General features: G+C 64.9%; 52 protein-coding genes (2 of these 52 only partly in view). 24 read left to right on the top strand and 28 right to left on the bottom strand.

The window, feature by feature from the left end; all coding sequences use genetic code 11:
* A protein-coding gene (locus tag ACXJMY_RS06535; RefSeq protein ID WP_456618489.1) for a serine hydrolase domain-containing protein crosses the window boundary here: on the bottom strand, positions 1-967 show its 5' portion. 227 nt of this gene lie to the left of the window's left edge; the window shows 967 of its 1194 coding nt (coding positions 1-967); it begins with the start codon at positions 965-967; its stop codon lies beyond the left edge, outside the window.
* A 349-nt stretch (positions 968-1316) separates the two neighbouring features.
* Here ACXJMY_RS06535 and ACXJMY_RS06530 point away from each other — a divergent pair, with 349 nt between their 5' ends.
* Positions 1317-1637, top strand: coding sequence for a hypothetical protein (locus ACXJMY_RS06530; protein ID WP_148773504.1), 321 nt, complete (start codon positions 1317-1319; stop codon positions 1635-1637).
* 110 nt (positions 1638-1747) lie between these two features.
* Positions 1748-3241 carry an NAD-dependent succinate-semialdehyde dehydrogenase gene (locus ACXJMY_RS06525; protein ID WP_456618488.1) on the top strand — a complete coding sequence of 498 codons (1494 nt, stop codon included), beginning with the start codon at positions 1748-1750 and terminating at the stop codon, positions 3239-3241.
* Positions 3242-3353: 112 nt separating this feature from the next.
* On the opposite strand, the gene ACXJMY_RS06520 is transcribed toward ACXJMY_RS06525, so the two are convergent.
* On the bottom strand, positions 3354-4166 hold the full coding sequence (locus ACXJMY_RS06520) for a helix-turn-helix transcriptional regulator (RefSeq protein ID WP_456618487.1): 813 nt from the start codon (positions 4164-4166) through the stop codon (positions 3354-3356).
* A gap of 116 nt (positions 4167-4282) precedes the next feature.
* On the opposite strand from ACXJMY_RS06520, the gene ACXJMY_RS06515 reads away from it, so the two are divergent.
* Positions 4283-5164 carry an NAD(P)H-binding protein gene (locus ACXJMY_RS06515; protein ID WP_456618486.1) on the top strand — a complete coding sequence of 294 codons (882 nt, stop codon included), beginning with the start codon at positions 4283-4285 and terminating at the stop codon, positions 5162-5164.
* Positions 5165-5198: 34 nt separating this feature from the next.
* Positions 5199-5561 carry a nuclear transport factor 2 family protein gene (locus ACXJMY_RS06510; protein WP_456618485.1) on the top strand — a complete coding sequence of 121 codons (363 nt, stop codon included), beginning with the start codon at positions 5199-5201 and terminating at the stop codon, positions 5559-5561.
* A 100-nt stretch (positions 5562-5661) separates the two neighbouring features.
* Here ACXJMY_RS06510 and ACXJMY_RS06505 read toward each other — a convergent pair whose 3' ends face one another.
* From ACXJMY_RS06505 to ACXJMY_RS06495, 3 genes are all read right to left on the bottom strand, one after another.
* Entirely contained in the window at positions 5662-7878 is a 2217-nt protein-coding gene (locus ACXJMY_RS06505) for an SLC26A/SulP transporter family protein (protein ID WP_456618484.1), read from the bottom strand.
* 715 nt (positions 7879-8593) lie between these two features.
* Complete coding sequence (locus tag ACXJMY_RS06500) at positions 8594-9508, bottom strand: phosphoribosylaminoimidazolesuccinocarboxamide synthase (protein ID WP_456618483.1); 915 nt, start codon at positions 9506-9508, stop codon at positions 8594-8596.
* A 65-nt stretch (positions 9509-9573) separates the two neighbouring features.
* On the bottom strand, positions 9574-10491 hold the full coding sequence (locus ACXJMY_RS06495; RefSeq protein WP_456618482.1) for a pirin family protein: 918 nt from the start codon (positions 10489-10491) through the stop codon (positions 9574-9576).
* Between the two features lie 258 nt (positions 10492-10749).
* Between ACXJMY_RS06495 and ACXJMY_RS06490 the strand changes: the two genes are divergently transcribed.
* Both ACXJMY_RS06490 and ACXJMY_RS06485 read left to right on the top strand, forming a co-directional pair.
* Complete coding sequence (locus ACXJMY_RS06490; protein ID WP_456618481.1) at positions 10750-11811, top strand: helix-turn-helix domain-containing protein; 1062 nt, start codon at positions 10750-10752, stop codon at positions 11809-11811.
* 318 nt (positions 11812-12129) lie between these two features.
* The gene (locus ACXJMY_RS06485) at positions 12130-13563 is read left to right on the top strand and encodes a serine hydrolase domain-containing protein (RefSeq protein WP_456618480.1); all 1434 of its coding nucleotides are present in this window, start codon (positions 12130-12132) and stop codon (positions 13561-13563) included.
* Between the two features lie 188 nt (positions 13564-13751).
* Here ACXJMY_RS06485 and ACXJMY_RS06480 read toward each other — a convergent pair whose 3' ends face one another.
* Entirely contained in the window at positions 13752-15122 is a 1371-nt protein-coding gene (locus tag ACXJMY_RS06480; RefSeq protein ID WP_456618479.1) for an MmgE/PrpD family protein, read from the bottom strand.
* A gap of 119 nt (positions 15123-15241) precedes the next feature.
* On the opposite strand from ACXJMY_RS06480, the gene ACXJMY_RS06475 reads away from it, so the two are divergent.
* Together ACXJMY_RS06475 and ACXJMY_RS06470 are read left to right on the top strand one after the other, a co-directional pair.
* Entirely contained in the window at positions 15242-16357 is a 1116-nt protein-coding gene (locus tag ACXJMY_RS06475; RefSeq protein ID WP_456618478.1) for an FUSC family protein, read from the top strand.
* Between the two features lie 89 nt (positions 16358-16446).
* On the top strand, positions 16447-16851 hold the full coding sequence (locus tag ACXJMY_RS06470; RefSeq protein ID WP_456618477.1) for a VOC family protein: 405 nt from the start codon (positions 16447-16449) through the stop codon (positions 16849-16851).
* Between the two features lie 38 nt (positions 16852-16889).
* Here ACXJMY_RS06470 and ACXJMY_RS06465 read toward each other — a convergent pair whose 3' ends face one another.
* The 13 genes from ACXJMY_RS06465 to rpsT form a co-directional block, all read right to left on the bottom strand.
* Entirely contained in the window at positions 16890-17540 is a 651-nt protein-coding gene (locus ACXJMY_RS06465; protein WP_456618476.1) for a 2-hydroxychromene-2-carboxylate isomerase, read from the bottom strand.
* Positions 17537-18022: a DUF2867 domain-containing protein gene (locus ACXJMY_RS06460; RefSeq protein WP_456618475.1), complete on the bottom strand. Its 486-nt coding sequence runs from the start codon at positions 18020-18022 to the stop codon at positions 17537-17539. Before ACXJMY_RS06460 ends, ACXJMY_RS06465 begins: the two co-directional genes overlap by 4 nt.
* Entirely contained in the window at positions 18019-19413 is a 1395-nt protein-coding gene (locus tag ACXJMY_RS06455) for an MATE family efflux transporter (protein WP_456618474.1), read from the bottom strand. The genes ACXJMY_RS06460 and ACXJMY_RS06455 overlap by 4 nt, the downstream gene beginning before the upstream one ends.
* Positions 19414-19634: 221 nt before the next feature.
* On the bottom strand, positions 19635-20930 hold the full coding sequence (gene murA / locus ACXJMY_RS06450; RefSeq protein WP_456618473.1) for a UDP-N-acetylglucosamine 1-carboxyvinyltransferase: 1296 nt from the start codon (positions 20928-20930) through the stop codon (positions 19635-19637).
* Positions 20931-21050: 120 nt separating this feature from the next.
* Positions 21051-21515 carry a hypothetical protein gene (locus ACXJMY_RS06445; protein WP_456618472.1) on the bottom strand — a complete coding sequence of 155 codons (465 nt, stop codon included), beginning with the start codon at positions 21513-21515 and terminating at the stop codon, positions 21051-21053.
* A 91-nt stretch (positions 21516-21606) separates the two neighbouring features.
* The gene (locus tag ACXJMY_RS06440) at positions 21607-22245 is read right to left on the bottom strand and encodes a phospholipid scramblase-related protein (RefSeq protein WP_456618471.1); all 639 of its coding nucleotides are present in this window, start codon (positions 22243-22245) and stop codon (positions 21607-21609) included.
* A 447-nt stretch (positions 22246-22692) separates the two neighbouring features.
* The gene (gene gyrB, locus ACXJMY_RS06435; RefSeq protein WP_456618470.1) at positions 22693-25128 is read right to left on the bottom strand and encodes a DNA topoisomerase (ATP-hydrolyzing) subunit B; all 2436 of its coding nucleotides are present in this window, start codon (positions 25126-25128) and stop codon (positions 22693-22695) included.
* 498 nt (positions 25129-25626) lie between these two features.
* The gene (locus tag ACXJMY_RS06430; protein WP_456618469.1) at positions 25627-27795 is read right to left on the bottom strand and encodes a hypothetical protein; all 2169 of its coding nucleotides are present in this window, start codon (positions 27793-27795) and stop codon (positions 25627-25629) included.
* A gap of 118 nt (positions 27796-27913) precedes the next feature.
* Positions 27914-28657 carry a hypothetical protein gene (locus ACXJMY_RS06425; protein ID WP_456618468.1) on the bottom strand — a complete coding sequence of 248 codons (744 nt, stop codon included), beginning with the start codon at positions 28655-28657 and terminating at the stop codon, positions 27914-27916.
* Between the two features lie 119 nt (positions 28658-28776).
* Positions 28777-29913, bottom strand: coding sequence for a DNA replication/repair protein RecF (gene recF, locus ACXJMY_RS06420; RefSeq protein ID WP_456618467.1), 1137 nt, complete (start codon positions 29911-29913; stop codon positions 28777-28779).
* A 127-nt stretch (positions 29914-30040) separates the two neighbouring features.
* Positions 30041-31159: a DNA polymerase III subunit beta gene (dnaN, locus tag ACXJMY_RS06415; RefSeq protein WP_456618466.1), complete on the bottom strand. Its 1119-nt coding sequence runs from the start codon at positions 31157-31159 to the stop codon at positions 30041-30043.
* A gap of 425 nt (positions 31160-31584) precedes the next feature.
* Positions 31585-32994: a chromosomal replication initiator protein DnaA gene (gene dnaA / locus ACXJMY_RS06410; RefSeq protein ID WP_456618465.1), complete on the bottom strand. Its 1410-nt coding sequence runs from the start codon at positions 32992-32994 to the stop codon at positions 31585-31587.
* Between the two features lie 1274 nt (positions 32995-34268).
* Entirely contained in the window at positions 34269-34535 is a 267-nt protein-coding gene (gene rpsT / locus ACXJMY_RS06405; RefSeq protein ID WP_354224559.1) for a 30S ribosomal protein S20, read from the bottom strand.
* Positions 34536-34927: 392 nt separating this feature from the next.
* Here rpsT and ACXJMY_RS06400 point away from each other — a divergent pair, with 392 nt between their 5' ends.
* The 3 genes from ACXJMY_RS06400 to ACXJMY_RS06390 all read left to right on the top strand — a co-directional run bounded on the left by ACXJMY_RS06400 (position 34928) and on the right by ACXJMY_RS06390 (position 37075).
* Entirely contained in the window at positions 34928-35245 is a 318-nt protein-coding gene (locus tag ACXJMY_RS06400) for a hypothetical protein (RefSeq protein ID WP_027563964.1), read from the top strand.
* 158 nt (positions 35246-35403) lie between these two features.
* A complete protein-coding gene (gene msrA / locus ACXJMY_RS06395; RefSeq protein WP_456618464.1) occupies positions 35404-36060 on the top strand; it encodes a peptide-methionine (S)-S-oxide reductase MsrA in 657 nt (218 codons plus the stop codon).
* A gap of 268 nt (positions 36061-36328) precedes the next feature.
* A complete protein-coding gene (locus ACXJMY_RS06390; RefSeq protein ID WP_456618463.1) occupies positions 36329-37075 on the top strand; it encodes a polysaccharide biosynthesis/export family protein in 747 nt (248 codons plus the stop codon).
* A 146-nt stretch (positions 37076-37221) separates the two neighbouring features.
* On the opposite strand, the gene ACXJMY_RS06385 is transcribed toward ACXJMY_RS06390, so the two are convergent.
* The 4 genes from ACXJMY_RS06385 to ACXJMY_RS06370 form a co-directional block, all read right to left on the bottom strand.
* Positions 37222-37701 carry a hypothetical protein gene (locus ACXJMY_RS06385; protein ID WP_456618462.1) on the bottom strand — a complete coding sequence of 160 codons (480 nt, stop codon included), beginning with the start codon at positions 37699-37701 and terminating at the stop codon, positions 37222-37224.
* Between the two features lie 220 nt (positions 37702-37921).
* Positions 37922-38593 carry a dienelactone hydrolase family protein gene (locus tag ACXJMY_RS06380; RefSeq protein WP_456618461.1) on the bottom strand — a complete coding sequence of 224 codons (672 nt, stop codon included), beginning with the start codon at positions 38591-38593 and terminating at the stop codon, positions 37922-37924.
* Positions 38594-38776: 183 nt separating this feature from the next.
* Positions 38777-39118: a hypothetical protein gene (locus tag ACXJMY_RS06375; RefSeq protein ID WP_456618460.1), complete on the bottom strand. Its 342-nt coding sequence runs from the start codon at positions 39116-39118 to the stop codon at positions 38777-38779.
* 20 nt (positions 39119-39138) lie between these two features.
* Entirely contained in the window at positions 39139-39903 is a 765-nt protein-coding gene (locus ACXJMY_RS06370; RefSeq protein WP_456618459.1) for an alpha/beta fold hydrolase, read from the bottom strand.
* Between the two features lie 369 nt (positions 39904-40272).
* On the opposite strand from ACXJMY_RS06370, the gene ACXJMY_RS06365 reads away from it, so the two are divergent.
* The 3 genes from ACXJMY_RS06365 (at position 40273) to ACXJMY_RS06355 (ending at position 44578) form a co-directional block, all read left to right on the top strand.
* Entirely contained in the window at positions 40273-40764 is a 492-nt protein-coding gene (locus tag ACXJMY_RS06365; RefSeq protein WP_456618458.1) for a (2Fe-2S)-binding protein, read from the top strand.
* Positions 40761-43043 (top strand): molybdopterin cofactor-binding domain-containing protein, encoded by a 2283-nt coding sequence (locus ACXJMY_RS06360; protein WP_456618457.1) that lies wholly within the window; start codon positions 40761-40763, stop codon positions 43041-43043. Before ACXJMY_RS06365 ends, ACXJMY_RS06360 begins: the two co-directional genes overlap by 4 nt.
* A gap of 440 nt (positions 43044-43483) precedes the next feature.
* Positions 43484-44578, top strand: a complete 1095-nt coding sequence (locus ACXJMY_RS06355) for an HD-GYP domain-containing protein (RefSeq protein ID WP_456618456.1) — start codon at positions 43484-43486, stop codon at positions 44576-44578.
* A gap of 101 nt (positions 44579-44679) precedes the next feature.
* Here the strand turns inward: ACXJMY_RS06355 and ACXJMY_RS06350 are convergent, their stop codons facing one another.
* A complete protein-coding gene (locus ACXJMY_RS06350; RefSeq protein WP_456618455.1) occupies positions 44680-46260 on the bottom strand; it encodes an AMP-binding protein in 1581 nt (526 codons plus the stop codon).
* Between the two features lie 215 nt (positions 46261-46475).
* Positions 46476-46886 carry a VOC family protein gene (locus ACXJMY_RS06345; protein ID WP_456618454.1) on the bottom strand — a complete coding sequence of 137 codons (411 nt, stop codon included), beginning with the start codon at positions 46884-46886 and terminating at the stop codon, positions 46476-46478.
* A gap of 126 nt (positions 46887-47012) precedes the next feature.
* On the opposite strand from ACXJMY_RS06345, the gene ACXJMY_RS06340 reads away from it, so the two are divergent.
* The 6 genes from ACXJMY_RS06340 (at position 47013) to ACXJMY_RS06315 (ending at position 50422) form a co-directional block, all read left to right on the top strand.
* The gene (locus tag ACXJMY_RS06340) at positions 47013-47987 is read left to right on the top strand and encodes a Bug family tripartite tricarboxylate transporter substrate binding protein (protein ID WP_456618453.1); all 975 of its coding nucleotides are present in this window, start codon (positions 47013-47015) and stop codon (positions 47985-47987) included.
* 149 nt (positions 47988-48136) lie between these two features.
* Positions 48137-48412, top strand: coding sequence for a DUF3551 domain-containing protein (locus ACXJMY_RS06335; RefSeq protein WP_456618452.1), 276 nt, complete (start codon positions 48137-48139; stop codon positions 48410-48412).
* Positions 48413-48558: 146 nt separating this feature from the next.
* Positions 48559-48816 (top strand): DUF3551 domain-containing protein, encoded by a 258-nt coding sequence (locus ACXJMY_RS06330; protein ID WP_456618451.1) that lies wholly within the window; start codon positions 48559-48561, stop codon positions 48814-48816.
* Positions 48817-48868: 52 nt separating this feature from the next.
* Positions 48869-49321 (top strand): ArsR/SmtB family transcription factor, encoded by a 453-nt coding sequence (locus tag ACXJMY_RS06325; protein ID WP_456618450.1) that lies wholly within the window; start codon positions 48869-48871, stop codon positions 49319-49321.
* A complete protein-coding gene (locus tag ACXJMY_RS06320; protein ID WP_456618449.1) occupies positions 49321-49665 on the top strand; it encodes an SRPBCC family protein in 345 nt (114 codons plus the stop codon). The genes ACXJMY_RS06325 and ACXJMY_RS06320 overlap by 1 nt, the downstream gene beginning before the upstream one ends.
* Before the next feature lie 22 nt (positions 49666-49687).
* On the top strand, positions 49688-50422 hold the full coding sequence (locus ACXJMY_RS06315; protein WP_456618448.1) for a DUF899 domain-containing protein: 735 nt from the start codon (positions 49688-49690) through the stop codon (positions 50420-50422).
* 213 nt (positions 50423-50635) lie between these two features.
* Here the strand turns inward: ACXJMY_RS06315 and ACXJMY_RS06310 are convergent, their stop codons facing one another.
* A complete protein-coding gene (locus tag ACXJMY_RS06310) occupies positions 50636-51886 on the bottom strand; it encodes a S1C family serine protease (RefSeq protein ID WP_456618447.1) in 1251 nt (416 codons plus the stop codon).
* A 201-nt stretch (positions 51887-52087) separates the two neighbouring features.
* Between ACXJMY_RS06310 and ACXJMY_RS06305 the strand changes: the two genes are divergently transcribed.
* From ACXJMY_RS06305 to ACXJMY_RS06290, 4 genes are all read left to right on the top strand, one after another.
* Positions 52088-52705, top strand: coding sequence for a hypothetical protein (locus tag ACXJMY_RS06305; RefSeq protein WP_456618446.1), 618 nt, complete (start codon positions 52088-52090; stop codon positions 52703-52705).
* A complete protein-coding gene (locus ACXJMY_RS06300; protein WP_456618445.1) occupies positions 52692-53066 on the top strand; it encodes a transcriptional regulator in 375 nt (124 codons plus the stop codon). Before ACXJMY_RS06305 ends, ACXJMY_RS06300 begins: the two co-directional genes overlap by 14 nt.
* Positions 53067-53093: 27 nt before the next feature.
* On the top strand, positions 53094-53834 hold the full coding sequence (locus ACXJMY_RS06295) for a di-trans,poly-cis-decaprenylcistransferase (RefSeq protein WP_456618444.1): 741 nt from the start codon (positions 53094-53096) through the stop codon (positions 53832-53834).
* A gap of 113 nt (positions 53835-53947) precedes the next feature.
* Positions 53948-54433 carry a Crp/Fnr family transcriptional regulator gene (locus tag ACXJMY_RS06290; protein WP_456618443.1) on the top strand — a complete coding sequence of 162 codons (486 nt, stop codon included), beginning with the start codon at positions 53948-53950 and terminating at the stop codon, positions 54431-54433.
* Between the two features lie 61 nt (positions 54434-54494).
* Here the strand turns inward: ACXJMY_RS06290 and ACXJMY_RS06285 are convergent, their stop codons facing one another.
* Positions 54495-55565, bottom strand: a complete 1071-nt coding sequence (locus ACXJMY_RS06285; RefSeq protein ID WP_456618442.1) for a hypothetical protein — start codon at positions 55563-55565, stop codon at positions 54495-54497.
* A 3-nt stretch (positions 55566-55568) separates the two neighbouring features.
* Positions 55569-56409, bottom strand: partial view of an MBOAT family O-acyltransferase gene (locus ACXJMY_RS06280; RefSeq protein WP_456618441.1) — the 3' portion only. 554 nt of this gene lie beyond the right edge of the window; the window shows 841 of its 1395 coding nt (coding positions 555-1395); its start codon lies off the right edge, out of view — the gene reads right to left on this strand; its stop codon occupies positions 55569-55571.

Here is a 56409-nt window from a genome sequence, read left to right as displayed (position 1 = left end):
AGGAGAGCCCCCACTTCTTCACGATGTCGGGAAAGAGATCGACGTCGTTCGTGTACATGGGCGCCACCGTCGTCATCTTGCCAATGGTGAGATCGCCAATGTGGTTCTGGCCCATCAGAGTGACCGTCTCGGGCTTCAGCACCTGGTTGCCGTTGCCGCGGCCCTTGTTCAGGATCATCTGGGTGAACTTGATGTAGTCGCTGGCAGTGCCGTAAAGGCCGCCGCCACCCATGCAAAATTCCGGATTCTGCTCGATCTCGAACGGGATCGGCGCCAGCGATCCATCCTCGCCGCGTGCGTGCGTGGCGACCAGCCGCCGGCGCATGTTGTCGGTGATCTTGAAGCCGGTGTCGCTCATGCCGAGCGGGGTGAAGAGATTGTCGCGCAGATAAGCGTCGAGACGCTTGCCGCTCACGGCTTCCACCGCCTTGCCGACGAAGTCGATGTTGATGCCATACTCCCAGCGGGTGCCGGGATCGGACATGATCGGCGTCTTCAGCGCGACGTTCTGGCAGGAGAAGATGTTCGGGATTCCGGTCTTCTCCAGATAGACCGCGAGATCGCCGTTCCACACATTGTAGGCGAAGCCGGCGGTGTGGGTCATGAGCTGGCGCAGCGTGATCGGTCCCTTCGCCGGCCGCAATTTCGGCTCGCCCTTGGCGTCAAAGCCTTCGAGCACCTGCGGCTTGGCGAGGTCGGGCAACACCTCACCGATCGGCGCGTCCAGCGACAGCTTGCCTTGCTCGACCAGTTGCATCGCGCCCGCCGATGTCACCGCCTTCGTCATCGAGGCGATCCAGAACACGCTGTCGGGCGTCATCGCGTCGGGCTTGGACAGGTCGCGCTTGCCGAACGCGCCCTGATACAGCACGTCGTTGCCGCTGGCGGCAATCGCGACGACGCCGGGAATCTCTTTTGCGTCGCTTGTCTTACGCAGAACCTCGTCGATCTGGGCTTGGCTTTGCATACGCGTTTCCTCCGGTTTGATTATTGTTGGAAGTGATCGATTGTCCTCCCGCGTGCTCCGTGCGGCAAGCGCGTCCGTGGGTCTTGACCGGTCGCGATGTCGTGACTTGACGACCCGCGCCCCGCGCAGGACGACAGGGCGACTGGACTGCAACACTTCCTCACAATCTGCGGTGGATGGCCGCACTTCGCAGTGACCCAGAACGGGCTCAGGCGATATGCTTCGAGGGTTTTCGAGCACTTGAACCATTTTGTGCGTTGCGGCGTTCAGCACCCGCCTCAATGAGGCGGCCGACGTTAAGACTTGATGCAAATTTGGCGGCTGCTGATCGGCCGCGAGGGGGCCTCTGATGATTTCAACCTGGAGCGAATGGAAGCGCTATCCCCGTCCCGGACGGGGCGACAATCTCGAGGCGCCGATTGCGCCGGGCATCTACGAGGTCCGCATCGCCGGCACCGGCGCGCTCTATTCGTTCGGCGCGGTCGACAATCTGGCGCAGGCGCTGGCGCTGCTGCCGGTCGGCTCGAAGTCGTGGTTCGGCCGCCGCGACACCTCCGACGCCCCCGATCTCGAATACCGGACCTGCGCGACGTCCTCGAAGGCCGACGCCAAGGCCGCGGCGGAGCGCATGATCGGCCGGCGCGAAACCTATATGAGCGGCGCGGCGTAACCTCGCGGATCCCACTTTAATTCCCACCAGATGCGCGTTGCGGGACGGTGCATTGCGCGCCGCTTGTCCCTATATTCCGGGCCGATCCGATCGTCCGAAGGAGCAACGCCATGACCCCGACCGCCGCCGCACGCGCCCAACACGCCACATCCACCCTGCGCGACCGGTTGAAGGATCCCTCGCTGCTGAAGGAGGCGTGCTACATCGACGGCGCCTGGGTCGGCACGCCGGTCTTTGCCGTCAACAATCCCGCGACCGGCGTCGAGCTCGCGAAAGTCCCGCAGCTTGGTGCTGACGAGACCACCAAGGCGGTGGAAGCTGCCCAGCGCGCGTTCCCGGCCTGGGCCAAGCACACCGCCAAGCAGCGCTCCAACATCCTGCGCAAATGGTTCGAGCTGATCATCGCCAACCGCGAGGACCTGGCGCTGATCCTCACCTCCGAACAGGGCAAGCCGCTGACGGAAGCGCTCGGCGAGGTCGACATCGGCGGCGCCTATGTCGAGTTTTTCGCGGAAGAGGCCCGTCGGGTTTATGGCGAGACCATTCCGACCCAGCGGCCCGATGCGCGCCTGCTCGCCATCAAGCAGCCGATCGGCGTCTGCGGCGCCATCACGCCGTGGAATTTCCCGAACTCGATGATCACGCGAAAAGTCTCGCCGGCGCTGGCGGCCGGCTGCACCGTGGTGCTGAAGCCCGCCAATGAGACGCCGCTGTCGGCGCTGGCGCTCGCCGTGCTGGCGGAAAAGGCCGGCGTGCCCAAGGGCGTGTTCAACATCATCACCGGTGATGCACCGCCGATCGGCAAGGTGCTGTGCGAGCACCCGGCGGTGCGCTTCGTCGGCTTCACCGGCTCGACCGCTGTCGGCAAGATTCTCTACCAGCAGGCCTCCGTCGGCGTGAAGCGGCTCGGCCTGGAGCTCGGCGGCAACGCGCCGTTCGTGGTGTTCGACGACGCCGATATCGATGCCGCGGTCGAAGGCGCCATCGTCTCGAAATACCGCAACATGGGCCAGACCTGCGTCTGCGCCAACCGTCTCTACGCCCAGGACAAGATCTACGATGAGTTCGTGAAGAAGCTCTCGGCCAAGGTCGCGGTGATGAAGATCGGCGATGGCACCGAGAGCGGCGTCACGCAGGGCCCGCTGATCAACCTGAAAGCGGTCGACAAGGTCGAGCGCCACATCGCGGATGCCGTGAAGCGCGGCGCCAAGGTTGTCACCGGCGGCAAGCGCAGCGAGCTCGGACGTTCCTTCTTCGAGCCGACCGTGCTTGCCGACGTCAAGCCGGATTCGCTGGTGGCGCAGGAAGAGACGTTCGGCCCGCTCGCCCCGGTGATCCGCTTCAAGGACGAAGCCGACGTCATCGCGATGTGCAACGCCTCGCCGTTCGGTCTGGCCTCCTACTTCTACTCCCGCGATCTCGGCCGCGTCTGGCGCGTCGCCGAAGCGCTTGAGTCCGGCATGGTCGGCGTCAACACCGGCCTGATCACCACGGAGGTCGCGCCCTTCGGCGGCGTCAAGGAGAGCGGCCTCGGCCGCGAGGGCTCGCGCCACGGCATGGAAGAATATGTCGAGATCAAATACGTGATGATGGCGGGGGTTTAGGCTCTAGTCTTGTAGCCCGGATGGAGCGAAGCGTAATCCGGGACATCCGTCGCTTGTGGCACGATCCCGGATTGCGCTGCGCTCCATCCGGGCTACGAAACCACGCAAGCAATCAATTCTTGCTTCGGCGCAGTTCGCTGGGACTGTATCCAAGCTCGAGCCGCATCCATTTGGCGAGGTGAGATTGATGGGAAAAGCCCGCTTCAAGGGCAATTTCGCTGAGCTTGCGATTGCCTTGAAGCACCAGCTGCTGCGCGTGCTCCACCCGCCTCCTCAGAACGTAGTGATGGACCGTGACGCCCATCGCCGCCTTGAACCAGGCCCGTAGATGCGAGCTGCTGACACCGGCCTCGCGGCTGAGAATGTCGATGGTGAGCGGCTGGTCGAGATTCGCATCGATATAGGCCAGGACTCTCTGGAGCTGCGCGTTCGACAGGCGGATGGCCTGGGCCGGCGGGTCATTCGCCAGGTTCAGCAATTCGACCGCCAGGGCCATTCCCACGTTCTCAGCAAACAACGGGCCGCTCGGCGAGCCCGCTTTCAGGTCGCTTTCGAGAGCCTGTCCAAGCAGAACGATGCGGTCATTCCGCAGCATATGATGGTGCGTCAGTCGGGCGGATGCCGATTGTCGAGCCCTGGATGCGGCATGGTCCAGCATGCTCGGCGCGAGTCGGATCTGAAGCGACTGGTAGGGCGTCTCCGCGACAAAGCCGCCGACGGCGCCGCACGGAATCACATCGATATCGCCGGCCTGACGCAGAAACTGATCCCCGGTCTCAAGACAGAATGAGCGCGTCGCAGGGCTGAGGTGGATGACGATCCGGTGATCGCGGATCGGCTCGAGCGCGACGGAGTCGGGCTCGGTTCGCATGGCCGCGGCGGCGGTACCGGCCGATGTTGGCGCCGAACGCGGTCTCGCATGCATGGGCCAGGCTCCAGATCTTGGCGGAACGTGCTCGGTATTTGGCGCCTTGTGCGCGATTTTCAACGGCTCCGAGGCCAAGAACTCATCTGTCGTCTCGTGACAAATGAGGATGCCAAGTGAGTCATTACGTGATTGTCGGAGCCGGTCCCGTCGGGCGCGAAACCGCCCGCCTTCTTGCGGAGGACGGACACAGCGTCATCCTGACCAGCAGGAATGCCGGGTCGCTCGATCTCGCAGATGTGCGTACGGTTTCGTCGGATGCCACCGACGCCGCACAGCTGGCGTCACTCAGCAAGGGCGCCGACGCGATCTTCATGTGCGCCATGGCCGCCTATCACAGATGGCCGACCGACTTCTTTCCGATCATGGACGGAACGGTCAAGGCGGCCGAGCAGGTTGGTGCCAGGCTGATCGTGGTCGGGAATGTCTATGGCTATGGCGCGGCGGCCGTGAGCCCTCTCACTGCGGACCTGGAGCCGGACCCGACCACCCGGAAGGGCACGACCCGGCACATCATGTGGCAGCGTGCGCTGCGATCGAACGTTCCCGCGCTCGAGGTCCGTGCAAGCGACTATCTCGGCAAGGGCGCGGTCGCGTATTTCTCGCTGCTGGCACTGCCGTCGCTGCTCAAGAACGAGCCGGTCGCGTTCCTTGGCGATCCCGATGTGGCGCATGCCTGGTCTTTCACCAAGGACACGGCGAGGACGCTGGTCGCTGCGTCGCGCTTTACCGGAAAATGGGGCCGCGCCTTTCACGTGCCGTCGCAGTCCGCGTCCGTGCGCGAACTGGTGCGCAGATTTGCGGTCGCGCTGAGGATTGGCGTTCCGGACCTGCTTCGCCTCACCTCGGCCGATCTGGAAGGCATCGGCTTCAGCGAAGGGATCGAGATGTCTTATCTGTTCGAGAAGCCGCTTCTGCTCGATGCCGGCGATACCGAGAAACTGTTGGGCGTCGCCGCGAGCAGCCTGGACACGATGGTTAGCGATACCCTGTCGTAAACGGCAGGCATGGTCATGTGGAGGAGAAAATCCAATGAGCGAACGCGTGACAAATCTCGTCCGGAACTACATTGCCGTCTGGAACGAGCGAGATGCCGGCAAACGCCGGCGGCTGATCGACGAGGTCTTCAGCGACGCGTGCGTCTATATCGACCCGAATGACTCGGTCGCCGGACGGGATGCAATCGAGCGCCTGGTGGAAGCCTTGCAGGCAAGGCTTCCGGACCTGCGCTTCACGCTTGCAGGGAGCGTGAATGCGCATCACGATCAGGTCCTGTTCGGCTGGACGTTGGCCGCGCCGGGAGCTGCAACCCCGGCTGCAACAGGCATTGACATGGCGGTCCTGGATGGAGACCGCATCCGGCAGCTTCACGGCTTTGTAAATCCGCGGCAGTGATAGCCCCGTAGCCCGGATGGAGCGAAGCGCAATCCGGGGCCTCTGTCGCTTGTGGCACGATCCCGGATTACGCTTTCGCTCCATCCGGGCTACGGGCCAATCATCGCCTCAGCACCGCGATCGTCCGGTTCGCAAACGTCAGCCGCTCGGCCATGATCGACACGAAATAGGTCAGCAGCTTGTGGCTGAGCGCGGGGTCCTCGGCCTTGATCTCGTCGAACTGGTGCGTGTTCAGCACATAGAGGACGCTGTCGACCTCGGCCTGGATCGTCGCGCTGCGCGGCGTCTGCGACACCAGGCCCATCTCGCCGATCGTGGTGTAGCGGCCGAGGCTGCGCACGCGCGTGGTGCGGTCGTCGTCGGCGGGGATCATGATGCCGACGCGGCCGTCGAGGATGAAGTGCATGGAATCGGCGGGATCGCCGGCCTGCACGATGACGTCGCCGGCCTCGACCTCGAGGCGCTGGCAGCGGCGGATCAGCTCGTCGGCATCGTCCTCGCTGTCGAGGATCCCCGTGAACCAGTCGCGCAGGCTCGCCTGCTCCTGTTCCAGCCCCTGATGCTTCGCGATGAGCTCGTTCTCGCACCATTCCAGCGCATGATCGAGCTCGGGAATGATGGTGACGCTTTCGCTGATGAAGTCGCTGGAACGCAGCACCTTCTCGGCCGCGGCCGACAGATGCACCAGGATCAGCTCGACGCCGAGATCGGCGGCGCTGCGCTTGATCTGGGCAAAACTATAGGCGGCCGAGGAGTCGACGCCGGTGACGAGCTTGAAATCGAACAGCAAATAGCGGCACTCGGGGCGTTCCTGGAGCAGTTGCTTGACGTGCTGGTAGAGCCGGTTGGCGGAGCCGAAGAACAGATAGCTCTGGAGGTTGAGGCCCTGGATCTTGCCGCCATGGGCCAGCAGCACCTCCTGGTCGTCGCGCGAGCGGTCGAGCGAAGAGCGATATTCGGCGCCGTCGAAGCTGTATTTGATCGATTCGACCCGCGCCGCGCTGAACGCGAAGGTCGCGCAGCCGATGACGACGCCGATCAGGATGCCGGGCACGAATCCCCAGAGAACGATGATCGCGATGATGGCGACCAGCGAGAGGTATTCAAGCCGCGAGAGCCGCTTGCGCGATTCGATGAGCCATTTGTGCAGCTGGTCGGCGCCGAGATAGAGCAGCAGGCCGCCGAGCACGAATTTCGGCATGAAGCCGAGCAGTTCCGGCGCGATCGCGAGCATCAGCAGCGAGATCGCCGCGACCGTGAACCCGGACAGGCGCCCACGGCCGCCGCTGGAGAAATTGAGGATCGAGCGGCTGACCGAGATGCAGCCGGCATAGCCGCCGAGCACGCCGGTCAGGATGTTGGCCGCGCCGGTGACGTTGAGCTCGCGCTCCAGATTGGCCTCGCGATGCACGGCGACCTCGATGCCGGTGGTGTTGAACAGCGTGCTGGAGGCAGTGACGAAGATCACGGCGACAACGTTGCCGAGCAGGTCCGGCACGGCGGACCAGGGATAATTCGCGAGATCGTCGGTGTGCCAGGGCAGCATGAAGGCCGCCGCCGGCGGCGGCTGGAAGATCCAGCCCAGGGCGCGCGCTTCCTCCGGCGAAATCCCTGCGATCCAGAACGCCAGATGTGCCGTCAGCATGCCGCCGACCAGGATGATCGGCAGGCCGAACGGGCTGCGCGAGCGGTGCCAGGCCAGATACAGCACCATCGCCATGGCGCAGGCGGCGCCGAGCTCCGACAGCGTGATGCCGTCGGTGAAGCGCAGCATCGTTGCGAATTGCACGGGGTGATCGGTGATCACCCGGATCGCGCCCATGACGATCAGGAGCCCGGTGGCGCCGAGGAAGCCGCCGACCACCGGATAGGGCACGTAGCGGATGGCGCGGCCCAGTCGCGTCAGCCCCAGTCCGCACAGCACGATCCCCGTCAGCCCGGTCGACAGGCCGAGCGTGATCAGGACCGGCTGCAGCAGCGGTGCCGACAGATTGGCCGCTTCGACGCGCTCGACCAGCGAAGCGGCCAGAATGCCCGTCACCGCGGCCGTCGAGCTGTCGGGGGCGGCGATCGCGAAGGGCAGGGAGCTTCCCAGCGCGATGACGGCGGCGATCATCGCGGAGCTGATGAAGGTCGCGGCGATGCCGTAGGACAGATAGGGCGACAGCGGGCCTGTGAAGATCAGCAGCGCGTAGGACAGCCCGAATGTGATGGTGAGGACGCTGGCGGCGCTCCCGCCCAATATATCATTCAGCGCACGCTTGATGGACGGATTGACCCCGGTGACCGGACCGAGGTCAATTGCTGGATCTGTCACGCTGTGACACTCGCTCATGAACATTCCCGTCCGAGACGTAGACGACTGCGAGCCTAGCGCAACTGGATTCTTTCAGCTGTGAGGTATCCGACAGTTTTGGAGCGATGCGGCGGGGATGTGGGTCCGCGGCTTGTGAACGGCCGATCATACGCGGGAGGCAAGTCGGGATCAGCCGAAGCACACACCCGGTGTCGTCCTGGCGAAAGCCAGGACCCATTACCCCAGCGAGGAGTCGTGTTGCGAGCTGACGACCACGAGTCTTCGCCAAACAACTCCCCGTGGTAATGGATCCTGGATCGTCGCTCCGCTTCGCTGCGCTTGTCCAGGACGACGAGTGAAGATTGATGCTGTCGCCTCACACCCGGTGTCGTCCCGGCGAAGGCCGGGACCCATAACCCCAGGGAGTAGTTTGGTGCGAGCTGACGACCACGAGTCTTCGCCAAACTCCTCCCTATGGTAATGGGTCCTGGATCGACGCTCCGCTTCGCTGCGCTTGTCCAGGACGACGAGTGAAGATTGATGCTGTCGCCTCACACTCGCCGTCGTCCTGGCGAAAGYCAGGACCCATTACCCCAGGGAGGAGTTTGGCGAGGATTGGTCGTGCGGGATTAGAACCGTCCGCGATCGATAGACCTCGCGGTATGGGTCCTGGCTTTCGCCAGGACGACAGCGGAGAGTTGGGCAGGCAATAACGGACTTGGCTGCAACAGCCGAGCTAGATCTTCAGCTCGCTCCCCGTCACCCGCCGATACGCTTCCAGATATCGCTTGCTGGTTGCGTCCACCACGCTCGCCGGCAGCGGCGGCGGTGGGGCGTCGCCGTTCCAACGGCCGGCGCGGCGTTCGACATCGAGATAGTCGCGCAAGGGCTGCTTGTCGAAGCTCGCCTGCGGCTGGCCGGGCTTGTAGGCATCGACCGCCCAGAAGCGCGACGAATCCGGCGTCATCACCTCGTCGATCAGGATGATGCGGCCGTCCTTGTCGCGGCCGAACTCGAACTTGGTATCCGCGATGATGATGCCCTGCTCGCGCGCCAGCTCCTCGCCGAGCGTGTAGATCGCGCGCGTCATGCTCTCGAGCGTGTAGGCTGTCTCGTCGCCGACCACCTCGCGCATCCGCGCGATCGTGATGTTCTCGTCATGGCCGGTCTCTGCCTTGGTTGCCGGGCTGAAGATCGCAGGCTCCAGCTTCTCGCTCTCGACCAGGCCGGCCTTCAGCTCCTCGCCCGCGAGCGTGCCGCTGGCTGCGTATTCCTTCCAGGCCGATCCCGAGAGGTAGCCGCGGATCACGCATTCGATCGGAAACACGGTGGTGCGGCGCGACAGCATGGCGCGGCCGAGGATCTCGCCGCGGTGCGGCTTCAAGGCGGGCACGGCCGCGATGATCTCGTCGGTGTCGGCGCTGATCATGTGATGCGGCACCACGCCTTCGAGCTCGTTGAACCAGAACGCGCTGATCTGGGTCAGCACCGCGCCCTTCATCGGGATGGTCTCGCCCATCACGACGTCGAAGGCGCTGATGCGGTCGGTGGTGACGAGCAGCAGGCGGTCGTCGTCGACGGCGTAGATGTCGCGCACCTTGCCGCGCCCGATCTTGGGCAGCGGCAGGTCGCTGGAGAGCATGGTGGTCATCGGCAAAGCTTTCGCAGGCAGGAAATCCGGCAGCGCCGGACAGCGCGGCCGGACACCGGATTAGCCTATTCCGGCAGCGGAATGAACTCATGTTCCTGCGGAACCGCGGTGAAGCGGCCGGTTTTCCAGTCCTGCTTGGCCTGCTCGATCCGCTCCTTGCTGGAGGAGACGAAATTCCACCAGATGTGGCGCGGCCCTTCCAATGCATCGCCGCCGAGAAACATCATCCGCGTGGCCTTGAGTGCCTTCACGGTGATGCGGTCGCCGGGCCGGAAGATCAGCAGCCGCGGCCCCTCGTAACGCTCGTTCGCGATCTCAACCTCGCCGTCGACGACATAGATCGCGCGCTCCTCGTGGTCGGGGTCGAGCGGCACGCTCGCGCCCGCAACGGCCGTGACCTCGGTGTAGAACCAGGGCGACACCATCGACACCGGCGAGGTGATGCCGAAGGCGGAGCCCGCGATCACCCGTGCGGTGAAGTCGCGCTCCGAGATCATCGGCAAATCGCCCGCGCCGTAGTGCTGGAACGACGGCGCGATCTCTTCCGATCCGGCCGGCAGTGCGATCCAGCTTTGCAGGCCCAGCATCTTCTGGCCCGAGGCGCGCTGAGCATCCGGCGTGCGCTCGGAATGCGCGATGCCGCGTCCGGCGGTCATCAAATTCATCGCGCCGGGTTGGATCTCCTGGATGTTGCCCTCGCTGTCGCGATGCATGATCGAGCCGTCAAAGAGATAGGTGACGGTGGCAAGCCCGATATGCGGATGCGGCCGCACGTCCATGCCCTTGCCGGAGACGAACTGCACCGGGCCGAAATGGTCGAAGAAGATGAAGGGCCCGACCATCTGCCGTTTGCCATGCGGCAGCGCGCGCCGCACCTCGAATCCGTCGCCGAGGTCGCGCGTGCGCGGCACGATGACGAGGTCGAGCGCATCGCACGACATGGGGTCGCCGAGCACGGGATCGTTGGAGGGTTGCCAGCTCATGATGGACTCCTTTTGACTTTCTTGGGCGAGATCGTAGCAGGATTTCGTATCGTCGTCCCGACAAAGCACCGCTGTCATGCCCCGCGAAAGCGGGGCATCCAGTACGCCGCGGCCTATCGGTTCAATCACGGCCGTCTCGGAATACTGGATCGCCCGGTCAAGCCGGGCGATGACAGTTGGGGTGTGGATGGTCCTTGAAAAAAAGGACGCAACGAACGATGTTCGGCTGATTCCAACCGCGACCGATCGCATCAGCCGATGACACTTGCCGCAACAGAGCTCGCCTTTCGCGCCGCCAGCGTCACGCTGCTGCTGATGCTGGCGGCGTCGCTGTTGCAGGACTTTCGCAAAGTGCTCGCAGCCCGCCTCGGCGCGGCCTTCGCGCTGGGCTCGGCCGCGCATGCGGCGAGCTATTCGGTGGATGTCACGTCGCGGATCCCGCTCTGGCATGCACCACTGATCGCGTTGTCGACCGGCACCATCGTGGTGTTCTGGCTGTTCACACGCTCCCTGTTCGACGACGAGTTTCGCCTGCGCTGGTGGCACGGATGGGTCTGGGCGCTGGTGACGGCCTTCAGCTTCGCAGGCTGCGTCTGGATTGCACCTAGCGGCCATGTGCGGCTCTCGGTGACGGTGGTCAATCTGATCGTGCTCGGTTTCATCGCGCTTGCGGTCGGGCAGATGATCGCCTCCTGGCCGGCCGACCTGGTCGAGCGCCGCCGCCGCGTTCGTGTCTTCATCGTCTGCATAACCGCGCTCTATGGCGGGCTGAACGCGGTGCTCCAGATCGCCGCCGCCGGCCACCACGTCGGCGATGTCGCCGAAACCATCAATGCCGGCGTGCTCGCCTGCACCGTTGCGGCGATCGTCTATGCCATGATGCGCGTTGACGGGGCGGATCTGTTTCCGGCAGCAGTGGAACCCGCACCGCCGATTGTTTTCAGTCAGCCTGCGGCCGATGACGCCGCCGATCAAAAGCTGATCGACGCCCTGATGCGGCTGATGGCGGACGAGCGGATCTATCGCCAGGAGAACATCACCATCGGCGCGCTCGCGGGCCGGCTGAAAATTCCGGAATACCGGCTGCGCCGGCTGATCAACCAGCGGCTCGGCTATCGCAACTTCAATGTGTTCCTGAACAACCACCGGATCGAGGAGGCCAAGGCCGCGCTCGCCGATCCCATGCAGGCCGAGGTCCCCGTCATCACCATCGCGATGGACGCCGGCTTCCAGTCGCTTGGCCCCTTCAACCGGGCCTTCAAGGCCGTCACCGGCGTGACGCCGACCGAGTACCGGCGGCTGAAGGTCAACGCGGCGTGACGGGTTCTTCGCCTCTCCCCGCCTGCGGGGAGAGGCCGGAATTTGCGGAGCAAATTCCGGGTGAGGGGGAGCCTCCGCAAGTCCAACTGTTGCCGTCCCTGAGGAGGCTCCCCCTCACCCCAGCCCTCTCCCAGCAAGCGGGGCGAGGGGGCTGACCGCCATCGCGGCCGCATCTTCGTATTGCTTTGAAATAGCTTGCTTATTCCAGAATCGACCAGCCCCGCGCAGTTTCAACCAGGCCGTTTTCCAAATCCGGCGAGCACACATCGCCCGCATCCTGCTTCGTCTCCGGCACACGCCCCAAGCCGGAGAAAGCCCGTGACCCGCCGCCGCAAGATCATCCTCCTCACCACCACCATCGCCGCTGCCGGCCTCGCGCTCGGCGCGGCGCGGGCCCGCGACGTGCCCAAGGTCGCGACCGGCTTCATCGCCGACATTCTCTGCTCGGAGACCTTCGTCTCGGGCCTCGACCCCGGGCGCAACCTCGTCGAGACCACCGATGCGATGCCGGGCACCGGTCTGCTCACCTGGGCGATGGACTACCAGGTCGACCGCGTCCGCAAGGACGTCACGGTGACGCTGTTCGGAATCGGCCGCAGCCATGCCGTCTATCGCGAGGGGCTCGGCTGCACGCTCGAGCACGACGCGGGGATTGCCGCCGTCGAGCCGCTTGCGGACGACCGGCAGTCCGCGGCTCTCGCCGAGATCGCCGGCCCTGCGATCGTGCCGCCGCAGGGCGAGGGGCTCGCCGCGGCGCTCGACCGCGCCTTCACCGAGCCCGCGCAGCCGCCATACCGGCGCACCCGCGCGGTCGTCGTGATGAAGTCGGGCCGCATCGTCGCCGAGCGCTACGCGGACGGCATTGGACCGGAGACGCCGCTGCTCGGTTTCTCCATGACGAAATCGGTGATCTCGGCGCTGACAGGCGTGCTGGTGCGGCAGGGCAGACTGAAGCTGGACGGGCCCGCGCCGGTCGCCGCCTGGCAAAATCTTGACGATCCGCGCCATGCCATCACCGTCGATCATCTCTTGCGTCACACCGCGGGCCTTGCGCTCGGCAGCTCCTTGGAGGCCTCGCTCGGCTCCGCGTTCGAGCCGGTCAATCGGATGAAATTCGCCGAGTCCAACATGGCCGCGTATGCGGAGAGCATCCCGCTCGAGACTGCGCCAGGCGCGGCGTGGAACTATCACGACGGCAATAGCATCATTCTCTCGCATCTGATCCGCAACGCCGCTGGCGGCAATCCCAGTGAGGCGCTGCGCTTCGCGCGCCGCGAATTGTTCGCTCCGCTCGGCATGCGCCATGTCACGCTCCAGCTTGATGGCTCGGGTACGATCGAAGGCTCGAGCGAGATGCTCGCATCCGCGCGCGATTGGGCGCGCTTCGGCCAGCTCTATCTCAATGACGGCGTCGCCGGCGGCCGGCGCATCCTCCCCGAGGGATGGGTGAACTACTCTGCCAGCCCGACGCCGAACGCCTGGGTCGGCATCGGCGCCGGCTTCTGGACCAACCAGGGCGACAGCTTTGGTGCGAATTTTCGCATCACACACGGCTGGCCGCGCGATGCCTTCTTCGCCAAGGGCACGATCGGGCAGTACACGATCGTGATTCCGTCGGAGCGCCTGGTGATCGTGCGGCTCGGCCGCTCGCCGAACTGGCCGCCGCAAGCGGACGGCGTGTTCGATCTCGTGCGCGACGTGGTGGCGGCGACGCGCGAGAAGGGGAAGCTGGCGGGGGTGGACTTGCCTTAACCTCTCCCCGCTTGCGGGGAGAGGTCGGATTGCCCCCGGCGATGCGAAGCATCGTCCGGCGCGATCCGGGTGAGGGGGTACAGGTCTCACGATCATCTCATCTGGGGAGAGAGGCCCCTCACCCCAACCCTCTCAGCGCGAGCGAAGCTCGTCGCGGCCCCGTAAGAACGGGGAGAGGGAGAAGAAACTCACTGCCGTCCCAGCTCCGTCGCCTTCGCCACGCGATCAAACCGCTCCAGCGTCATGATCGCATCCGCAAACTTCTCCGCGCGCGCGTTCAGCACGGGCCGCGCCAGCGTCAGAAATTTCTGCTGCATCGCCTGCGCATCGGGGAAAGAATTCGGCTCTCCGGAAGGATCGGCGTACAGCCGCTCATGCACGCCATCGTCCGTGGTGATGCTGACGCGGGCGCCGAACGGATGGGTGCGGCCGATCTCGAGCCGGTCGTCCTGCACCACGTCGAACTTGTCGGCGAGCGCGTCGATGGTGGTGTCGCCAAGGCGGCTGTAATCGTCCCAGCCAAACGAGCCCTGGTCGAGCGCGAGCGCGCCGGTGAAGAACATCGAGAACTGGCCGCCGACGATCGAGGTGGGATGCCGCTTGGTCGCGGCATCGCCGGTCAGCGTGATGCCGTTGCGATGCAGGCCGATCTCGACGCGCTTGACCTGGTCGGGCGTCAGATTGTGCTCGCGCCGCATCGCGATCAGCGCGTCGATCGCGGCATGGGTATAGCGGCAGCTCGGATACGGTTTGACGCCGATCTTCATGGTCTCGTAGGTCTTGCCGAGCCCGGCCACCGCCTTGTCCGGATGTGCGTCGTCGGTGTAGCCGGCGAGCAGGCCGTGCTTGCCCTCGACCGATTCCGTCGCGCCGACGAAATCGTTGCGCGCCAGCGTCGCGGCGATCACGCCGTTCATCGCGGCGGCGCCGACCTGGTAGCGCTTGTTCCAGGCGCCGTTGACCAAAAATTGCAGCGAGCCCGCGGCCTGGCTGCCGGAGACGCCGAAGGCGGCGACGATCTGCTGCTCGGAGAGACCGAACAGCTTTGCCGCAGCCGCGGCCGCGCCATAGGTGCCGGCGGTCGCGGTCGGGTGGAAACCGCGGGCATAATGCGAGGTCGGGTCGAGCGCGTTGCCGAGCCGGCAGCAGACCTCATAACCCGCAACGATCGCGGTCAGCACGTCGCGCCCCGACGCGCCGACCATCTCGCCGACGGCGAACGCGGCCGGAACCACCGGCGCGCTCGGATGCAGCGAGGAATCGGCATGGGTATCGTCGAAGTCGAGGGAATGGCCGAGCGCGCCGTTGAGGAGTGCCGCGACCGCCGGGGTCCAGGTCTTGGTGTCGCCGAACACGGTGGATTCGCCCCTGGTGTCGAGCGCGAGCGCTTCCAGCATCTTCAGGATCGAGGGGGTCGATTCCGCCTCGCTGCGGGCCCGGATCGCGCTGCCGAGGAAATCCAGCGTCAGCACTTTTGCGCGATCCAGCACCTCTGCCGGAATATCAGGGTATTTCAGCTTGGCGACATAGGCGGCGAGCGTTGCGGTTTCGTGGGCCATCGTGTTTCCTCGTTTTGGCGCGCAAGTTAGGCGGGCTGATTTGGCCTTTCAAGCGGCCCTGCGGCAGCGGGCATCAGCCATGCTTTTGCCTGGCTTCAAAAGGATCGGGACGTCTGACGATGGCATCTGCAAAACAGCTGTTCGACCGGGTCTGGTCGCGGCGAACGCAACTCGGATTGGCGATCCGGGTCACGGTGGCCGCGGTGGCGGCCTATGCCATCGCAACCGCGCTGCATCTGCTGCTGCCGCTCTGGGCGGTCCTGACCTCGCTGATCGTGACCCAGATGAGCGTCGGCCGCTCCCTGAAGGCGACGCGCGACTACGTGCTCGGCACGATCGGCGGTGCCATTTATGGCGGCGCCATCGCGATCCTGATCCCCTATTCGACCGAAGTCGGGTTGTTGGGGCTGCTGGTGCTGGCGGTCGCGCCGCTCGCCTTCGTTGCCGCGATCAATCCGAGCCTCAACGCCGCCACGGTGACCGCCATCATCGTGCTGCTGGTTCCGACCATGCATCACTCCGATCCCATGACCTCGGCGATCGATCGCGTCAGCGAAGTCGGCGTCGGCGCCATCACGGGCCTGCTGGTCTCCTTCCTGGTGCTGCCGTCGCGCGCGGTGCGGCAGATCCGCGCCAGCGCGGCGAAGCTGCTCGAATTGATCGCCGAGGCCCTCACCGAACTATTGGCGGGCCTCACGCGCGGCCGCGACAACGACGCGCTGCACCGGATCCAGGACGGCATCGGGACCGCGATGGTCGGTCTCAACGCCACCGGCGCCGAGGCCGAACGCGAGCGCGCCGCGCGTCTGTCGAGCGGCCCCGACACCGGCCCGTTGCTGCGCACGATCCTGCGGCTGCGCCATGACGTCGTGATGATCGGCCGCGCCACGGTGGTGCCGCTGCCGGCCGACGTGCAGATCAGGCTCGCCGCGCCGCTCGCCGAGGTCAACGCGGCGATCGCACGCTTTCTGAAGTCCGCAGCCGAAGCGCTGCGGGCCGGCGCCGGCGCGCCGCCGATCCATCCCGTGCACGTCGCGCTCCAGCATTACGCCGAGGCCGTCGCCGCCGTCCGCCAGGACGGCCTGATCCGCGGCCAGCCCGGTGATACCGCCGAGCGTTTTTTCGCGATCGGCTTCTCGCTGGAGCAGATGCACCAGAATCTCTGCGATCTCGATCGCGTCGTCGGCGAATGGTCGGAGGCGGCGAGCGACAAGCCCGCGCGCGTGGCGGAGTGAGCCTGGGTGTATACTCAGCAGCGTTCGGCTGCCGACAGCACAGTGCCGTAGAACCGGTCAACGAGCTCAAGACGAAGAAAGGGGAGAGCATGCTAGGGAACGCGAAGGTGGCAACCCGGCTTCCGGCAAAAGACCTGAACCGTGCGCGGGCATTCTACGCCGAGAAACTCGGGCTCGAGCCGATAGAGGAGCGTGCGGGCGGACTCCGCTATATCTGCGCGGGCGGCGAGTTTGCGATATTCATCTCGGCCGGAATGCAATCCGGCACGCACACACAGATGGGATGGGAAGTCGAGGATATCGCGGCAACCGTACGCGAGCTTCGCGCGCGGGGTGTCGCGTTCGAGGAGTACGACCTGCCCGGCCTTAAGACCGTCGATGGGATTGCCGAGATTGCGGGAAACTACCCCAGCAAGGGTGTTGGAGAGCGGGGCGCGTGGTTTCGCGACAGCGAAGGTAACTTGCTCGGGGTGGGGCAGCCGGTGCGAAATTGACGGGCGGCTGCGTCGCCTTCGTCGAGGGAGCACACGCCCTATCGCCGCATCAGGCCCTTAGCCACCATGCGCCAGAGCAGGAGATCGATGCGGTCCTGGCCGAAGAACGGCTCGTTCTCGAACACGAAGGTCGGCACGCCCCAATGGCCTGACGCCGCGTGGTCCTTCTCGTTTCCCGCGATCACCTGCTCGTAGCGATCCGGATCGGCGCTGATCGCCGCATCCATCGCGGCGAGGTCGAAGCCGGCTTTTTCGGCGGCGCGCGCGAGGTGGTCGCCCTCGTTCCAGCCCGTCACCGAGCCGTCCCACAGCACGCGCGCGATCGCGTTGGTAAAAGCGAGCGAGCGGCCTTCGAGCTGCGCCATGGCGCCGAGCCGGGTCAGGCGATGGATGTAGGGCTGCTCGGTCGCGACCTCGAGCGTCGTCAGATCCTGGACGATCGGATCAGGCCGCGGAAACCGGAACGGAATGCCCTCGTGCTCGGCGACGCGGCGTGAGTCCAGCACCACATAGCGAATGAAGTTCGGGCTGGCCTTCTTGAAGAAGCCGGGCACGCGCACCGCCAGCGGATAGACCGGGCGCAAATTCACCGCGAGATCATACTCCGCGACCAGCTTCAGCGTCTTCGGCAGCGCCAGATAGCTGAAGGGGCTGCGGAACGAGAAGAAGAGGTCGACTGACAGCGTCATCGGGCCGGCTCGACGATCGCTCCCATCATGCTGCGCACCACCAGCTTGTGGAAGGGCATGATCAGCGTGAGATAGGTCCGCCCCAACAGATTATTCGTCCGCACCAGCGTGGTCGACGTCACCTGCCGGTTCGCCGCGTCACCGGTCACGTCGACCACGAGGCGGAAATCGAGGTGGTAGTCGTTGAAGCCGGCCACCAGCCGGTCCGGCGTCTCGCTGACCACCGGAAACAGGCCGATCATGCCGCCGGGTGCCGGCATGCCTTCGCCCGATGTTTTCAGCCCGAACGGCGCGACGATGATGTTGCGCAAGCCCACGAGCACGCTGATCCAGCGCGGCCAGTGCAGCACCATCCGGGTGCAGGCCTGCCGCGCATCGAGGCCGGTCGCGCCGATTGCGACACGATAGGCGTCGACGAATTGCGCGCCGGCCAGCAGCGCGCCGGCATCGACCTCGGGGGTGACTTCGCGGACGGGCGTCATGCGCCCAATCTGCGCGTCAATCGCCGGAAGCGCAAGATCAGAAGCCCGGCATAGACGAACGTCCCGATCGAGAACCCGATCCAGACGCCGACGGCGCCGAGCCCGGCGTTGAAGGCCAGCACCCAGGCGATGGGGAAGGCGACGCCCCAATAGCCGATTGCCGCGAACACCAGCGTCATCCTGGTGTCATTGATGCCGCGCAGCGCGCCGCCCATGATGGTCTGGAGGCCGTCGGCGATGAAGAAGGTCGCGCCGACCACCAGCAGCGTTGCCGTCAGCTCGACGGTCGCCGCGCTCTCTGCGCCGCTGCCGAAGAACAGCCGTCCCAGCTGATAACGGCCGAGGATGATGGCAATGGTCAGCGCGGAAACCAGCGCGACCCCGAGCATGGCTGCGACCAGCCCTGCGCGCTTCACCGCGCGGGGCTCGTTGCGGCCGAAGGCATGGCCGACCCGCACCGTCGCCGCCATGCCGATGCCGAGCGGGACCATGAACAGCACGGCCGTGACCTGGAGCGCGATCTGGTGTGCGGCGAGCGCCGTGGTCGAGATCAGCCCCATCAGCAATGCGGCCGAGGAGAACAGGCCATATTCCATCAGCAGGGATAACGAAATCGGGGCGCCGATGACGATGAGCTGGCGCATCAGTGGCCAGTCGATCCGCCAGAGATGGGCGAGCGGATGATAGTCGGCAAACGGCTTGCGCAGCCCTGCAATGGCGAGTGCGGCGACGAAAGTGCCGAGATTGACGAGTGCGGTGGCAAGCCCGGCGCCGAACAGGCCGAGCTCCGGCAGGCCGAACAGGCCGTGGATCAGGGCATAGACCAGCGCGGCATTGACGGGGATCGCCGCGAGCGTGATCCAGAGCGGCGCCTGCGGCCGGTTCACCGCGCTCATCATGCTGCGCAGCGCGATGAAGCCGAGCGCCGGCGCGATGCCCCAGGCCAGCCCGTTCAGATAGCGCTGGGCGAGCGCGGCCGATTGCGGCGCCTGTCCGAGCGCCAGCAGGATGTGCTCGCCATAGAGCGGCGAGGCCATCATCGGCAGCGAGATCAAGAGCGCGACCCATAGGCCGACGCGCAGGGAGCGGCGGATGCGCCTGATGTCGCCGGCGCCAAAGGCCTGCGCAGCCAGCGGCGACACCGCAGCCATCAGCCCGAGCCCGAAGGTGAAGCTGACGAAATAGACCGTATGGGCCAGAGCGGCCGCCGCGACGGCGCTCTCGCCGAGCCGTCCGATCAGCGCCAGATCGGTCGTGATCATCGCGATCTGCCCGAGCTGCGTCAGCATCATCGGCACGGCCAGCCGCAACGTCTCGACGAGCTCATCGGCGAGATGGTTTTGCGGCACGCCGGATTGCGGCTGCGGACGCGGCTGGACAGTGTCGAGCATGGCCGGTCAATAACACAGCCACACGTCGAAAACATGGCCCGTGTCTCTTCTCCCTCTCCCCGTTCTTACGGGGAGAGGGTCGGGGTGAGGGGCTGCATCCGCAAAAATGGTGACAGTTGGACTCGCGGAGATTCCCCCTCACCCGCCGCGCTCCGGACGATGCTCCGCATCGCTCGGCGCGCGTCGGCCTCTCCCCGCAGGCGGGGAGAGGCGAAGAGCCCTCAGCTCTTCCTTTCCGGCACGCGCTTGATCTTCGCGCCCAGCGCGTTCAGCCGCTCGTCGATGCGCTCATAGCCGCGCTCGATCTGGTCGGCGTTGTTGATCGTCGAGGTGCCCTCGGCGCAGACGGCGGCCAGCAGCATGGCCATGCCGGCGCGGATGTCGGGCGAGATCATCGATGCGCCGCGCAGCCGGCTCGGGCCTGCGATGATGGCGCGATGCGGATCGCACAGCACGATGCGCGCGCCCATCGCGATCAGCTTGTCGACGAAGAACATCCGGGATTCGAACATCTTCTCGAACATCAGGATCACGCCCTCGCATTGCGTGGCGGTGACGATCGCGATCGACATCAGGTCGGCCGGGAAAGCCGGCCAGGGCTGGTCCTCCAGCTTCGGCACGTGGCCGCCGAAATCGTCCTGGATCTTCAGCGTCTGGTTCGAGGGCACGATCAAATCGTCGCCCTCGACCCGGCAGACGATGCCGAGCCGCTCAAAACCCATGCGGATCGAGCGCAGATGCTCGACCCCGGCGCGGGTGATGCGGAGCGGCGAGCGCGTCACGGCGGCAAGCCCGATCAGCGAGCCGACCTCGATATGGTCGGGCTGGATCCGGTAGGTCGCAGCCCCCAGCGTCGCCGGCCCGTGCACGATCATGGTGTTGGTGCCGATCCCTTCGATCTTCGCACCGAGCGCGACCAGGAAATTGGCAAGGTCCTGCACATGCGGCTCGGAGGCCGCGTTGCGCAAATAGGTGGTGCCGTCGGCGGCAACCGCCGCCACCAGCGCGTTCTCGGTCGCGGTGACGCTCGGCTCGTCCAGGAATACGTCCGCACCGGCGAGCTTTGGCGCGCGGAATTCGAGCCGGTCGGTGGCGGTGACCTTGGCCCCGAGCTGTTCGAGCGCGAGCACGTGGGTGTCGAGCCGGCGCCGGCCGATGACGTCGCCGCCGGGCGGCGGCAGCATCACTTCGCCGCAGCGGGCGAGCAGGGGGCCCGCGAGCAGGATCGAGGCGCGGATGCGGACGCAAAGCTCGGGGTCGAGGTCGGCGGCGCGGATGCTCTTGGCGTGGATATGAAGCGTATTGCGGGCGGTCCATTCCGCGGACGCGCCGACCGAGCGGATCAGCTCGACCAGCGTCTCGGTGTCACGGATGCGCGGCACGTTCTCCAGCGTCACCGGATGCTCGGTGAGCAGGGCGGCCGCAATGATCGGCAGCGCCGAATTCTTGTTGCCGGACGGCTCGATCGAGCCCGAGAGCCGGTGACCGCCCTCGACGATGTACTGGATGGGCGCCACTTGGGTCTCTCGCTTCCTGTGGGTGGGGCGGGGCTGCTTCGGGAGCGGAAAATACAGAGAATTGAGCGCGGTAGCAATTGCTGGCCGAGGCTCAGGCCCGTTGGTCAGCCCCGGAGAGGCTCAGAACAGGCCGATAATGTTCGCCACCACATAGAGGATCGCGATCAGGATCAATGCGCCGATCACGACGAAGGATATCTCGACCGCGATGGCGCCGGTGCCGAGCGTGGCGGCGACGGCGGCAAATAGGCGCTCCTCTCTGAATATCAACGAGAGGACCGAGAGCAGAATGGCGAGCAGGCCGAGCGAAATTGCGGTGACGGAAGCCGGTTCGCTCCAGCTTCTGCCGGCCGATTTCTCGACCTTCGGCGCCTGATACTCCACGCCCTTCACGCGTGCGATGATGCGGTCCTTGATGCGGTGTCCGGTGTCGACGACCACCTGGTCAACCGGTGGCGGCGGATACACGATCGGCACGACCCAGTGCGGCAGAACGGCTGCAATGAAGGCCAGCAGGCCGATGAGGCTCCCGATCACGCCAAGGCGGAGCGAGGGGATAGCAGGCTTCAATGCGGGCGCACTCATGACACAGCGTTTCCCGGCCGGAACGGGCCCAATGGATCTAAGCCATTTCGTCGCGATTGCGGGTGGTGAGGTTCAGGGGGTGCCACGCGCGTCAATTGCGGAACAAATTGATTGCGCCGCCCTCGCCTTTGACTTCGAAATACATGAGATCGATGTAGATCGCAGCTGCAAGAATCAGGGCTCGCTCATCGTCTGTCAGGCCGGGTTCTAAATATTCCACCAGAAAACTATCGCGGTCCGTGAACAGTTCATAGCCGAGGCCAGACCATTTTTTCGCAACGCGCGCGTGCTCTCGCCCTCCGCGCATAAACGGAAAGGTCCATACGCGCCAAAATGGCGAACTGACTTCGAGCACCACTCTCCCCTGCGCGTCGTGCACATGGAAGCTCTTGGTCAAGATCGAAAACTGACGCTCGATGTTTCCAATCAGGCGGCCGTCGCGCGACCGCAGCTCCAGACACTGAAAGAACAAGCGGAAGGGATGAATCCCGCGCACGACCGGTTGTCGAGCATTGTCGAAAAAATGAAGCTCAAAGGAGCGCCAATGCCCAAATGCCTGGCGCCACAAGAAGCCGAGAATTCCCTTTTGCTGTTCGGCCGCATAGAGCAGATCGTGGCCATTTTCATCGCAGATGCGATATTTGTTGCGGGTTTCGAAGCCGAAGATCTCGGCCATTTCGAAGACCTGCTTCACGTACATTCGGCTCTGCTCGGCTAGTATCGGCAACATTTCGTTCGGACCTTTTCCAAGATTACCCTCGGTCCATCGCACCGGCTCGCACTTCGGCTCCGGGGCTCTCGTCCAACGTGCTGAGGGAAATTCGCGCCGGCAACGCGGCAGGTGGCCAATGGGTCTACGCCACTTGGTCGCGATTGCGGGGGGTGAGGTTCAGGGGCACGCGGCGGGTCTAGAGCGCGACAGGGCCACGTTCGGTGTTGCCGCGAACGGTGGTGCGCTCCCCCCCCGCTTGCGGGGGAGGGCTGGGGAGAGGGTGTCTCCACGATCGAGATAGTCCCTAGGTGGAGAGAGCCCCCACCCGGCGCTTCGCCATAGCCGAGGCTCTGCCTCGGCGTCTTTTGAGAGGACGGCCGCCGAAGGCGACCTACGCCTCCCCCGCAAGCGGGAGAGGTTGCAGCGAGTGTGTGGCTAGTAGCTTTAATCTAAAGCCCTTCGGCCTCAGATATCGATGGTCGCGCTCAGCGAATGTTCCTGGATGAAGTCGCGGCGCGGCTCGACCACGTCGCCCATCAGCTTGGTGAAGATGTCGTCGGCCTCGTCGACCTCCTTGACCTTCACCTGGAGCAGCGAGCGCACATTGATATCCAGCGTCGTCTCCCAGAGCTGTTCCGGGTTCATCTCGCCCAGACCTTTGTAGCGCTGCAGCGTGACGCCCTTGCGGCCGGCGTCGGTGACCGCTTCGAACAGATCGACCGGGCCGTGGACGGGGAGCTCGACATCCTTGCGCCGCAGCTTGCCGGGGCGGGCATAGACGTCCTGCAGCTTCACGGTGTACTCGTCGAGCTTGCGCGCCTCGACCGAGCCCAGGAAGGCGTCGTCGATGAGGGCGGCTTCCTTGACGCCGCGCACCGTGCGCTCGAACTGGAAACCCTGGCCTTCCACATACTGGCCGACCCAGCCGCGCTCGACCTCCTCGGCCTGGTTGTCCAGCCGGCCGGCGATGTACTGCGCGGCAGCAGCCGCTTTTTCCGGATCGCCATAGATCGCCTTGTTGAGCACGCCGGTGATGGCGGCCTGCTCGATCACCTTGCGATTGTAGCGGCTGTGCAAATTGCGCAGGACGCTGCGGACCGTCCGGGCATCGTCGACCAGCGAACGCAGGTCGCGGCCGGTGCGGTCGCCGCCGTTGCCGGGAATGTAGACGCAGTCATCGAGCCCGGTATCGATCAGATAATCTTCGAGCGCCCGCTCGTCCTTCAAATACTGCTCGGACTTGCCGCGCGAGACCTTATAGAGCGGCGGCTGGGCGATATAGAGATAGCCGCCATCGATGATGTCGCGCATCTGCCGGTAGAAGAACGTCAGCAGCAGCGTGCGGATGTGGGCGCCGTCGACGTCGGCGTCCGTCATCACGATGATCTTGTGATAGCGCAGCTTCTCGATCGAGAACTCGTCGCTGATGCCGGTGCCGAGCGCGGTGATCAGCGTGCCGATCTGCTCGCTTCCCAGCATCTTGTCGGGGCGCACGCGCTCCACGTTGAGGATCTTGCCGCGCAGCGGCAGCACCGCCTGGAATTCGCGGTTGCGGCCCTGCTTGGCGCTGCCGCCTGCCGAGTCACCCTCGACGATGAAGAGCTCGGATTTCGCCGGGTCCTTTTCCTGGCAGTCGGCGAGCTTGCCGGGGAGCGAGGAGACCGAGAGCGGGCTCTTGCGCGTCAGCTCGCGCGCTTTTCGCGCGGCTTCGCGGGCGGCCGCGGCCTGGATCACCTTGCCGACGATCATCTTGGCTTCGGACGGGTGCTCCTCGAACCAGGCCTGGAGCGCTTCGTTCAGCACGTTCTCGACCACGGGGCGCACTTCCGAGGACACCAGCTTGTCCTTGGTCTGCGACGAGAATTTCGGGTCCGGCACCTTCACCGACAGCACGGCGGTGAGGCCTTCGCGGCAATCGTCGCCGGTCAGCGCGATCTTTTCCTTTTTCGCGTTGGCCTCGGCATAGCCGTTGACCTGGCGCGTCAGCGCGCCGCGGAAGCCGGCGAGATGGGTGCCGCCGTCGCGCTGCGGGATGTTGTTGGTGAAGCACAGCACGTTCTCGTGGTAGCTGTCGTTCCACCACAGCGCGGCCTCGACGCCGATGCCGTTGGCCTCCGCGCGCACCATGATCGGCGCCGGCACGATCGCCTTCTTGTTGCGGTCGAGATATTTGACGAACTCCTCGACGCCGCCGGAATAGTGCATCTCCTCGCGCTTCTCGACCGCGTGGCGCATGTCGGAGAGGGCGATGTTGACGCCGGAATTGAGGAAGGCGAGCTCGCGCAGCCGGTGCTCGAGCGTCGCGAAATCATACTCGATGTTCTTGAAGGTTTCCGTCGAGGCCTGGAACGTCACCTCGGTGCCGCGCCTGCCGGGCGCGTCGCCGACCACCACCAGCGGGGCGACGGCATCGCCATGGGCGAACTCGATGTAGTGCTCCTTGTTGTCGCGCCAGATCCGCAAGCCGAGCTTGCTCGACAGCGCGTTGACGACGGAGACGCCGACACCGTGCAGACCGCCGGAGACCTTGTAGGAGTTCTGGTCGAATTTTCCGCCGGCATGGAGCTGGGTCATGATGACCTCGGCCGCCGAGATGCCTTCGCCCTTGTGGATGTCGACGGGAATACCGCGGCCGTCGTCGCGCACGGTGACGGAATTGTCGGCATTGAGGATCACGTCGACGCGCGTGGCGTGGCCCGCGAGCGCCTCGTCGATGGCGTTGTCGACGACCTCGTAGACCATGTGGTGCAGGCCGGACCCGTCGTCGGTGTCGCCGATATACATGCCCGGGCGCTTGCGGACGGCATCGAGACCCTTGAGCACCCGGATCGATTCCGCACCGTAATCGCTCGGATTTGAGGGTTCGTTTTCGGCAGGCGTCTGCCGAGCAGGTTCTGTCATGAGAGGCCTTCGAGATGTCGCCCGAATCAGCGGCGCAAAAGGCGCTGATTTGCAGGCTATTTGTGCCATGAAAGACAGATTGCGCCTAGCGCAAAGTATCCTCCGGCAACCCTTTGAGCAGATAGGGTTTTTTAGCCGGTTTTCAAGCCTCTCGAAGGCCGATTCTGGGCACTGCAAAAAGCGCGATTCGAGGGCCCGTTTTGGGGCTCTGAAAGGCGTGTTTTTTGCGGGTGGAGAGGGTGGTTCCGAGGTGCCGGTTGGAGCATTGGTCCTTGGTGGAGTTGGTCGGGCCACGGGCTCGCTGCAACCTCTCCCGCTTGCGGGGGAGGCATAGGCCGCCTTCGGCGGCCGTTCTCAAGCAACGCCGAGGCGAAGCCTCGGCTATGGCAAAGCGCCGGGTGCGGGCTCTCTCCACATTGGAAGTGTCCATTGTGGAGGCTCCCTCACCCCAACCCTCTCCCGCAAGCGGGAGAGGGAGCGCACCTGTTGCGTGGCGGCTCAATACATCTGAAGCGGCAGCACGTCGCCGGTTGGCCCTACCATGAGGCCCCAGGCGTCGCCGGCGGCGACGGTCAGGCTCTCGGTGCGGACGGGGTGCCCGGGCAGGCGCAACGCGTACTGATACTTGCCGGGCGGCAGGTCGAGCATCGGGCCTTTCTGCGATTGCGGGCCGCCGGCGCCGGCCGCGACCTTCACCGTCTGATTGTTGATCGTCAGCGCCGCGTCCTTCGGTCCGATATTGCCGAGCATCAGCCTGGCCTGTCCCGCCTTCGGCATGATGTCGGCCTTGGTTGCGGCATCCGGATTCTTCTGCACCAGATTGACAATGGTCTCGCCCTTGGCGCGGCCGAGCTTGAGCACGGCCGGGCCCAGCGGCGAGGTGAAGGCGATCTGCGCGCGTTCTGCGGACACGGTCGCGCCGTCGGCCTTTTCCTGCCAGCCGAGCTTGGAAAGCTCCGCACGGTAGAACGCCAGGACGTCGCCGAGCGGGGCCGGGATGCTGGCCTCCAGCTCGCGGCGGAACGGCGTCTCGCTGCCCGGCATTTTCGTGGACGCGAGCGAGGTCGACGAACGCTGCGTCGGCACCGGGAGTTGGGATTCGGTATCGGGCTTCAGCGGCTCGGAGGACCTGGCCTGCATCTCCGTGCCGGCCGCAGCCTTGCTCTCAGCCTTGGCCGCGGCCATCACCAGGCCCGATCCGTCGGCGCGGACACTCACCTTCGGGCCCATCTGCATCACGGTCATCGAGATCGACTTGCCGCCTTTCGAGAACGCCATCACCGCCATGTTGGGCTGGTTGATGACGGAGGGCTGCTCCTTCCAGCCTGCGGGCCTCAGCGCGGCGCGATAGAACGCGGTGAGCGCTTTCACGCTCGAGGTGGAGGAGAATTCGAGCCGGCCGTCGTCGCCCGCGAATTTCACGCCTTCGGCGTTTTCGGGCAGCGGCACCGGCGTCGTGGTGTCGGCGAGCGCATTGAGCGACGCGTCGGACAGCGCGGCCGCCTGCACCTTGCGCTTGGCTTCATCCGCGGCGATGAGCTGCTGGGCCGCGCCCAACGCATCGCCAAGGAACTTGTCGTCGGCGTCCTTCTTCGCCCTGGCGCGGGCGGCAAGCGCCTCCTCCTTCACCTGCGCGGTCAGGCTGACCATGGTGAAATCATATTTGCGGCCGAGCCGCAGCACGCCGGTTTCCTCCACCGAGGAGATCTTGATCGCCACCTCGTCGCCGGCTGCGAGCGGCGCATTGCCGTTCTCCTGCCAGCCGCGCGCGGCGAGCTCGCGATGATAGAAGGCGAGCACCGCGGGCAGCTCCGCCATCGCGGCGGCCGTCATCTCGCGCTTGTTGGAGCTTGCGCTGCCGATGCCCCTGGCCGTCTTGGTCGGATTCGGCCGTGGCAGGCCGGCAAGATCGTCATCGGCTTTGAGCTCGCTGGGCAAGGCGAAGGGCGCGACCCGGATGTCCACATTGGTGCGGCCGTCGTCGCGGCGCGTCAGCGTCAGCATGACCGGCTTCTGCTGGTAGAAGCCGGTGTCCTTGCTATCAGGGTGCGCGTAGAACGCGCGCAGGCCGTTGGGAACGGTCTGATCCAGGCTGGTCGTCCAGCGTGCGGCGGTTTCCGGCGTGAGTTTCTGCCAGCCGATCGCGGCCATCTGGCTGGCGCAGAAATCCGACGTCGCATCGAGCGCGCCGGGCGCAATGCAGCCGAGATAGGGCCTTGTGCCGTCGAACATGATGTCGCTCGCGCCGTCAGGGAACGGCACGTTCGAATAGATCCGGTCGGTCGAGTAGTGGACCACGGTCTGGTCGGGCCGGCCGAGGGCTTGCGTGAGATAGACCGAAAGGCCCTGCCTTCCCTTCCTGAAATTCAGCGTGGTGCTGTTCTCCTCCAGCGGCCGCACATAGGGCACCCATCCCGCAGCGCTGAGGAGCTTTTTCACCGCCGGCGATGTCACGGCTTGCGGCGTCGGCATGCGATATTCCACGCGATAGGGATCGGGGCGCGAGGTGTCTTCCACCGCACCCTCGAGCTGCGGCAGCGCGTGGACGTCGACGATGCCGTCGTCCGCCGCGCGCGCGGAAAGCGGGGTGCTCGCCATCGCGAGAACGCCACAGGCAAGCAGCAGCCATCTTGCCGGGACTTGCGCCCCGCGCCGTTTCATCGACATCGTCAAAACTCCTGGATTTCGCGCGGGTCTTCAATCCTCGCGCGATTGCAGGCTGCGACACCGTCGGCGCGGCCTCAGACAACTAGTCGCGGCGGGAACCGGGCAGGTTCAACGGGGCTCAATACAGCAGGAGCGGCGACCATGCCTCTCCGTCGCGCCCGACGGTGAGCTCCCAGGTATCGCCGGCCGCGAAGTCGAGGATATGCGTGGTGGCTGGATGGCCCGGCACGTTCACCTCGTAGGAATATTTGCCGGGCTGCAGATCCAGCGACACCGCGCGGGTGCCGGCGGCACGCTTCAGGGTCCGGTCGTTGATCGTGAGCGTGGCGTCCGTATCGCTGATATTGGAGAACACCAGCATCGCCTGGCCGGGCTCGGGCATGACGTTCGCGTTGGTCGCGACGGATGCGTTCTTCTGCACGAGGTCAACCCTGGTGCTGGAGTCCTTGCGGTCGAGCGCCAGCATGCCGGGTCCGAGCGGGGAGACGAAGGCGAGCTGGATGTGATCGGCGGAGACCACCGCGCCATCGTGCTGCTCCTGCCAGCCGAGCTTGCCGAGCTCGGTGCGGTAGAAGGCGAGGACATCGCCGAGCTCGGCGGGCACGGTCGCCTCCAGCCTGGTGCGGAGCGGCGTCTCAACGCCCGCGACGATGGTGGTGTGAATTCCGCGGTAACTGTAGCGGGTCGGCGCGGGCAGCTTGGTGTCGGGATCCGGCGTCAGCTCGGCCGCGAACAGCGACGACACACGCGGCACCCATGCGCTGGCGCTTGCCGCGAGCATGCAGATCGCGAGGAAAACGAGGCCGCACGCAAATGCCCGCCATCGTGCCGAGGCTTGCGCCCCGGGCATTACCGTCCGCATCTGTCTCTCCAGAGATGTCGCGCGTGATGTCATTGCGCGATGGGCTACGGCTGCGACAGCGCCGGCGCGGCCTCTGGCAACTAGTCGCAGCCTGAACCGGGCAGGTTCAAGAGCGGCACCTAGCGGCGCGTGCGAACCTGCCCGTTCTCGACGTCAAAGACTTCGCCGCCGGCGCCGATCTCGGCGAAGGCGGCCGGGTCCGCGCCGGTCAGCCACACCTGCGCGCCGAGCTTGCGGAGCTCCGCGAACAGCGCGCTGCGCCGGTTCGGATCGAGATGGGCGACGACCTCGTCGAGCAGCAGCAGCGGCACGATGCCGGTCATCTCGGCCACCAGCGTCGCATGCGCCAGCACGAGGCCGATCAGCAGCGCCTTCTGCTCGCCGGTCGAGGCGTCGCGCGCCGGCATGCTCTTCGGCGCATAGATCACCTGGAGATCGGTGAGATGCGGCCCGTCCGTAGTGCGGCCGGCGATGGCGTCGCGCGGGCGGTTGTCGCGCAGGATCTGGCGGTAGCGGTCCTCGACCGCGGTGGCGGTCTCGGTCAGCAGCGCGTTCTCCATCCAGCTGTCGAGCGCGATCTGCGCCGACGGGAAGGCGGATTGTTGCGCGCGGGCGTTCAGCATGCCGGTCAGCCGCGCCGCGGTCTGGCCGCGCGTCGCCGCCACCGCGACCGCGAGCTCGGCGGTCTCGCGCTCGATCGCGTCGCACCAATGGTCGTCGTAATTGCGCACCTCGAGCAGGCGGTTGCGCGAACGGAGCGAGCGTTCAAGAGCATTGATGCGGCTGGAATGCTCGCTGTCGATCGCCAGCACCAGACGGTCGAAAAAGCGCCGCCGCTCCGAGCCCGCGCCCATGAACAGCCCGTCCATCGCCGGCGTCAGCCATACCATGCGGATGTGGTCGCCGAAGGCGGTCGCCGAATTGACCGGCTCGCGGTCGATGCGGCAGCGCCGGCTCACCGCGCTGTCGGGGAGCGGTGCGTCGATGCCGGTGCCGAGCGTGGCGAGCCCCAGCGCGCCCTCGACCTGCGCGGAGACCGCCCAGGAGCCGTCGCCCTGGTTGTCGGCGACGTCGTCCAGCGTCGCCCGCCGCAAGCCGCGGCCCGGCGACAGAAACGAGATCGCCTCGATGCAATTGGTCTTGCCCGCACCGTTCGGCCCGACCAGCGCCACCATGTCAGCCGCCGTCTCGAGCCCCGCAGCCCGGTAATTGCGAAAATGCGTCAGCGTCAGGCGATGAATGCGGGAGGGGGTCATATGATCCGTTTTCCGTCATGCCCGGCCTTGTGCCGGGCATCCACGTTCTCAGTCTCCCAAGACGTGGATGGCCGGGACGAGCCCGGCCATGACGCATGTAGTCAATACGTGAAGAGGCCGGTAGCCCTCACACCCGCATCGGCATCAGCACATACAGAGCGCTCTTGTCGTCGCGGTCCTGGACCAGGGTCRGCGAGCCGGGGTCGGCGAGCTTGAGGGTTGCGACGTCGCCTTCGATCTGGGAGGCGATGTCGAGCAGATAGCGCGAGTTGAAGCCGATATCGAGCGCGTCGGAGGCGTATTCGACCTCGAGTTCTTCGGTGGCGCTGCCGGAATCCGGATTGGTCACCGACAGCACCAGCTTGCCCGGCGACAGCGAGAGTTTGACGGCACGGCCGCGCTCGCTGGAGATGGTCGAGACGCGGTCGACCGCGTTCTCAAAGTCCTTCTTGTCGACGACCAGTTCCTTGTCGTTGTTCTGCGGAATCACGCGGCCGTAGTCGGGGAAGGTGCCGTCGATCAGCTTCGAGGTCAGCACCACATTGCCGATGGTGAAGCGGATCTTGGCCTGCGACAGCTCGATCGTGACCTCGGCCTCGTTGTCCTCGATCAGGCGCTGCACCTCGCCGACCGTCTTGCGCGGCACGATCACGCCGGGCATGCCGTCGGCGCCCTTGGGCTGGACCAAATCGAGCTGGGCGAGGCGGTGGCCGTCGGTGGCGACCCCGCGCAGGGTCGCGGCCTTGGCCGTGCCCGCGGCGTGCAGATAGATGCCGTTGAGGTAATAGCGCGTCTCTTCGGTCGAGATCGCGAACTGGGTGCGGTCGATCAGCCGCTTGACGTCCTTGGCGGCGAGCGAGAACGAATGCGACATGTCGCCGGCGGCGAGATCGGGGAAATCATTCTCCGGCAGCGTCTGGAGCGTGAAGCGGGAGCGGCCGGCGCGGATCGCCAGCACCGCGCGGTCGCCGTCGGCCTCCAGCACGATCTGCGAGCCGTCGGGCAGCTTGCGCACGATGTCGTAGAACATGTGGGCCGGCACGGTGGTGGAGCCGGCGGTCGCGGTTTCCGCCGCGAGCGTCTCCGTCACCTCCAGGTCGAGGTCGGTCGCCTTCAGCGACAGCTTGGCGTTCTCGGCGCGGACCAGGACGTTGCCGAGGATCGGAATGGTGTTGCGGCGCTCGACCACGCGGTGCACGTGGCCCAGCGATTTCAGGAGTTGCGCGCGTTCGACCGTAACCTTCATTGCACTACTCGCCCGATCCCCAAGGAAACACAACGTCGAAAAGGCCGGGCGGCCGAAACGCGCGCCGCGGCACCGAAGACCCCAAAAGCCGGATCATCCAGCCGATATGACCAAAGCCGTCAGGGTCGCGCAAGGTGGCGCGGATGGCCTTGGGATTCAAGGGATTGGGAGGCAGTTCCCCACGATTTACAGGCAATTCGATGCCGCCGCGGCGGGGCTGTGCTCCCTCGCCCCGTTCTTACGGGGAGAGGCATAGGCGGCCTACGGCCGCCGTTTCTTCAAAGTTAGCCAGGTGAGGGGGAGTCTCCGCGGGGGAGGTGAGAGTTGGACTTACGGAGAGTCCCCCTCACCCGGAATCCGCGCTTTCAGCGTGCATTCCGACCTCTCCCCGCAAGCGGGGAGAGGTGAAAGAAAGGAATAGGCGTTTATTCCTGAAGCTGGCGCTTCAGCGACTCGACCTCTTCCGACAGCGCCGTGTCCTTGGAGACCAGGGCCTCGATCTTGCGCACGGCGTGCAGCACCGTGGTGTGGTCGCGTCCGCCGAAGCGGCGGCCGATTTCCGGCAGCGAGCGCAAGGTCAGCGTCTTGGCGAGGTACATCGCCACCTGCCGCGGGCGGACCACGTTGGCGGTGCGGCGCGAGGACAGCAAGTCGGAGCGGCTGACATTATACTGCCGCGCCACCACGCGCTGGATGTCCTCGATCTTGATGCGCTTGGGCTCCTGCGGCCGGATCAGGTCGCGCACCTCGTGCTCCGCCATCTCCAGCGTCACCGGCCGGTTGTTGAGCTTCGAATGCGCCAGCAGACGGTTGATCGCGCCTTCGAGATCCCTGCCGTTATGGGTGATGGCGCGGGCCAGATAGGTCAGCACCTCCTCGGGCACCTCGAAGGTCGCGTGATGGGCGCGGGCTGCTGCGACGCGCGACTTGAGAATGCCGTGCCGCAGCTCTTCGCCGAGCGAGCCCATCTCGACCACGAGGCCGCCGGCCAGCCGCGAGCGCACGCGATCATCCAGGCTTTCGAGATCGGACGGCGGACGGTCGGCCGCGATCACGACTTGGCGGCCGGCGTCGATCAGCGCGTTCAGCGTGTGACAGAACTCGGCCTGGGTCGACTTGCCCTGCAGGAACTGGAGATCGTCGATCACCAGCACGTCGATGCCGCGCAGCGCTTCCTTGAAGGCGAGCGCCGTCTGCGTCTTCAGCGCGGCGACGAAGCCGTACATGAATTTTTCCGCGGTGAGATACAGCACCTTGCGCTCGTTGCCGGAATTGCCGGACCAGGTCACCGCCTGCAAGAGATGCGTCTTGCCGAGGCCAACGCCGGCATGAATGTAGAGCGGATTGAACATCACGGGGTCGCCGCGGCGTCCTTCCGCGACCTGGCGCGCGGCCGCATGGGCCAGCGTGTTGGAGCGGCCGACGACGAAGCTCGCAAAGGTCAGGCGCGGATCGAGCGGCGAGCCGCCGAGCGCATCATGATTGGCCGAGACCGGCGCGGTCGCGGTCGAGCGCAGCTCGGGTGCCGGCGCGCGGCGCGTCTCGACCGGCGCGGGCACTTCCTTCTGCACGACGGGACGCACCGCGGTTCGCACGGTGAGATCGATGCGATGCACCTCCGGCATTTCAGCCTGCCAGCAGGACAGCACGCGCTCGGCGTAATGGGCCTGGATCCAGCTCTTCAGGAAGCGGGTCGGAACCGAGAGCCGCACGCTCTCCTCCTGCACGCCTTCGAGATCCATGCGCGCAAACCAGCTCGTATAGACGTCTTCGCCAACGCTCGAGCGCAGACGTCCCTTCACGCGTGACCAGCGATCCTGTTCCGGTGTTGTCATCGTTTGAAACTTTTCTTCAGAGATAAGGGTGCGTGGTGAACGCCATGCAGGGTTCCTGCCATCAGGGTTCCTGCCATGGCGGGACCTCAAGCGATTCCATTCTCAGGCATGGTTCGACCGTCCGGCGAGAACGCCGCGTCCGATCAGCGATGTCAGAGATGGAGGGGTCGCGAGGTCAGCGCGTACTCGGCGCTCCGTCACACGCGGGAGGCTGGACGTCGGACTGATCTAAGACGGCATCGGTGGAGTGGGAAAATAGTTTTAATACCGCGTTGAGTCCGTAAGACATGATACCTCCCCGTCCTGCCGTGATTGCTCACGACAAGGTCCTGCGTGTCCTGAAGACAACCGCGTCAAAAGCCGCGGATGTCCCGCCCGTCTGTACTAGTCGTCCGCTCGGCTTCGCCGTCAGGCGTGTCGGGGTAGCTTCAAGTGTCTCGCATAAGCGCTTGGATCCCGCTTGGAGACATTCAGACAAAGAGCTACTATTCCCATATTGCTATGGGTTTTTAACCGACAATCGCTTGTTGAAGCGTCGCCAACGTGCACACCGCCGCCGATTTGCACGCTCGCCCCGTTTCCAAAACCGCGCTGGTCTCAAGATCGTGGGCGCCGCGAACGACTTAAGGAATACACTAAGCGGAAAGACTCGCAACGGAATTGATTCACACTTGAGGCATCAAAAAACTTGATCTGCGTTAACGCCCCGCGTGAGTTGTTCACAGGCTTGAGAGCAAGTTTTTGAATCAGCGTGTAGAATCGAGAGCGCGACGCGTTGTGTGACAATTCCCGAACGGCGGCCAAAAATATTTTACAAAAGCGTCACGCGAGTGCCGCGTGACCTCATTTTCCAAATGCTTGGCGTCGCTATGTGGATAAGTGATTATCGACGCATCGCTTTTTGAGTCTCGTTTCGCAGGGTAACTCCACTGCAAGATGCACTCCAGTGAATCTACGGTGTGCAGAACCTTCTTGCGCAGCAATTGCATTTGTGCCCGTCCCGCAGGGCTTTTCGCAATGCGGTGAAAGTTTCCGCGATGGCAAAATCACCGCCGAGCAAAGCGCCAAGTAAAACTACGGAACGAAGATTATGACAGCGACGCGAGTCTTCCAACGGAAGATTGGTCGCCCCAACGAACGCAAGCGTGGATAGTGACAGGCAACAAAAAAGCCCGGCATGATGCCGGGCTGATTGATGATCGCGATCATCGAGGAATCGATCGATGACGTCGCCAGCTGACTTGTCAGCTTAGCTGTCAGATCACGTCGCGAGTTTACTTGGCGAGCTTGGCGATCTGCGCGGTGAGCCGCGAGACTTTGCGGCTGGCATTGTTCTTGTGAACGATGTTGCGCTGCGCGGCGCGCATCAGGGCGGGCTCGGCATTCGCCATCGCCTTCAGCGCGGCGGCGCGATCGCCGGTCTTGATGGCTTCCTCGACGGTGCGCACGGCGCCGCGCATCTGGGTGCGGCGCGACTTGTTGACGGCGGTGCGGCGGGCGATCTTGCGCGTCGCTTTCTTGGCGGAAGTGGTGTTGGCCATGGTCTCAAATGTCCTCTGCGGTAACCGGTCGCGTCTTGATCGGGTGGCGCCGGCTGCTTGACCGCGTAATCGACGCTCGGATTTAGGGTGTTCGGTTCAAGGCCGTTCCTGGAACATGAGCGACAGCCTTGCGGCCGTCTCTGAGGCTCAAACTCAAAAGAGCCTGCAACTGCTCAAAGAACAGCGGCGGCAGGATTGCGCCCGCCGCCAGTTGGCGCCCTTATAGAGGGGGTCTGCGGCACCGTCAACGCTTTCAAGGCCCGGAAAACAGGCCTTGAGCGGCCTGGATGAGGGCCGTAACGCCCTGATGAGGTTGAATTTCTGCCGTCTCCCGGCTATTGGCTGGCGACGATTTAAGGGTCGTCCGGTCGGATGATCATATAAGGTGGGGCATGATCCGCGGCTTTTTTCGACTGATTGGGCTGTTGCTGCTCGCAGGCGGTTTCATCTTCATGGTCTATGACGGCGCCCGCTGGGTCGCCGATCAAACCCTGCGGTTCACCCGGTTCGGCCAGTTCTGGAACGACATCAACCAGGCCAGCCAGTCGGCGTTTCGGACCTGGGTCGAGGCCAAGGCGCCCTGGCTCTGGACCTCCGTGATCCGCCTTGTGCTGGATCAGCCGGTTTTCGCCGTCCTCGGTATTCTGGGCATCCTCCTGATGATCCTGTTCCGCCCGCGGAAACCCCTGATCGGCTATTCCCGCGACTGAGCCTTGCGCGCAATCGGCGGCGTAACAGGGCTGCCCCTTGCTGCGTAAAAGCCTATATTCCCACTTGATCGCGAGCACGCCGCCCGAGCGCCTAGCTCAGCCTATCGACTCAGGCTATCGACTTGGGCGGCTGACAGCTCGTTTCGGAGATCCGACCCATGCTGTTCATGCGCAAGACCACCGCATTGCCGAGCGCCGCGGAAGCGCTGCCGGGCCGTGCGCAGGCCATTCCGACTGCGACCACCCATTTCGTCAACGGCGCGAAGCTGCAACCGCCTTATCCCGCGGGCCTCGAGCAGGCCGTGTTCGGGCTCGGCTGCTTCTGGGGTGCCGAGCGCAAGTTCTGGGAGCTCGGCGATGGCGTTTACACCACCGCCGTCGGCTATGCCGGCGGTCACACGCCGAACCCGACCTATGAAGAGACCTGTTCGGGCCGCACCGGCCACACCGAAGTGGTGCTGGTCGTGTTCGATCCGAAGAAGATCTCCTACGAGAAGCTCTTGAAGACGTTCTGGGAGAGCCACAACCCGACGCAGGGCATGCGCCAGGGCAACGACGTCGGCACGCAGTACCGCAGCGCGATCTACACGTATTCCGATGCGCAACTGAAGGCGGCCGAGCAATCGAAAGCGCTCTATCAAAAGGCGCTCGCTGCAAAAGGCCTCGGTGCCATCACCACCGAGATCGCGCCCGCCGGCGCGTTCTACTTCGCCGAGGACTATCATCAGCAATATCTGGCGAAGAATCCGGCCGGCTATTGCGGCCTCGGCGGCACCGGCGTGTCGTGCCCGAGCGGCGTGGGCGTGAGCGCGTAGGCCAGCTCCGGACTCGCTGCACCTCTCCCGCTTGCGGGAGAGGTCGGCGCGTTCCGGGCGATGCGAAGCATCGTCCCGCGCGCCGGGTGAGGGCTCTATCCTCTGGGGGACTATCCCGTTGTGGAGACACCCTCTCCCCAGCCCTCTCCCGCAAGCGGGAGAGGGAGCGCACTGTGGCCGTTGCTCGCAGCGACCAAGCTCCCCTCAACGCTTTATTAACCATACCCGGTGCATCACTTGAGCTGTCTCGTTTCGAGGGATGGCTCCGGTGCCGGTTGCACGCGCGTTTCGATGGTCGATCTTGTCAGCGTCCTTGGCAGCGTCCGCCACGCTTGCCCTCGGCGGCTGCATGCAGACCGCTGGCCCCGTCGCGGTGATGCAGCCGCGCGCCGATCTCGACTCCATGGCCTATGGCCAGCCCTACAGCGCCCCGCAGCCGGTTGTCGTTGCCGACGGTGGCGGCGCCATCGGCGCGCTGCGCAATTCCTTTGCTTCGGCGCCCGCGCCCATGGCTGTCGGCTACGCCGCGCCGATGGCGGGGCCGGGCCGTTACGACGCCTCCTATCATCTCGATGCCGGCGACAAGCTCCGCGTCGTGGTCTACGGCCAGGAAGGTCTCACCAACAGCTACGCCATCGATGCCGGCGGTTCGATCACCATGCCGCTGATCGGCGCGGTGCCGGCGCGCGGCCGCACCACGGCGGGGCTCGCCGGCGAAATCGGCGCACGGCTGCGCAACGGCTATATCCGCGAGCCCTCCGTGGCGGTGGAGATCGACGCCTACCGTCCGTTCTTCATTCTCGGCGAAGTGTCCGCGCCCGGCCAATATCCCTACGTGCCGAACATGACGGTCGAAAGCGCGGTCGCGATCGCCGGCGGCTTCTCGCCGCGCGCCAAGCGCGACGTGGTCACCGTGACGCACACCGAAGCCGGCGGCGCGATGCGCGCCGTGGTGCCGCTCGGCACGCCCTTAAGCCCCGGCGACACCGTGTTCGTCGGCGAGCGCTGGTTTTAAATCTACTTCACGCCGTCATTCCGGGGCGATGCGCCAGCATCGAACTATGGTGCGCGGTTGCGCACCTGAGAATCTCGAGATTCCGGGCTCGCGCTACGCGCGCCCCGGAATGACGGCGTGAGAGGAGCGCGCGCTACATCCCCACCTCATCTCCTGAAATCAAGCCGCCCATTCGGAAAACACCCGTCTATCCGCGCGGCATCGACCACGACCCCGACCCAGGGCCGCGTGATCGCGGGCGTGGTCAGGTTGATGTATTTGCCGACCAGCCGACCCGCGCCGTCGCGTCTTGCGTCGATGAGGCCGTGCCGGCGGCCATCGTCCCAGTCGAACCGCAAGTAGAGCCGCTCGCCCACGAGCCGCACGTCCGCGCGGCCCTGCTTCCATTTCTCCGGCGCATCGCCGGCAATGGTCGGATCGGCGCCGCCATTCCAGCGGCTTAGCCACGTGCCCTCGAGCGGATCGGGCGCGGGGATCGCCGCCCAATGAGCCGCATTGCCGTCGGCTGCGTCGCCGGCCAGCGTGGCGGTCGCGGCGTAGTCCATCACTTCGCGATCGTTGGGCTCGGGGACGTCCATGGCTCCGAACGGATTGCGAATGACGAGGTGCGTGATGGCTTGCTGCATGACGATCTCCGGCGTGAGTTGGCTTGATGACCAGCTCTAGCGCCGGGTGCCAGGCAACAGCCACCCGGTTTCCGCTTTGAGGGGCGCAAACCTCTCCCCTCGTCATTCCGGGGCGTGCGTAGCGCGAGCCCGGAATCCATAACCCCAGTTCGTGGTTATGGATTCCGGGCCTGCACCGCTTCGCGGCGCATCCCGGAATGACGGAAGAGAGATGTGCGCCTTATTTCAAATGCGTCGCGAAGAACGCCATGCTGCGCGGCCAGGCGATGTCGGCGCTGGCCTTGTCGTAGCTCGCGCGCTCGTCGCAATGGAAGCCGTGTTGGGCGCCCGGATAGACGAAGACCTCGACGTCGGGCCGCTTCGCCTTGACGGTCTCGACGTCGGTCAGCGGGATGCCGGAATCCTTCTCGCCGAAATGCAGTTGCGTCGGCATTTTCGGCGTCTCGTCGGCGAAGCGCACGACCGCGCCGCCATAATAGCCGATCGCGGCTTTCAGCCCGGACAACCGCGTTGCCGCGACAAAGGCGACGCTGCCGCCGAGACAGAAGCCGATGATGCCGACGGGGCCGACATTCTTCACCGCATCGATCGCGGCCTGGGTGTCGCGCAGCATCGCCGCCCAGTCCGGATTGGCGACGAACTTGCGCGCTTCCGCGACCTCATCGGGCGAATAGCCCGACTGGAAGTTGGGCGCGGTGCGGTCGAAGATCGACGGCGCGATCGCGACATAGCCCTCCTTGGCGAGGCGGTCGCAGACCGAGCGAATGTGGTGATTGACCCCAAAAATCTCCTGGATCACCACCACCGCGCCCTTCGGCGCGCCACTCGGATCGGCGCGATAGGCGCCAAGCGCAAAATTGTCGGAGGCCGTCAGTTTGATGTCCTGTCCCACGCGGGTTGTCCTTCTTGGTTGAGTGTTGATCTGGAGTCTCGCTCTCTCCCCTCATCCTGAGGAGCGCGCCCTTGCGCGCGTCTCGAAGGATAGAGGCCGTGATGCTTCAGCGTGGCCTTCATCCTTCGAGAGGCTTGCTTTGCAAGCTCCTCAGGATGAGGGGAGGCGGCTATGTGGCCGCTCTCACTCCCACATCCAGTTCTCGCCGTAGTCTTCCTTCCACCCCGCCAGCCGTCCGTGGCGGAATTGCAGGAACAGGCGATGACGGTAAGGGATCAGTCCGCTGCCGCCGATGTTGCGCAGGGCGAGGTAGACCTCGTTGCCGGGACGTCCGCGGACATATTGCAGGGGTTGCCCGAGGGCGCGTGCCGTCTGCCCGGCGTCCATGCCGAAGGCGAGCGGCGTGTTGTTCGAGAGGGTCTCGACGAAGGGCCGGCGCGGCGGCGTCCCACCGAACGGTTCGGCCTGCGCCGGCATCGAGAGAAGCGCCACCATTGCGCTCGCGGCCAACATCGCCTGCTTCATCGTCCACGCCCCTGTCTGGCCTATTCCGGCAAGTTCTTCAGGAAAGGCAGCACCGCGTCAACAAAAGCCTGCGGCTGATCGATGTTGACGGCGTGTCCGGCCGCGGGGATCACGACCTTTTGTGCGCCGGGGATTTTTGCCGCCATGTAGTCGGACGCCGCCAGGAACGGCGTGTCGTCGGCGCCGACCACGATCAGCGACGGCACCTTGATGTCGGGCAAGAGCTCGATGACGCGCGCATCGCGCTGGGTCAGCATGCCGCGTGCGGCCAGCGCCAGTCCCCTGGCGTTGCGATGGCTCGCGGTCGCGCGCTCGCGCGTCGCCGCCTTCAGCACATCGAGGCCTTCGCGATCAAATCTGTCGGCAGTGGCGAGCGCACGCGCGTTCCAGGCATCGCGCGCGTCGTCCTTCTTGAAGCCGGGCCCGGTGTCGATGATCAGCAGTGCGCGGGTGGCTTGCGGATGCGCGCGGGTGAAGGCGAGCGACATGTAGCCGCCGAGCGAGAGACCGCCGATGATGGCACGCTCAGTGCCGATCGCGTCGAGGATGGCCGCCATGTCGCCAACGGTGAGTGCCTCGCTGTATGCCGCGGGATCGTCCGGATAATCGGACTGGCCATGGCCGCGCATGTCCCACAGCACCAGTCTGTGGATCTTCGCGAGCGCGTCGATCTGGCCGTGCCACATCGCCGAGGTCGAGGAATAGCCGTGGGTGAGCAGCAGCGGCGGACCATCGCCGTGGACTTCGTAATAAATCCCGACGCCGTCTCGATTGATCCTTGGCATTGTTTCCCGCCTTTTCTCATTCACTCTAACCACGACGCCGCTGCACCCTCTCCCAAGGACGTCTGCGTCGGCGGTTAGCTCCACTTCACTTCGCCACACTCTAGCGCGCCAAGTAACCTCGAAGAAACCGCCGTGCCGCCATGGCATGCATGCTTGACGCGCTGTCTGTTGCGTTCAGTCGCTGCATCAACGCCGTTGTCGCAATGCACAACAAGCAGGCGTCATCTTTGTTTCGATCGATTCCAAATTGCGTTTGCCTCAACGGCTGAACCCGATCATTCTTGCGGCCAAGGCGGCCGCCAGTCCGGTGGGCGTCCGCTACAAGTTGCCGCCGTAAGCGGCTTCATGCACCGGCAAGGGAAGACGCCTATGCCAACTCTCACCATCAACGGGCGGAGTATGTCCGTGGATGCGGCGAACGACACGCCGCTCCTCTGGGCGATCCGCGAGCAATTGCAGATGACCGGCACCAAGTTCGGCTGCGGTGCAGGCCTGTGCGGTGCCTGCACCGTGCACGTCAACGGCGAAGCCGTGCGCTCGTGCCAGACCATGGTCGGCGATGTCGCCGGCAAGAAGATCACCACCATCGAAGGCCTTGCCGCCAAGGGCGATCATCCCTTGCAGAAGGCGTGGATCGCCGAGCAGGTTCCGCAATGCGGCTACTGCCAGTCCGGGCAGATCATGCAGGCGGCTTCGCTGCTTGCGAAGAATCCCAATCCGACCAAGGAAGATGTCGTGGCGCATATGGACGGCAATCTCTGCCGTTGCATGACCTATTCGCGGATCCAGAAGGCGATCATGCGTGCCGCGACCGAGATGCGCACTGCGTCCGCCTCCGGCAATGAGCGGAGGTCCACATGAATAAGCACGTGAACAACGTGACCCCCGAGACGACCGATCTCAGTCGCCGCTCGTTCCTCGTCGGCACCGCCGCGACCGGTCTCGTGCTCGGCTATGCCGGCGTGCCCGGCATTGGTGAGGCGCTTGCTGCGCCTTCAAACTTCGAGCCGAGCGTCTGGTACGCGATTGCGCCGGACGGTTTGGTCACCGTGACCTGCGGCAAGGCCGATATGGGCCAGCACATCGCCTCCACCATGGCGCAGATCGTGGCCGAAGAGCTCGGGGCGAAATGGAGCGACATGCGCGTTGCGCTCGCCTCCAACGATCCGAAGTTCAACGACCCCGTGCTGGGTGCGCAGATCACCGGCGGCAGCTGGTCGACCATGATGAATTTTGACGCGATGAGCCGGGCCGGCGCCGCCGGACGGATGGCCTTGACCGAAGGCGCGGCCGCCGCGATGGGCGTGCCGGCCGGCGAGCTCGTGGTGCGCGATTCCGTGATCTCGCATCCGAAGTCGAAGAAGCAGATGAGCTTCGCCGACATCGTCAAGAGCGGCAAGGCGACCAAGACCTTCACGCCGGACGAGCTGAAGGCGATCAAGCTGAAGACGCCGGACCAGTACACCATGATCGGCGTGTCGGTGCCGCAGCTCGACATCCCCGCCAAGACCAACGGCACGGCCAAGTACGGCATCGACGTGATGCTGCCGGGCATGGCCTATGGCGCGGTGGTGACGCCGCCGGTGCGCTTCGGCGCCACGGTGAAGTCGGTCGACGACTCGGCTGCGAAGAAGGTGCCGGGCTTCATCAAGGCCGTCACCCTCGACGACAAGACCGGCACCACATCCGGGTGGGTCGTCGCGGTGGCCTCCACCTATACCAACGCCAAGAAGGCAGCTGCGGCGCTGAAGATCGCCTATGACGGCGGTCCCAACGCAAAGCTGTCGAGCGAGTCGCTGCTCGACGAAGCCAAGCGGCTTCAGAAGCTGGAGGATTCCGGCCAGTTCTTCGTCAAGGACGGCGATCCCGCAGCCGCCTTCGGCTCGGCCGCGAAAGTGCTGGAGGCGGAGTACACCACCAGCATCAACATCCACGCGCCGATGGAGCCGATGAACGCCACGGCGGAGTTCAAGGGCGAGATCCTGCACATCTATTCCGGCAACCAGTTCGCGACACGCTCCGGCGCGATCGCGGCGGGTGCAGCCGGAATCGATCCGAAGTTCGTGGTGATGCACCAGATGTGGCTCGGCGGCGGTTTCGGCCGCAGGCTCGATGCCGACATGATGATTCCGGCGGTGCAGGCGGCGAAGGCGATCGGCAAGCCGGTGAAGGTGATCTACACGCGCGAAAACGACATGACGATGGATTTCTCGCGTCCGCTCACCTATCAAAAGGTCAAGGCCGGCGTGGACGGCGACGGCAAGCTCGTCGCGCTCAGCCACGACGTGGTCTCGGCCTGGCCGACTGCGCGCTGGGGAATCCCCGATTTCCTGACGCCCTCGGTCGACAAGAAGGGCCCGCTCGATTCCTTCACGGTGAACGGTGCGGATTTCTTCTACACCGTGCCCAACCATCATGTGCGGGCGATCAAGAACGAGATGGCGCACAACGCAACGCCGTCCGGGCAGCTTCGCTCGGTGGCGCCCGGCTGGACCTTCTGGGCGGTCGAAAGCATGATCGACGAGATCGCGGTTGCGGCCGGCAAGGACCCGGCGCAGTTCCGCATCGCGTTGCTCGACGGCAAGGGCAAGAACGACGGCGGCGCGCAGCGCTTACGCAACACGCTGCTCGCCGCGATGGGGCTGTCCGGCTACGGCACCAGGCAACTGCCGAAAGGCGAAGGCATGGGCGTCGCCTGCGTGTCGTCGCAGGAACGCGCGACCGCGAGCTGGACGGCGTGTGTCGCCCATGTCGCGGTGGCGCCCTCGGGCGAGGTGACCGTGAAGAAGCTCACGGTCGCAACCGACGTCGGCACCCAGGTGCATCCCGACAACATCCGTGCCCAGGTCGAGGGCGCGGCGCTGTGGGGCCTGTCGCTGGCGATGTACGAGAAGGCGACGCTGAAGGACGGTGGCATCGAGCAGACCAATTTCGACAGCTACACGCCCTTGCGCATGAGCCAGGTGCCCGAGGTCGCGATCGCCGTGATCGCCAATGGCGAGAAGGCCACCGGCGTCGGCGAGCCAGCGGTGACGGTGGTCGCGCCTGCCATCGGCAACGCCATCTTCAACGCCTCCGGCGCCCGCGTGCGGGCCTTGCCGATCACGGCCGAAGCCGTGAAGGGTGCGATGAAGGCGTGAGGCTGGTTGCGATTGCTGAATAAGATGATCCGCCGGGGGGCCAACCTCCGGCGGATTTGTTTTGGGGGCCGCCTCCACAATCTCACTGTCATGCGCCGCGAAGGCGGGGCATCCAGTACGCCGCGGCTTCTCGGTTCTAGCCGCGCCGTCTCGGAGTACTGGATCGCCCGGTCAAGCCGGGGCGATGACGGCGGCGGGCGGGGCGGACAGCGCCCTAAATTCCCCTTTGTCATCAATGGCCGTTCTACTGTGCATGGGGTTGTTTTCGCCATTTTTGACTGGAACCGCTGCGCGCGGCGGGATCCGTAAAATTGCGCGTAATTCCGCAGGGTTCCATTGAGCACGCCTCTTAAGGGCCGGAGAACCTGATCCGGCTTAGGCTGACGCACCTCAGTCCCGTGCTCTTCCGTTGCTCTTCTTCCGTTGCTCTTGGGGAAGCCATGAACGCCTCAGCCAAACCAGCCGCCAAACGCCGGCTTCTGCTCGCCTCCGATCGGAGCGACGAGAGCAGTGAGCTCGCCAGCATTTTGAAGGCCGTGGGCGACGTCGCGACGGTGACGACCCAGGAGATCCCCGAGACGCCCGCGCGCGATCTCTCCGGTCTCGTGGTCGACATCAACCTGCGCTCGCCCGAGAGCGTGCAGCGGGTTCGCAACAAGCTGCGCGGCGACGCCTATCGTGCGATGCCGCGGCTGTTCGTGCTTGCGGACGCCTTGCATCACGGCACCATGCAGGCCTGGGCGCTCGGCGCGACCGACACCATCTCGCGGCCGCTTCAGCCCGACGCCATTCTCCAGCGCATCCGCGCCGCCTTCCCCGATACCGCCACCTATGATGCTACCGATCGCGGCAAGACGCTCAACCGCGGCGTCGAGGCGGCGCATGCGGTGCTGAAGAAGATGTTCGAGAAGCTGCCGCTCGGCGTGCCGCTGACCTTCGACGACGTCATCGCGGCCGAGAGCAAGATCCTGAAGGCGATCAAGCACTCCTCGCTGCGCGAGTGGCTTACCACCGTCGGCTGCCACCATGTCGGCAGCTATCGTCACTGCCTGTTCGTCACCGGCTTTGCGGTCTCCTTCTCGCAGCATCTGGGCATGCGCGAGGACGATCAGCGCCGGCTGACCCGCGCTGCGCTGCTGCACGACGTCGGCAAGGCCTTCGTTCCGTCTGTGCTGCTGGACAAGCCGGGCAAGCTCACCGACGAGGAGATGGCAGAGGTCCGCCAGCATCCGCGCCGGGGCTACGACGCGCTCGCAGCGCAAGGCGGTTTCCCGCCGGAGATGTTGGATGTGGTGCTGCACCACCACGAATTCCTCGACGGCAGCGGCTATCCCAACGGGCTGTCGTCGAACCAGATCAGCGACATCGTGCGGCTCACCACCATCGTCGACATCTACGCCGCATTGGTGGAGAAGCGCGCCTACCGCATGCCCTTCACCCACTCCCGCGCCTTCTCGATGATGGAAGGCATGGGCGGCAAGCTCGATCAGCAGCTGTTGCAGGCGTTCCGCCCGGTGGCGCTGGGATCGTTTTGACGACGGTGCCGTAGGGTGGGTTAGCGCGCGTAACCCACCACTTCTGTCTCCGCGGATACCAAAGAGGTGGGTTACGCCTTCGGCTAACCCACCCTACAAGATCACCCCACCATCTTCCTTAGCTCCGCCTTCGCCACCTTCTCCAGCGTCGAGCGCGGCATGTCGTCGACGAGGTGGATCTCGCGCGGCAGCTTGAAGTCGGCGAGGCCCTTGCGGCAGGCGGCCATCACGGCGTCGTGCAGATCGGGCGGCGCGCCGGCGACGCCGCCATGCGGGATGATGAAGACCACCGGCACCTCGTCCAGCATCGGATGTTTCTTGGCGACCACTGCCGCCTCGCGCACGCCGGGGACGAGCGCGATCACCTGCTCGATCTCGGAGGCCGCGACGTTCTCGCCGCCGACCTTCAGCATGTCCTTGGCGCGGTCGCCGAACCTCAGGTAGCCGTTCTCCAGCCGCGTGATGCGGTCGCCGGTGACGAAGAAACCGTGCGCGTCAAAACTCTCGCGCGTCGCCGTTTCGTTGTGCAGATATTCGGCGAACAGCGACAGGCCGGCAATGCCCTTGATCGAAAGGTTGCCGGTGTCGCCGACCTCGGTCGGCCGTCCGTCGTCGTCGGTGATGCGGATCTGATATTCCGGCGCCGCGCGGCCGATCGACATCGGAATGTTGGGCTGGTCGACCTCGCCGACGATGCCGTGGGTGATGGTCTCGGTCATGCCCCACCAGCCGATGATCTTGACGCCGAAGGCGGCGAAGGCCGGCGGCTCGTTGATCGCGGTGCCCCACAGGCGGAATTTGTGGTCTGTCGGGATCTCCTGCTCGAGCAGCGCCTTCATGCAGAAGGGGATGGTCGAGGTCCAGGTCGAGCCGTGCTCGCGCGCCGTGCGCCAGAACCGGCTCGCCGAGAAGCGCGGCTGGATCACGCAGGATGCGCCGACCCACAGCGTCGCCAGCATGGAATAGGCCAGCGCATTGGTGTGGAACAGCGGCAGATAGGTCTGGTGCACGTCGCCCGCGTGAAGGTCCTCATGCGCGGCGTTGATCTTGGCGCCCCACAGCGCGTTGGCATGGGTCCACAGCACCGCCTTCGGGCGCGATGTCGTGCCCGAAGTGTATTGCACGCTGCACGGCGCGAGCGGATCGGCCGCGCGCCTGGGACGGTCCGCGCTGTCGGCAAACAGCGCCTCGAAACTGTCGCCGCGTGAAACCGCTTGCGCAGGCGCCGCGCCCGCGTCATGCGACGTCACCGCCATCCAGCGCAGATTGCGGCAGTGTCTGGCGATGGTCTCCGCATAGGCCGGCTGCGTGATCGCGGCGACGGCGCCGCAATGATCCGCGAAATATTCCATCTCGGCCGGCGCCGAGCGGGTGTTGGTGGTCACCGCGATGGCGCCGAGTTCGACGCAGGCAAACCAGGCGAGCATCGCCTCGATGCAATTGTCCAGGTGAATGAGCACATATTCGCCGGGCCTGACGCCGCGCTTGGCCAGCCCCGCGGCCAGCGCGCCGACCCGCTCGTGAAACTCGCCATAGCTCCAATGCCGCGCCGGCGCATCGAACGGCGCCCAGATCAGGAACGGATGCGAGCTGCGGACCTCGGCGCGCATCCTGAGCAGCCAGGGCACGTCGAGCCCTGCGAACGGGCCGACGATTCCGGCCGGTGCTTGCGAATTCGGCATGTGTCCTCCCGTGCAGCCTGTTCTTGAGGGCGGCTGCTTAAGTTGCCGGGAGTCTTTTTGCCATTGGATGGCGCGGGGAGCAAATGTCTGCCTTGTCATTCCGGGGCAGCCCGCAGGGCTGAACCCGGAATCTCGAGATTCTCAGGTGCGCAACCGCGCACCATAGTTCGGTGCTGACGCACCGCCCCGGAATGACGAATACTAATCAGCGCGCCTCAATCCTCGTACGACGAAATCTCGATCAGGCTGCCGTCGGGATCCCTGCAATAGACCGAGCGCAGCGTGCCGCGGGCGCCCTGCTTGGGAACCGGGCCTTCCTCGATCGCGACGCCGTGTGCCTTCAAATGCGCCACCACCTCGTCGGGCGATGCGGAGGTGAGGAAGCACAGATCCTCGCTGCCGGCAGTCTGGTGCTCGGCGGTGAACCACTCCACCTTGTCGGCATCGCGCGGCCGGACGTTGATCTTCTGGTTACCGAATTGCAACGAAGTCCGCGGCGCTTTGCCGCCGCCGGGCTCGAACACCTTGACTTCCATGCCGAGGATCTTGCGATACCACTCGCAGGTCACCGCGACGTCGGCGACGTTGATCACGAGGTGATCGAGGGCTTCGACCTTGACCGGCATGCCTAATCCTTTCGTCGCCATGTGAGTTGCGCACTTTCCGCGTGCTGCGGGCTTTGTTACAACGCCGCTGACGACGCTTTCAAGATATCTGGCTTTCAAGAACAACACGTTGGGAGAACCCTTGAGATGATCACTCGCCGTACCGCGCTGGGCCTGCTTGCCGCCACTCCTCTTGCAGCCAGCCCGCTGTCGAAGGCGCTTGCCGCCGACTATCCGGCTCGCCCGGTGAAATGGGTGGTCGGCTATCCGCCGGGCGGGGCCACCGACATCCTGGCGCGGCTGATCGGCCAGCGGCTGTCGGAAAAGTTCGGCCAGCAATTCGTGATCGAGAACAAGCCGGGCGCCGGCAACAATATCGGCACCGAATCCGTCATCAATGCCGAGCCCGACGGCTACACGCTGCAACTGGTCAATCCGGCCAACTACATCAACGCAACGCTCTACGCCAACCTCAAGTTCAACTTCGTGCGCGACATCGCGCCGGTGGCCTCGTTCCAGCGCGTGCCGAACGTGATGACGGTCAACAAGGACGTGCCGGCCAAGACCGTCGCCGAGTTCATCGAATACGTGAAGGCCAATCCCGGCAAGGTCAACATGGCCTCCTCGGGCAACGGCACCTCGGTGCATCTGTCCGGCGAGATGTTCATGGCGATGACCGGCTGCAAGATGCAGCACGTGCCCTATCGCGGTGCCGCGCCGGCGATCACCGACATGCTCGGCGGCCAGGTGCAGGTGATCTTCGACAACATGCCCTCGATCATCCAGCATATCCGCTCCGGCAGCTTGCGCGCGCTCGGCGTCACCACGGCGGAGCGCTCGGCGCAGCTGCCCGACGTGCCGACGATCGGCGAGACCGTGAAGGACTACGAGGCCAGCGCGCTGTTCGGCATGGGTGCGCCGAAGAACACGCCGAAGGAGATCATCGCCAAGCTCAACAACGAGATCAACACGCTGATGAAGGAGCCGGACATGACCAAGCGCCTGGTCGAGCTCGGCGGCGAGCCGCGGGTGCAGACCCCCGAGGCCTTCGGCGAGGAGATCAAGGCCGAGACCGAGAAGTGGAAGAAGGTCGTCGAGTTCGCCGGCCTCAAGGTCGAGTAGCGAACTTGTGATTGGCCAGAATCCAGCCCTGCCGCAAGGCAGGGCTTTTTTCTTTGTGCCTTGCCCCGTCAGTCCGGAATAAAACGGCGCGGCGAAACCTGATGATAGATGGCGCCGTATCTCGCGCCGTGAACAGAGGAGTTGGGATCATGCGCAAGATGCAATGGGCGCTGCTGGCGCTCGGCGCGAYGGTCCTTGCCGGTTTCGTCGACGCCACTCCCGCGGCGGCGCGCGACTATCCCTGGTGCGCCCAGGGCGGGGAATACGACTATCCCGGCGAATGCGCCTACAGCACCTATGAACAATGCCTGGCCAGCGTCTCGGGCCGGCTGCTGTACTGCGGCCCCAATCCGCTGGTCGCTTATGGCCAGATGCAGCAGCCGCGGCCGCCGGCGCGATCCAAACGGCGCGTCAATCCGTACTGAATCCCGACGGGTTGATGGTGCCTTTCGTTGCGTGGCGAGGGTGCGATCGCGTCGATTCCAGGGTGTCGCGCTGGAATAAACAGGCCTCCCGGAACCTCACTCTATGCGAGGCGCGCGTTCACGCGGTAAGCACGGGAGGTCAGGTCATGCGCAAAACGCAATTGGCGCTCGGCGTCATAATCCTTGCCGGGGTCGCCGGTACGTGCCCGGCGCAGGCGGATTCTCCCTGGTGCATCGCTGATTCCGAATTTGGCTATCCCGGCGACTGCTCCTATCAAACCCGTGAGCAGTGCCTCTTTAGCGTGTCAGGCCGCAAGGGATATTGCCTGGAGAATCCTCGCTTCATCCTGAGAAGCTCGCCGCAACAGCCGGCGCCACGCGGGCGGCGCGGTTCGCTGTACTAGCCGCACCGGGTTCCCGCTTGACGCTTTCAGCTTTGCGCCTATACTAAACCACATGGTTAAGTATCAGGACGAGACGCTGGACCGGACTTTTGCGGCGCTGTCCGATCCGACCAGGCGTGCACTGCTTGCGCGCCTCGGCGGAAAGGACAGCCTGTCGGTGAGCGAGCTGGCCGCGCCGTTTTCGATCTCGCTGCCGGCGATCATGAAGCATCTCGACGTTTTGACGGATGCAGGCCTGATCGTGCGGGAGAAGACCGGGCGCACCGTCTCCTGCCGGCTCACCGCGCAGCCGATGGAGCAGGCGATGAACTGGCTCAATCGCTACGCGCAGTTCTGGTCCGACAATCTCGATCGCCTCGCCGCCTTTGTGGAGGACGACCCATGGCCAACGCAGCCGTCAACGCCGATCCCCGTACAATCGAACGTCCAAGCCTCACGCTCACGCGCCGGCTCCGCGCGCGGCCGGAAAAAGTCTATGCCGCCTGGACGCAAGCCGAGCAGCTGATGCGATGGTTCGGCCCGCCGAACATGAAGCCGGCCACGCTCGACGCCGAGCTCGACGTCCGCGCCGGCGGCCGCTACCGCATCAGCTTCGTCAGCGACGACGGCGAATATTTCGAGGCCGGCGGCACCTATCGCGAGGTCGTGCCGAACGAGCTCTTGGTGTTCAGCTGGGCCTGGCACTCGACGCCGGAGCGCGAATCGCTGGTCACGATCTCGCTGAAGCCCGACGGCGCCGGCACCTTGATGATCTTTCATCACGCCCAGTTCTTCGACGAGACCGCACGCGACAACCATCAGCGCGGCTGGAGCTCGTTCTTCGACAAGCTCGACGTCTTCGTCGCCTGATCCCTGTCAAAAGGAGGATATCATGCAACACCATCAGATCGTCTCGCGCGAGCAATGGATCGCTGCCCGCAAGGCCCATCTCGCGCACGAGAAGGAGTTGACGGAGGCGCGCGAGCGGCTCGCCGAGGAGCGCCGCGCATTGCCCTGGGTCAAGGTCGACAAGACCTACGTCTTCGACGGGCCGAACGGCAAGGTGACGCTTAGCGAGCTGTTCAAGGGACGCCCGCAGCTCGTGGTGCAGCACGTGATGTTTGCGCCGGACTGGGACGCCGCGTGCAAGAGCTGCTCGTTCTGGGCCGATGGTTTTGAGCGCATGGTGCCGCATCTGGCCGCGCGCGACACCACCATGGTCGCGGTGTCGCTGGCGCCGGTCGCCAAGCTCGAGGCCTTCAAGACGCGGATGGGCTGGAGCTTCGACTGGGTCTCCTCGGGGAGCAACGGCTTCAACCGGGATTACGGCGTGACGTTCTCGCCCGAGCAGATCGCCACGGGCAAGCCGCTGTACAATTTCGATACCACGCCGATCTACGGCCCCGAGCTGCCCGGCATCAGCGTGTTCTACCGCAACGAGGCCGGCGAGGTCTTTCACACCTACTCATGCTTCGCCCGCGGCCTCGACATGATGAACACCGCCTATCAGTATCTCGACCTCACCCCGCTCGGGCGTCACGAGGAGGGGCTGCCCTATCCGATGGATTGGGTGCGGCTGCGTGACCAATACGAGCCGCAGGCGAAGGGGGCGTGCTGTCACGGGTGAGGGGCGACATAGGACTACGCAGCCTGCGCCTCCGCTGGGCTCATTCCCTCGCCGTCATCCTGAGGTGCTCGTCCTGCGGTGCACCGCAGGACGAGCCTCGAAGGGCGACGGCCCGGCTGCATCCCGGCCGTTCATCCTTCGAGGCTCCCGGCGCGATGCCTGGCATCGCGCCGCTCGCACCTCAGGATGACGGGGCTGGTTGTTTTGGCAGTCTCACCGCTTCGCGTCCGCCTGCTCCGTGCCGGTGCACGAGATCAGCATCGTATAGGCACGCGCGTTGCCGGCGATGTCGGTGGTCTTGAGCTCGCCCTTCGGCTCAGCGGTCTGGTAGGGCACCACGCTGTTGTCGAGGAAGTCGCGCAGTGCGCCGGTCTTGATGGCGAAGTTGATGTTTTCGGTGAGCTGTCCGGTGACCTTGATCATGCTGAGAGCGTTGAGCTTGGCCACGACGACGCCTGCCACCTGACCGGACATATCGAACAGCGGGCCACCGCTATTGCCCGGCTGAACCGCCGCGCTGATCTGGAGACGTCCGGTGTGGTTGCGGTAGCCGCTCAGTGAGCTCACGATGCCCGTGGTCACGGTCAGGTCCGAGGTGAGAAAACCGTGCAAGGGAAAGCCGATGGCCACCACGGAATCGCCGGAATGCATCGAGCGGTCACGGATCCTCGCAAAATCCCTGAACGTGGCCGTCGTCGGCGCTTGCAGCAGCGCGAGATCATTGGTCGCATCGCTGGAGACGACCCGCAGCACCATCACGGCTTCACCGGCGAGATTGCCTTTGATGTCCCCGACGCAGCCTTCGATCACATGTTGATTGGTGACGATGTGCCCGTTGGGGCTGACTACGAAACCGGTGCCGGTGAAGGTTCCGGTCCGTCCCGGTTTGGTGGCAGGAGGCGTGCCTTGCTTCTCCGCCGTCGCGGCCGGCTTCGCCGCTCCCTTTGTAAAGTCGCCGGCCTTGTCGAGCCCGTCGGCTTTCACCCTGGTCACGCAATTGGCCAATGCGGCGATCACCGGCCCGGTCGAGGTCAGATCGAAATTCAGAACGGCGCGGCCGGCCGTCGCCACCATCAGGCTCGCCTTCTGAAACGTACGCACGACAGTGAGCGGCATGATGGCCGTGAGCATGTTGGGCTGGTACGCCGTGGCGAACAGCCTGGCTTGCTCCTGCCCGTCAAAGGTCACGTCGATCGCGGCGTTCTCGCCCTTGTTGAAGTGGTAGCTGGGACTCGCAAAGGCGAGCGACCATGTGCCGGCGGCATTTTGGCTCACGACGAGGATGATGCCGTTCGCATAAGGCGTCGTCGCCGCGCAATGGGAGAAGGCGCCCGTCTCGTCATTGCTGAAGGCGCCGCCGATCCAGTTGCCGACATTGACGCTGCCGAATGGTCCTTTCGCATGCGCGATGCCGGCAACGATCACCTGCAACAGAGCTGCAACGACAAATGACTTAAGCCACATACCTGCCCCCGAAATGCTTTTGGATGCATCTTATCTGTGGGAGCGGGGGGCGTGCAACCGGCAGTTGTTGATCCGGATCGGGTCTCCTTCGAGCGACTTTCGCGCTTGCCTTTACTTTGCGACGCGATATACTTTGCAATACAAAGTAACCGGGCAGATGTTCCCGGATCGCTTGGGTGGAGCGAGGGTCTGGCGTTGCAGATGCGCGATCTCGACAAGGCACTGGCCGACATCGTGGCGATCCGCAGCCAGATCGCGGCCGGCACCGCGTTCCGCGGCTACGGCCCGGCGACGATGGCTGCGACCGGCGCGATCGCGCTCGTGACCGCGATGCTGCAATTCTGGCTGCTTGGCGATCCCACCAGCGAGCCGCTCGGCTTCTTTTTCGGCTGGTTCATTGCCGCTGCCCTTTCCGGCCTGATCATCGGGATCGAGATGCGCGCGCGCTCGCGCCGCCATCATTCGGGCCTCGCCGACGCCATGATCCACCAGGCGGTCGAGCAGTTCCTCCCCGCAGGCGTCGCAGGCGTCCTGCTCGCGGTGGTGATGTGGAAGTTCGCGGCCGAAACGCTGTGGCTCCTGCCCGGCCTGTGGCAGATCCTGGTGTCGCTCGGCATTTTCGCCTCCGTGCGCTCGCTGCCGCGCACCGTCGCGCTCGCGGGCGCCTGGTACTTCGTTTCGGGCTTTGCTGTGGTGGTGCTGGCGAGCGGGACCCATACGCTGTCGCCATGGACCATGGGCCTGCCCTTCGCGATCGGCCAGTCGATGATGGCGGCCATCCTTTATTTTGCGTCCGGAGACCATGATGCCGAAGACTGACAGCGCGCCCTTTTCCTATGAAGGGCTCGATCGCGTGATTCACGAGAAGGCGAGGCTCGGGCTTCTGACCTCGCTGATGGCGCATCCCAAGGGTCTGGCGTTCGCCGATCTCAAGCAGCTCTGCGGCCTCACTGACGGCAATCTCAGCCGGCATCTCGCCGTGCTTCAGGAGGCCGGCCTCGTCGAGGTGACCAAGGGCTATGAAGGCAATCGCCCGCACACCACCTGCCGCCTGACCAAGGCCGGCCGCCGCCGCTTCCTCGACTATCTCGCCGTGCTCGAGCGCCTGGTGCGCGACGCCGCCAGGGCCGCCGGCCGCGAGGCGCCGCCGCTCGGCCGCCTCAATATCATCTCGACCTGATCCCCTATTTTGACCGGAGACTTTGCAATGCAAAGTGACGTCACGTCCCAGAACGAGAAGCTTCATGTCGGCATCATCATGGACGGCAACGGAAGGTGGGCGACGCGCCGCGGCCTGTCGCGCGTGCGCGGCCACGAAGCCGGCGTCGAGGCGATCCGTCGCATCGTCGAGATCGCGCCCAAGCAGGGCATCGGCACGCTGACGCTCTACGCCTTCTCCGCCGACAATTGGCGCCGGCCCAAGGCCGAGGTCGCCGCGCTGATGACGCTATTGCGCTTCTACCTCGGCAACGAGGTGCAGAGTCTGGTGAAGAACGGCGTGCGCCTCACCGTGATCGGCCGCCGCGACCGCCTCCCCGACGGCATCGCCACGGCGATCGCGCGCGCGGAGGACGCCACCGCACACGGCAGGACGCTGCATCTGCGCATCGCCGTCGACTATTCCGCGCGCGACGCCATCCTCAATGCGGCTGCGAAGGCGGCGGCGCTGACCAACCTCACCCGCGAGGCGTTCTCGCAGCTCGTCACCGGCGAGGCCGGCTTGCGCGACGTCGATCTCATCATCCGCACCAGCGGCGAGAAGCGGCTGTCGGATTTCCTGCTGTGGGAAGGCGCCTATGCCGAGCTGCACTTCACCGAGCGGATGTGGCCCGAATTCGAGGCGAGCGACCTTGCGGAGGCGCTCGCATCATTCCACGGTCGCGAGCGTCGTTTCGGCGGCCTTCAGGCGATCATCCCGGAGGAGGTGCCTTCACTCTCCCGGGTGTGACGCCCGGCACGGAGAGGCGATCTGTTCGCTTGCGGCCGCATCAGGCACGAAACCCGCTGCATATTCCCACGGATCGTGCTCTAATGTCCTCTCGTGACGGGAGCTTTCGCAAGATGCGCGCAGTTCTGGATTATTGCACCGGCGGAACGGAGCGGCAGGTCACGGCCGGCACGCTCGTCGTCACCGAGGGCGGCACCACCGGCCATCTCTATGTGCTGATGCAAGGCAAGCTCGAGGTGCTGAAGGGCGAGATGGTGGTCGCGACCGTCACCGAGCCCGGCGCGGTGCTCGGTGAAATGTCGGTGCTGCTGGGACAGCCGCACACCGCGACAGTGCGGGCCTGCTCCGACGCGGTCATTTACGAATTCGAGGATGCAGCCTCGTTCCTCAAGCAGGAGCCCGGGGTCGCGCTGCTGATCGCAAAGCTGCTGGCGCAGCGGCTCAATGTCGCCAACACCTATCTCGCCGATCTCAAGCGCCAATATGCCGGACACGGCACCCATCTCGCGATGGTCGGCGACGTGCTCCAGAGCATGATCAACCTGCCGCCGCTTGAGGTCTCGCCAGGCTCGGATCGGCAATCCGATCCAAGGATGTAAGCCAGTCCGACGCAGCCTCGACCGGGAGCGCGGAGTTGGGAAGGCGTACCGGATCTGTCGATCAGTCACCGGTTGATCCTTGCAGGATTCCGCGGTCGGCCAGGGCCTTGGCAAGTTGCTCGGTGTAGATGATCCGGCTCCATCGGTGCAAATGCGCCGGATAACGCGCGTACAGGATATCCAGCATGACGTCCGGGGTATCCAGGAACTGCGATCGTTCGAGGCCCAGGAGGGCGGCAATCCTTTCACCTGCCTCGACGTGAAAGCTCTGCGGGCCGCCTTGGGCATTGAGAGAATTGACCGGCGCGATCACAAGGTAGACCTGCGAGCGGTCAAGCTTCGAAAGCGTTGCCGACAGGGAGCCTAGCGCCTTCTCGAATTCCGCGTTGATCACGAACGGCTTCGTCTTGGGGGTCGGCTTGAAGGGAACGTGCCCTTCCAGGGTGGCTCGGAAAGCCTGCAGCGAGGGAATGTCGAGCATTCGATTGGGATCGATCGCGCTGCCGTGCTCGCTCCAAATGGTCGAAATGAACTGGTCCTTGCCGCCATAATACACGCCATACGCGCCTGGAAGCGGATTGTAGACGGCTCGCTCCATCAGCAGCCGAATGTATTCGGCACCGCCGGCTGGAAACGTCAGGCTCGAAGGAACTTCGAAGCGGTCGGTCCTGATGAAACCCGGCCACTCGTTCCAACTTGGATCGCGCTCGTACTGGATTGGATTGAACACCAGGACCAGCTTCCTGGGTTGGCGCCCCCGCGCGATCATCTTGTCGAGCATGGCGGCATAACCATCCGGGCCGACAAAGCCGATCGTGCAGAACGACTCGACATCGGATCCCGGAAACGCGTGCATCAGGGTCGGGACATGAATCCCCAACAGACAAGAGCTGTCGCCGAGGAAGGCAAGATCAGCCGCGGGCAGTCGCTCCGCACGTCTGATCTGTTCCAGGACGATGTAGGTTTCGATGCCGCGAGACCATTGATGGTTGCTCTGCTGATAAATGTAATGTGCGATTCCGAGGATGAGAGCCGCCAATGCGGCAACCGGAACGAATCGACTGGCAACCTTTTGAATTGCGTCGGTCAATGGCCACTTTGCAATCGCCTGGATCGTGCGCTCGAGAAGCATGACCTAGAACTGAAAATAGATGAAGGTTGCGTTGACGTGCCCGGAGGCTGCGATCGTCACAGCCGCCAGCGCTGCGAATAGCGGGTACCTCACCCACACGGGCCGCTGGAGCAGAAAATAGTCCCCGCGCGATTGAAGCTGCCACTCCAGCAGCAACAGCGGCACGGACAAAGTCAGAATGGCGACTACGATGGCGCTGTGTACGGGCGCCCATTCCCAGTTCCTGAGCGCGCCCAGCATGCCCGCCAGCAAATCCCAATTGACCGCGCGAAACAGGAACCAGCCGATGAACACGACCAGCATGGTGAGCACCCAGCTTGCACTTCGCGCCGCTTTCGAAGTGGGCTCGCCTCCGCGCGACACCATCCGCCAGATCGCAAGCGCCAGGCCGTGAAGCAGTCCCCAAAGAACGAACGTCCACGACGCGCCGTGCCAGAGGCCTCCCAGCGCCATCGTCAACAGCAGATTCCGGTTCGTGATCGCTTCGCCGCGACGGTTCCCGCCGAGCGGAATGTACAAATAGTCGCGTAGCCAGGTGCTGAGACTGATGTGCCAGCGGCGCCAGAATTCGCTGATGGATGTCGACCAATAAGGGTAGCGGAAATTCCACGTCAATTCGAAGCCGAACAGCAGCGCGACGCCTTTGGCGATGAGACTGTATCCGTTGAAGTCGGCATAGATCTGGATACCGAATGCGATCGTGGCAAGCAGCACCGACCAGCCAAAGGGCTGATCCGAAACGAAGAGCGTGTCGACGATCGGCGCCAGACTATCCGCCACCACCACTTTCATGGCATAGCCGTAGATCAGCAGCCAGAGTGCGCGATCGGCATGATCAGACGTG

The organism is Bradyrhizobium sp. P5_C12, from assembly GCF_054049735.1.
This window is presented reverse-complemented; position numbering and strand designations above follow the sequence as displayed.

Excerpts from the sequence above, each read along its gene's own strand:
- ACXJMY_RS06530 (WP_148773504.1), top strand. The coding sequence starts at position 1,317 with ATGATTTCAACCTGGAGCGAATGGAAGCGCTATCCCCGTCCCGGACGG.
- ACXJMY_RS06525 (WP_456618488.1), top strand. The coding sequence starts at position 1,748 with ATGACCCCGACCGCCGCCGCACGCGCCCAACACGCCACATCCACCCTG.
- ACXJMY_RS06520 (WP_456618487.1), bottom strand. The coding sequence starts at position 4,166 with ATGCATGCGAGACCGCGTTCGGCGCCAACATCGGCCGGTACCGCCGCC.
- ACXJMY_RS06510 (WP_456618485.1), top strand. The coding sequence starts at position 5,199 with ATGAGCGAACGCGTGACAAATCTCGTCCGGAACTACATTGCCGTCTGG.
- ACXJMY_RS06500 (WP_456618483.1), bottom strand. The coding sequence starts at position 9,508 with ATGACCACCATGCTCTCCAGCGACCTGCCGCTGCCCAAGATCGGGCGC.
- ACXJMY_RS06495 (WP_456618482.1), bottom strand. The coding sequence starts at position 10,491 with ATGAGCTGGCAACCCTCCAACGATCCCGTGCTCGGCGACCCCATGTCG.
- ACXJMY_RS06490 (WP_456618481.1), top strand. The coding sequence starts at position 10,750 with ATGACACTTGCCGCAACAGAGCTCGCCTTTCGCGCCGCCAGCGTCACG.
- ACXJMY_RS06480 (WP_456618479.1), bottom strand. The coding sequence starts at position 15,122 with ATGGCCCACGAAACCGCAACGCTCGCCGCCTATGTCGCCAAGCTGAAA.
- ACXJMY_RS06475 (WP_456618478.1), top strand. The coding sequence starts at position 15,242 with ATGGCATCTGCAAAACAGCTGTTCGACCGGGTCTGGTCGCGGCGAACG.
- ACXJMY_RS06470 (WP_456618477.1), top strand. The coding sequence starts at position 16,447 with ATGCTAGGGAACGCGAAGGTGGCAACCCGGCTTCCGGCAAAAGACCTG.
- ACXJMY_RS06465 (WP_456618476.1), bottom strand. The coding sequence starts at position 17,540 with ATGACGCTGTCAGTCGACCTCTTCTTCTCGTTCCGCAGCCCCTTCAGC.
- ACXJMY_RS06460 (WP_456618475.1), bottom strand. The coding sequence starts at position 18,022 with ATGACGCCCGTCCGCGAAGTCACCCCCGAGGTCGATGCCGGCGCGCTG.
- ACXJMY_RS06455 (WP_456618474.1), bottom strand. The coding sequence starts at position 19,413 with ATGCTCGACACTGTCCAGCCGCGTCCGCAGCCGCAATCCGGCGTGCCG.
- ACXJMY_RS06445 (WP_456618472.1), bottom strand. The coding sequence starts at position 21,515 with ATGAGTGCGCCCGCATTGAAGCCTGCTATCCCCTCGCTCCGCCTTGGC.
- ACXJMY_RS06440 (WP_456618471.1), bottom strand. The coding sequence starts at position 22,245 with ATGTTGCCGATACTAGCCGAGCAGAGCCGAATGTACGTGAAGCAGGTC.
- gyrB (WP_456618470.1), bottom strand. The coding sequence starts at position 25,128 with ATGACAGAACCTGCTCGGCAGACGCCTGCCGAAAACGAACCCTCAAAT.
- ACXJMY_RS06430 (WP_456618469.1), bottom strand. The coding sequence starts at position 27,795 with ATGTCGATGAAACGGCGCGGGGCGCAAGTCCCGGCAAGATGGCTGCTG.
- ACXJMY_RS06425 (WP_456618468.1), bottom strand. The coding sequence starts at position 28,657 with ATGCGGACGGTAATGCCCGGGGCGCAAGCCTCGGCACGATGGCGGGCA.
- recF (WP_456618467.1), bottom strand. The coding sequence starts at position 29,913 with ATGACCCCCTCCCGCATTCATCGCCTGACGCTGACGCATTTTCGCAAT.
- dnaA (WP_456618465.1), bottom strand. The coding sequence starts at position 32,994 with ATGACAACACCGGAACAGGATCGCTGGTCACGCGTGAAGGGACGTCTG.
- rpsT (WP_354224559.1), bottom strand. The coding sequence starts at position 34,535 with ATGGCCAACACCACTTCCGCCAAGAAAGCGACGCGCAAGATCGCCCGC.
- ACXJMY_RS06400 (WP_027563964.1), top strand. The coding sequence starts at position 34,928 with ATGATCCGCGGCTTTTTTCGACTGATTGGGCTGTTGCTGCTCGCAGGC.
- msrA (WP_456618464.1), top strand. The coding sequence starts at position 35,404 with ATGCTGTTCATGCGCAAGACCACCGCATTGCCGAGCGCCGCGGAAGCG.
- ACXJMY_RS06385 (WP_456618462.1), bottom strand. The coding sequence starts at position 37,701 with ATGCAGCAAGCCATCACGCACCTCGTCATTCGCAATCCGTTCGGAGCC.
- ACXJMY_RS06375 (WP_456618460.1), bottom strand. The coding sequence starts at position 39,118 with ATGAAGCAGGCGATGTTGGCCGCGAGCGCAATGGTGGCGCTTCTCTCG.
- ACXJMY_RS06370 (WP_456618459.1), bottom strand. The coding sequence starts at position 39,903 with ATGCCAAGGATCAATCGAGACGGCGTCGGGATTTATTACGAAGTCCAC.
- ACXJMY_RS06365 (WP_456618458.1), top strand. The coding sequence starts at position 40,273 with ATGCCAACTCTCACCATCAACGGGCGGAGTATGTCCGTGGATGCGGCG.
- ACXJMY_RS06360 (WP_456618457.1), top strand. The coding sequence starts at position 40,761 with ATGAATAAGCACGTGAACAACGTGACCCCCGAGACGACCGATCTCAGT.
- ACXJMY_RS06355 (WP_456618456.1), top strand. The coding sequence starts at position 43,484 with ATGAACGCCTCAGCCAAACCAGCCGCCAAACGCCGGCTTCTGCTCGCC.
- ACXJMY_RS06350 (WP_456618455.1), bottom strand. The coding sequence starts at position 46,260 with ATGCCGAATTCGCAAGCACCGGCCGGAATCGTCGGCCCGTTCGCAGGG.
- ACXJMY_RS06345 (WP_456618454.1), bottom strand. The coding sequence starts at position 46,886 with ATGCCGGTCAAGGTCGAAGCCCTCGATCACCTCGTGATCAACGTCGCC.
- ACXJMY_RS06340 (WP_456618453.1), top strand. The coding sequence starts at position 47,013 with ATGATCACTCGCCGTACCGCGCTGGGCCTGCTTGCCGCCACTCCTCTT.
- ACXJMY_RS06330 (WP_456618451.1), top strand. The coding sequence starts at position 48,559 with ATGCGCAAAACGCAATTGGCGCTCGGCGTCATAATCCTTGCCGGGGTC.
- ACXJMY_RS06325 (WP_456618450.1), top strand. The coding sequence starts at position 48,869 with ATGGTTAAGTATCAGGACGAGACGCTGGACCGGACTTTTGCGGCGCTG.
- ACXJMY_RS06320 (WP_456618449.1), top strand. The coding sequence starts at position 49,321 with ATGCGATGGTTCGGCCCGCCGAACATGAAGCCGGCCACGCTCGACGCC.
- ACXJMY_RS06315 (WP_456618448.1), top strand. The coding sequence starts at position 49,688 with ATGCAACACCATCAGATCGTCTCGCGCGAGCAATGGATCGCTGCCCGC.
- ACXJMY_RS06310 (WP_456618447.1), bottom strand. The coding sequence starts at position 51,886 with ATGTGGCTTAAGTCATTTGTCGTTGCAGCTCTGTTGCAGGTGATCGTT.
- ACXJMY_RS06305 (WP_456618446.1), top strand. The coding sequence starts at position 52,088 with ATGCGCGATCTCGACAAGGCACTGGCCGACATCGTGGCGATCCGCAGC.
- ACXJMY_RS06300 (WP_456618445.1), top strand. The coding sequence starts at position 52,692 with ATGCCGAAGACTGACAGCGCGCCCTTTTCCTATGAAGGGCTCGATCGC.
- ACXJMY_RS06295 (WP_456618444.1), top strand. The coding sequence starts at position 53,094 with ATGCAAAGTGACGTCACGTCCCAGAACGAGAAGCTTCATGTCGGCATC.
- ACXJMY_RS06290 (WP_456618443.1), top strand. The coding sequence starts at position 53,948 with ATGCGCGCAGTTCTGGATTATTGCACCGGCGGAACGGAGCGGCAGGTC.
- ACXJMY_RS06285 (WP_456618442.1), bottom strand. The coding sequence starts at position 55,565 with ATGCTTCTCGAGCGCACGATCCAGGCGATTGCAAAGTGGCCATTGACC.